This window comes from Microcoleus harperi Pol14_C6 (genome assembly GCF_036701295.1).
In the GTDB taxonomy this organism is placed as follows: domain Bacteria; phylum Cyanobacteriota; class Cyanobacteriia; order Cyanobacteriales; family Microcoleaceae; genus Microcoleus.
Genome location: NZ_JAUBQN010000004.1, coordinates 115,344 through 173,014, shown reverse-complemented (window position 1 = coordinate 173,014; position 57,671 = coordinate 115,344). Strand labels below are relative to the sequence as shown.

Genomic DNA, 57,671 nt, shown 5'->3' with positions numbered 1-57,671 from the left:
TCTTCGTAATATGAGTATTCGCGGTATAGATGTTTCCGACTACCAGCCCAATGTCAATTGGCAAGCAGTTGCCCGGGACGGTATTGTCTTCAGTTTTGTCAAATCGACGGAGGGTGCAACGTTAGTTTCCCCAACTTTCGCTCGCAATTGGGCGGCGATGAAAGCGGCGGGGATTCAACGCGGTGCTTACCACTTTTTTCGACCTGCAAGCAGCGTTCAAGAACAAATCGATTTGTTCCTCAAAACAGTCAAACTCGAAGTGGGGGATTTGCCGCCAGTCTTGGATATGGAAACTACAGGCGGTTTGAGTGTGGATCAATTTTGCGATCGAGCCGCAATTTGGCTAGAAGCCGTCGAAACAGCCACCTTGATGCGGCCGATTATCTACACCTACCCCGGTTTCTGGGACAACCTGGGGACAAAACGGTTTGCCGATTACCCACTGTGGATTGCTCACTATACCACTGCTGAGGAACCTTGGGTTCCCGGCGGCTGGAAAACTTGGACTTTTTGGCAGTACAGCGACACAGGCACCGTGTCCGGCGTTTCGGGCAATGTAGACACCAATATTTATGAAAGTGTCCGAGAAGGCGCCGTAAGTTATAAAGTGGCAGACATCCAGAGGGAATTAAGAATTAAAGGTTTTTATCCAGGTGCGATGGATGGTAAATTTGGAGCCACTACCACAGCGGCGCTCATCTCGTTTCAGAAATCTCAAGGTCTCAATCCAGACGGCATTGCAAGTCTCCAAACCTGGGCCGCTTTGATGCGAAAATCTCCCAAAGTAGTTGTCCCCCCTCCAGCGCCGACTCCCGCTCCAACTCCCCCTCCCATATCAGCCGTGCGGCTGACTCAGGTATTTTCGTCTTATAAAGCTAGCGCTAGCCAAGATACTGCCTTAATTTGGCTGCAAAGTCAAGTTTCTACCTCTATTTTAGGGGAATTTGCTCAAAAATGGCGGGCAACTACCTTACCTCAAGACAGTAATTTGCGATTGATAGATGTGGGCAAATTTTATCGCGGTTTAGCACAACAAGACCAAGCTTTAGATTGGCTGCAAAAACAAATTTCTCCGGCTATTATTGCCGAGTTTGCCCAAAAGTGGCGCTCTCAATCTACTGTCACTAATTCTCCGATTCGGCTAATAGATGCGTGCAAATTTTATCGGGCCGCACCCCAGCAAAACCAGGCTTTAGATTGGCTGGAAGGGCGAATTTCGCCGACCATTCTATCGGAGTTTTTTCGCAGGTGGCAGAATGCCAATCGATTATAGATTATAGATTTTATATTTTAGATTGACTCTACAGATGAATCTTGCGGTTTGACATTTTTGAGGGAAAATCTACTCTAAAGATGAGTCTGGGGGTGCTCGATTTGAGATGTGAGCTTTGTGATTGGAGATTGACTCCACAGATGAATCTGCGGGTTGAAGCCCTCTATAATGGAAAAGCCGGGAAATCTTGGTATCTGAGATGTAAGATTGACTCCCCATCAAAATTCGTCAAATCCTCTCCCTCTGTGCCCGCATCCCCATCGGACTCTCTAACATAACAGACAATCTCTCGCTTAGCTACAGCTTACTGCCATCTTTGACGCCAAGAGAATTATCTGATAAAGTTATAGCCAATATCAAGATTTTTTAATCTTATTCGCAAAAATCCAGTGCCGTGCCGAGTTGGTAAGCTGCGCCGAAAATAGCGCCTGCACTCTAATTACCCGCGATCGAACATTTAAAACTAAGCGGGCAGCCTGTAACAATTATATCTATGGAAATCCCCTTTAACATCACCATGTTGATGGTCATGACCGTCATCTGTGGCATTAGCGCTCAAGTTCTCGCCGCCTATCTGAAAGTTCCGGCGATCGTCTTTTTGCTGCTGTTTGGAATTTTAGCTGGCCCAGACTGCTTGGGAGTGCTGCACCCCAATCTGCTGGGCAGCGGTTTGGAAGTTATGGTATCGCTTTGCGTAGCGTTAATTCTGTTTGAAGGCGGCTTGAATTTGGAATTGCGAGATTTAGGAAAACTTTCGGGCAGCATCCGCAATTTAGTTACGGTAGGCACTTTAATTACGCTAATAGGCGGCGGAATGGCCGCACACTGGTTGGGGGAATTTCCCTGGCCGATCGCATTTTTGTATGCTTCTCTAGTAGTCGTCACCGGCCCGACGGTAATCGGCCCTTTGCTCAAACAAGTATCTGTTGACAAACAAGTTGCCGCTTTGCTAGAAGCTGAAGGCGTTTTAATCGATCCTGTCGGAGCAATTCTGGCGGTATTGGTGCTGAATATTATTTTAAACGGCAATGCTGATTTGGTGGTTTTGTTCCGAGATTTAATCGTACGGCTTTTCGTTGGCGCAGTCGTCGGAGTTGCGGGCGGTTGGTTGCTGGGATTCATTCTCAAGCGATCGCAATTTCTCTCAGAAGACCTCAAAAACTTAGTAGTTTTAGCCGGTTTGTGGGGATTTTTCGGCTTAGCAGAAGAAATCCGCAGCGAATCGGGACTGATGGCAACTGTCGTATCGGGCATCGTCCTCAGAGCCGCTGCTGTCCCCGAAGAAAGGCTGCTGAGGAGGTTTAAAGGTCAACTGACAGTCCTGGCTATTTCCATGCTGTTCGTGCTGCTGGCGGCCGATTTATCGCTCGCTAGTGTGGTTGCCCTCGGTTGGGGAAGTTTGTTTACAGTTTTAGCTTTAATGTGGGTAGTGCGGCCGATCAACGTTTGGCTGTGTACTTGGAACAGCGGACTGAATTGGCGGCAGAAATTATTTGTTTGTTGGGTAGCGCCGAGGGGAATTGTCTCAGCGTCGATCGCATCTTTATTTGCAATTTTGCTCACCCAGCGGGGAATCAACGGCGGCGACTCGATTAAAGCCTTAGTTTTCCTAACAATTATTATGACAGTTTTCGTCCAAGGACTAACAGCCGGGCGGATCGCTCAACTTTTGGGCATAACCTCAAAATCGGCAACCGGTGCTGCAATTGTGGGGTCAAATCCTTTAAGCAGATTAATTGCTCGCTTGTTTCAAGAACGCGGAGAATCTGTGGCAATTATCGACACCGACCCGGAAGCTTGCGCACAAGCAGAACGAGAAGGTTTGCGGGTGTTTTTGAGCAGTGCTCTCGACCACAGCGTGTTAGAAGAAGCCGGACTGGAATCGATGGGAACTTTTTTAGCAATGACTAACAACGGCGAGGTAAACTTAGTGTTAGCTCAGCGAGCGGCCGAAGAGTTTGCACCCCCGAGGGTTTTGGCAATATTCCCCAAAGATCCGCAAGCAAATACGCCTGCAAATCCGACTAAAATCAATCAAGCTTTTGTCTCGGATTTGTCGCTGAAGGATTGGAACGAATATTTGAGCGATGGCGAAGTAAAATTGGGGGAAACTGAGTTAAAAAGTGAGGGATTGCAGTTTCAGATTGCTCACTTGCAAGCTTTGGTTAAAGCCGGGGAGTTAGCGCCGCTGCTGCTGGAAAGGCAAGGATACTTGCAAGTAGTGTCGGCGACCCAGATTTGGCAAGCAGGCGATCGAATTATTTATTTGTTGTACGATCCGACACCGAAATTGTTGAAAAGATTGTCGGGTTCGTCTCAGTCTCGTTTGACTTTGGAAAAGCATCAGGTAGTTGAAGAAGTGCCGATTCCTTCTCCGGTTTTAGAGCCGATTTTGGAGGAAGCTAAAATCGAGAAGGAAGCAGAAGTTTTGCTACCGCCAGTTTCGCGATAGGGGCAGTAAGCTGGCGTGCATATAGATTTTTTATGGTATTAGAGGGGGAGAGGGAGAGAGGGGGAGAATGGGAGAGGGGGAGAGGATTTGACAATTTTTGATATGGGATTGAAATATACAATTTCAATGCACAACATATATCAGATCGATCGCGACAAGCAGATTAAAGCGATCGTCCTTACTCTGCCTCCCCAATTAAAGTAAATGCCGCCCAATTTCGCGGCTGGGGATGAGTTTTCATCGTGGTTAACATTGCTTGGCGAAGTGCCTGTGCTTTGTCGGGATTATTTTGCAAGTTTTGGTAAAATGCCTGCATCAATTCCGATGTCGGCGCATCGGGAACCGCCCATAAAGAAACAATCACACTCGGCACTCCTGCCGAAATCAAAGCGCGCGACAAACCAATCACCCCATCCCCGGTAATTCTGCCTTCTCCAGTGTTGCAAGCACTCAAAACAACTAAATTTGCTTGCAGTTTCATATCGAAAATCTCTTCTGCGGTCAATAAGCCGTCATCGCTACCAGAAGGAGCAAGGGCGATCGCACTTCCCAATCCGCGCACATCATCCAGCAATCCGTGGGTTGCCAGGTGAATAATCGATGCTTGGGGCATTTTTTGAACGATCTGGGCTTTTGTCCCTTGCGCGCCTGTAATCGCTTGGGTTTTGAGCAGAGGGGCGATCGCTCTAGCTTCCGCTTCAGCCCCAGGTAGAGGAGACAATTGCCGTTTGGGTTCTCCTAGAGAGAGAGACACGCTTGGCATGGTGGGATTGCCCAAGACTAGAGCCCTGCTGCTGTTGGCTGGCTTCTGTGCTAGCTTCTGTCGTTGTTGTCGGGTTAAATCCAATACTTGAATCGAAGGGGCGGTAAGAATGGTGTGTTTTTCGATTAAGTAAGTGCCGCCAGAGTCTTGCAGGGCCCCAAAGGGCACCTGGAACAGGGAACCTTGGGGAATGAAAATGACGCGGGCATTAGGATCTTTGGGTAGGAGGCTGGCAATGGGATCGATGAGCAGTTGATGCAGTGTCGGTAAGTCGGCTTGGGGTTGGGTGGAGCCAAGACTGCTGCGACTGCGGACGGCGAGAAATTCTTGATTGCCCACGATTAAGCTGGCTAGGGAGGCGTTGTGCTGCTGCCAGAGGGGTTTGAGGTCTACCTCGCGGAATGTGATTTCGCCTGTCGGTTGAATCACCCAGATGTAGAGCGCGGATTCACGCCCTACTTGTTTTCCCTGAATCTGGAAGTTTTCGTAGATGATGGAATACTGAACCAAAGTGGCATTCTGTGCTTTGGCGATTTGGCGGATTTGCTCCTGGTTGGGAGCTTCGGTAATGACCGGATTGGTAGAACCTGACGATAAGCGTTCTGTCAGGAGATCGACAAAGGCACGAGCGCGTCCCCGTTCGGCAATTTCTAAAGCGGCGATCGGGTTATTCTGAGCCACTCGAACTTGTTGTAGAAGGCGATAAGTCATAGCTTGTCCTTCAAAGATGGAGACTTTATTCGCATCGTTGGAGCCGAGCATTTGACGCATCGATTCCCAAACTTGAATCGCATTCACGAGCATTTTCTCAGCTTCTGTGGGGTTGCCAGCCTTAAAGAACGCCGCTCCCAGGTTGTTGAGCGCCACACCTTCATCGTTGCGGTTTTTAATGGAGCGGGCGATGGCTAACAGTTGTTGTATATACTCAATGGCTTTGGCATAGTTGCCCAGAGAGAGGTAAGCAACTCCCAAATTGCCCAGTGCCGCACCCTCCCCAAGGTGGTCTTGAATTTCGCGGGCGATGGCTAACTCTTGTTGTATATACTCAATGGCTTTGGCATAATTGCCCAGAGAGCGGTAAACGATTCCCAAATTGCTAAGTGCCGCACCCTCGCTCTGCCGATCTTTAATGGAGCGGGCGATGGCTAACAGTTGTTGTGAATACTCAATGGCTTTGGCATAGTTGCCCACAGAGCGGTAAACGATTCCCAAATTACCCAGTGCAGCACCCTCGCCGTGGCGGTTTTTCATGGAGCGGGCGATGGCTAAACTCTGCTGTGAATACTCAATGGCTTTGGCCGAGTTGCCCAAATAGAAGTAAGTGGCTCCCAAACTGCCCAGTGCATTACCCTCCACCTCGCGATCCTTAATTTCACGGGCGATTGCTAAACTCTGCTGTGAATACTCAATGGCTTGGGCATAGTTGCCCAGAGAGCGGTAAGCCATTCCCAAATTGTCCAGTGCCAGACCCTCCCCCTGGTAGTTCTTAATTTCACGGGCGATCGCTAAACTCTGCTGTGAATACTCAATGGCTTGGGCATAGTTGCCCAGAGAGCGGTAAGCCATTCCCAAATTGCCCAGTGCATTACCCTCCGCCTCGCGGCCCTTAATTTCACGCGAGATCGCTAAATATTGCTGTGAATACTCAATGGCTTGGGCATAGTTGCCCAGATTGTAGTAAGCCATTCCCAAAGTGCCCAGTGCCAGACCCTCCGTGTGGCGGTCTTTAATGGAGCGGGCGATCGCTAAACTCTGCTGTGAATACTCAATGGCTTGGGCATGGTTTCTCAGATTGTAGTAAGCGAGTCCCACAATGCCCAGTGCTACACCCTCCCTTTGGCGGTCCTTAATTTCACGGACGATCGCTAAACTCTGCTGTAAATACTCAATCGCTTGGGCATAGTTGCCCAGAGAGCGGTAAGCCATTCCCACAATGCCCAGTGCTACACCCTCCCCTTGGCGGTTTTTGATGGTGCGATAAATTGCCAGTGCCTGTTGCCAGGAATTCAGCGCTGCTCTTAATTGCCCAGTCTGATATTGTTGCCTGCCCTGCTGCAAGAGCCGATCGCCCTGTGCTTGACGAGCATCGGTAGTTTGAGCGATCGCTGGGAAGAGAGAGTTAGGAGTAGTTAATAGGGGGATAGTGGCAAGCACGAACAGGGAAATGGAAGCTAGGAAAACATTAGTGACCCTAGAGTGGGTTGATTTGACTCGCTTAAATGGGAAATACAGCATAGGATTCTAGAGTTGGAATTTAGAGAATTAGCCCGATCGCTCTTTCTGCCGTCGTGCGATCGCCTCAATCTGCCACAGGCGATCGACCTTCATAGAAGCTTGCTCTGCCTCCCCGATCTCGCCACAGGGATGGGGACTCTAATCTGAATTAGACGACTATTTTAGCGATCGCCCGATCGGTTTGAATCAAACCATTACCCACTGGCATAGTCAAGTCCAAAATCAAAACCTGGCGTGTTTAGATCGTCCATATCCAGAGCCGTCTGCTCTAATGCTCGATTAATGTCCGCAGGACTTAAGTCGGGATTTGCAATGCTATCCTATCAACCCATTCCGATTAGCTGTTGTCGTCAAAATTTGCTCCACTTGAGCTGGAGTTAAAGTCGGATTGGCATTCAAAACTAAAGCCGCTACACCCGCTACTTGTGGCGTTGCCATAGATGTGCCAGTTAGGGTGTCATAGGAGCTATAGGGAGTGGTAGAATAGATGTCTACTCCCGGAGCAACTAGGTAATCCAAAGGTGTGGAACCCGCACGGTTCGAGGTGTCAGCCATCCTGCCGTTTACATCAATGCTGCCCACTGCAATTCCCAAGCGATCGGCATTACGAGCTGGGTAATCTGGTTGGCTAAAACCCGAATTTCCCGCTGCTATCACCACAATAGAGCCTTTGTTATTTGCATACTCAATTGCGTCATTCACCAGGTTGGAAGGGTAAAACTCATTTCCCAAACTGAGGTTAATTACATTAGCTCCATTATCAGCAGCATACCGGATTCCAGCAGCAACATTATTCAACTCGCCGTAACCAAAGGCGTCTAACACTCTCACAGGCATAATCTTAGCGTTGGGGGCAACTCCTGTGATGCCAAAATCATTTTGTTCCGCCGCGATCGCACCTGCTATGTGAGTCCCGTGACCGTCGAAATCCAGATCCATTGGGTTGTTGTCGCTAGCCACAAAATCCCAACCCCGAATATCATCAATATATCCGTTGCGATCGTCATCAATGCTGTTTCCAGCAATTTCACCAGCGTTCCGCCAAATATTGTCATCCAAGTCAGGATGGGTGTAGTCAACACCACTATCCACGACAGCTACAACAATCCCATTTCCTGTAATGTTTTGATTCCAAACTTCCGGTGTATTTATGGCATCTAGCGCCCAATTATTCCCGCCAATATCGGGAATATCTGGAAAAGGATTTGAGCGGTTTAAGGTGCTGGAAACTGCTGCATTTGCATCCACAAAACCGTAGCCGTAATTACTATTAAAAGTGCCGCTCGGTGTGGGAATATTTAGTTCAGGAATAGAGGTGGCAGAAAGATTCAGGTTGTAATTAGTAGAGTTGCCTAAGAAGCTAGAGACTTGGACATAGTATGTTCCTGGAGCCAGATTGGGTACATTAATGACATCGGGGACGATGCCACTCTCAAGAGAATAGTCAATAGTTTCCCCAAAATCAACTACACCGTTGCCGTTTCTATCTTGAATTAGCTTTACGTCAGCATCCGCTCTCAAACCGTCTAGACGCAGGTTAAAATTGCTCTTAGTGTTGATATCGAATCGATAGAAATTGTTGGAATCTCCAACTCCGACAAAATCAGTTAAGTTGATGCTACCATTTTCAACACCAACAATATTACGAGCTATCGAAAGAGAGTTACCTGGATCGGCGAAATTCAACTGGGAAGCAGATATAGTTCCTGTTAGCGGATCTGCGTTTATATTCGCCGATTGTGACTGCGGTTTGAGTTGAGAATCGGCAACAGCGCCACTAACTCGATCGCTCGCAGAGTAAGTGAAGCCAGCGCCTGCATTAGCTACAATAAAATCTGCTATATGTATCTGTGGGTCGAAGCTAGATGCAGCAGGATTAGTCAAGCTAGATTCAGCACTATAACCAGGAATATTCAATGGCTCGATCGCTCCGTTGAGCAAGTCGCTGTTAGCCGGAAATGTTGATTGGGCGAGATTGTTTGGCTGTTGATTGAAATAAAGGCGAGCGTTAGGATTAGTGGTGATATCTAACATAATTTAAAACCTCAGATATTTAGATTCATTCTTGATTTAAATCTTACGCAGCACAGATCTAAAAATCATCTGTTCTACCCACAGACTTGATCCAGTACGGGGTGCAAAAGAGATTGCGGGAAAGTGCAATGTAGGTGAATATGTAGAGTAGATGGTTCACTTCCATCAGTGTTAAGATTATTGAGACGCGATCGCGAACCAAGATTCATTCCACAGTCCGCCAGGGAATTAATTCCCTGTCTCATAGCGCAATTCCTCTAAAAGAGGACTGAAGAATATAACTCATTGGTCCTCTTTTAGATATAAATGTCGCTTTTAGGCACTGAAGTTTTCAAGAGCCATTGATGAGGAATTTATTCCTCGCTACGAAGCTGTAAAAAGCGATCAAAATCCCGGAGCAGAGATAATACTACCTTGAAGATCGGTCACTCTTACATTTGACACAAAGCCTACTATGTCGCCGGAATTCCTAACTTTAATTAGAGTGCCTTGACTCTGTATCGGTTGAGTATCGAATGAACCTGGCGGGGTAAATAGTTTGGCACTTTCTGGTGCATCATACCCAAATAAAACTGTGACGTTTGTCACGTATTGCAAGTCTACATCGGTAGCATTCAAACCGCCTGCCAATCCAATTCGATCGAAAGCGGGTCTGAAACCTACAATAAAATCGGCATTATTGACATCTGTAACTCCGGGTTCTGCTTGGACGACGTACAAATTGCTGCCCCCGATTTTGATTGAACTATTATTATCATCCAAAGCTCCTAAAATGTCGCGACCCAAACCTCCCACCAGAGTGTCATTTCCGTTACCGCTGACTAAAAAATCATTGCCTCTACCGCCCAAGAGAATATCATTTCCCGCACCACCTATCAGAAAATCTGCATCTTGACCGCCGCTGATAGAGTCATTTCCCTCATCTCCAATCAGGAAGTCTTTACCTTTTCCTCCGAATAAAGAATCGTTGCCCAAATCCCCGCTGATAATATCTTCTCCTTCATTGCCATAAACCAAATCATTAGCTGTTGAGCCAGTGACGAAATCGTCACCTGCAAGCATCCAAGCTCCCAAAGGAAAATTAGTTGCATCTGCGCTCAACAAAGTAACAAATTCGGATGTATTGTCGCCAAGTAATTGTCTAGATTCTGACATATCTGGTTGTAAAACCATAAAAAAAATCCTCTTAACAGTTGACTTAAATCTTAAGCAACCCAAATGGGAAAATCATTCGTTCTACCCACAGAGTGGATGAAGTAGGAGGTGCAAAATAGATTGCGGAAAAGTGCAATGTATGTGAATATGTAGAGTAGATGGTTCACTTCCATCAGTTTTGAGATTGAGATAACTCGGCGGTTGAAACCCCGTCTACACAAACAAAGTCGGCCTGCGCCGACTAAAGAATAAAGAGCGTTTCCAATTGCATCGGAATTATTAGTATCGGGAAAGGAGACGGCAGTGGCGTTTTCCTACAATGTTATTTTGGGTAGGGAAACCGCACTGCCGTCTGGTCTATAATTCCGGTACAACCGGAATTGATATAATTTAGGATAAAATTTAGGAGAAAAACATGGATCCAATTCGCTATTAATAAAAACTTACTCGGCCTCCCCAATTAACGTGAACGCCGCCCAATTTCGCGGCTGGGGATGAGATTTCATCGTGGTTAACATTGCCTGCCGAAGTGCCTGTGCTTTGTCGGGATTATTTTGCAAGTTTTGATAAAACGACTGCATCAATTCGGCTGTCGGCGCATCGGGAACCGCCCATAAAGAAACAATCACACTCGGCACTCCGGCCGAAATCAAAGCGCGCGACAAACCAATTACTCCATCCCCGGTAATTCTGCCTTCTCCAGTGTTGCAAGCACTCAAAACAACTAAGTTTGCTTGCAGTTTCATGTCGAAAATCTCTTCTGCGGTCAATAAGCCGTCATCGCTACCAGAAGGAGCAAGGGCGATCGCACTTGCCAATCCGCGCACATTATCCAGCAATCCATGCGTTGCCAAGTGAATAATTGATGCTTGGGGCATTTTTTGAACGATCGCAGCTTTTGTCCCTTGTGCGCCTGTGATGGCTTGAGTGTTGAGCAGAGGGGCGATCGCTCTAGCTTCGGCTTCGGCCCCAGGTAGAGGAGACAATTGCTGTTTGGGAGCTCCCAGATAGGCAGACACGATCGGCATCGTAGGATTGCCCAATACTAGAGCGTTACCGCGATCGTTGGCTGGCCGATTAGCTAACTTCTGCCGTTGCTGTCGAGTCAAATCCAAAACTTGAATCGAAGGGGCGGTGAGAATGGTGTGTTTTTCGATTAAGTAAGTGCCGCCAGAGTCTTGCAGGGCGGGAAAAGGCACCTGGAAAAGCGATTTTTGGGGAATGAATATGACGTGGGCATTAGGGTCTTTGGGTAGGAGGCTGGCAATGGGATCGATCAGCAGTTGATGCAGGGTCGGTAAGTCGGGTTGGGGTTGGGCAAAAGCAGTGCTGCTGCGACTGCGGACTGCGAGAAATTCTTGATTTGCAACAATTAAGCTGGTTAGGGAAGCGTTGTGTTGCTGCCAGAGGGGTTTGAGGTCTACATCGCGGAACGCGATTTCGCCCGTGGGTTGAATCACCCAGATGTAGAGCGCCAATTCTCGCGTTTCTTCTTTGCCCTGAATCTGGAAGTTGTTATAGACGATCGAATACTGCACCAAAGTGGCGTTCTGTGCTTTGGCGATTTGGCGGATTTGCTCCTGGTTGGGAGAAGTGTTAATGACCGGATTGGTAGAACCTGAAGATAAGCGTTCACTCAGGAGATCGACAAAGCCACGTGCTCGTCCCCGCTCGGCAATTTCTAACGCCGCGATCGGATTATTCTGAGCCACCCGGACTTGTTGTAAAGTCCCATAGGTGCGAGCTTGTCCTTCAAAGATAGAGACTTTATTCGCGTCGTTGGAGCCGAGCAGTTGACGCATCGATTCCCAAACTTGAATCGCATTCACAAGCATTTTTTCAGCTTCTGTTGGGTTGCCAGCTTTCAAGAACCCCGCTCCCAGGTTGTTGAGCGCCGTACCTTCCCCGTCGCGGTCTTTAAGTTCGCGGGCGATGGCTAAACTGAGCTGTGAATACTCAATGGCTTTGGTATAGTTGCCCTGATTGAGGTAAGCGCCTCCCAAAATGCCCAGTGCCGCACCCTCATTTCGGCGGTCTTTAAGTTCGCGGGCGATGGCTAAACTGAGCTGTGAATACTCAATGGCTTTGGTATAGTTGCCCTGATAGATGTAAGCGGCTCCCAAATTGCCCAGTGCTGCACCCTCACCGTGGCCGTCTTTAATTTCACGGGCGATGGCTAAACTCTGCTGCCCATACTCAATGGCTTTGGCCAAGTTGCCCAGAAAGAGGTAAGCATTTCCCAAATTACCCAGTGCTGCACCCTCACCGTGGCCGTCTTTAATTTCGCGTGCGATGGCTAAATATTGCTGTGAATACTCAATAGCTTTGGCCAAGTTGCCCAGATCGATGTAAACGTTTCCCAAATTGTTCAGTGCTGTCCCTTCCTCTTCGCGGTTTTTAATTTCGCGGGCGATGGCTAAATGTTGCTGTGAATACTCAATGGCTTTGGCATAGTTGCCCAAAAAGTTGTAGGCGAGTCCCAAATCGCCCAGCGCCGCACCTTCGTCTCGGCGGTTTTTAATTTCGCGGGCGATGGCTAAAGTTTGCTGTGTATACTCAATGGCTTGAGCATAGTTGCCCAGAGATCTGTAAGAAATTCCCAGATTGCCCAGTGCATTCCCTTCCTCTTCGCGGTCTTTAATCTCGCGGGCGATGGCTAAACTCTGCTGCCCATACTCAATGGCTTTGGCATAGTTGCCCAGAGAGCTGTAGGCGAGTCCCAAAATGCCCAGTGCATTCCCTTCATCTTTACGGTCTTTAATTTCACGGGCGATGGCTAAACTCTGCTGTTTATACTCAATGGCTTTGGCATAGTTGCCCAGAGAGTAGTAAGCGGATCCCAAAATGCTCAGTGCCTTACCTTCCCCGTCGCGGTCTTTAAGTTGGCGGGCGATGGCTAAACTCTGCTGTGCATACTCAATGGCTTTGGCATAGTTGCCCAAATTGATGTAAGCAATTTCCAAATTTCCCAATGCCAGACCCTCCCACTGGCGGTCTTTAAGTTCGCGGGCGATCGCTAAACTCTGCTGTGAATACTCAATAACTTTTGCATAGTCGCCTAAAGAGCGGTAGGCGAGTCCCAACTTACCCAGTGCCGTACCTTCCCCTTGGCGGTCTTTAAGTTCGCGGGCGATGACTAAATATTGCTGTGTATACTCAATGCCTTTGGTATAGTTGCCCAGAGAGTAGTAAGCGGCTCCCAAATTGCTCAGTGCAACACCTTCGTCTCGGCGGTTTTTAATATCGCGGGCGATGGCTAAACTCTGCTGCCCATACTCAATGACTTTCGCATAGTTGCCCAGCTTGAAATAAGCTATTTCCAAATTGCCTAGTGCAGCACCCTCCCCAGAGCGGTTTTTAGTTTCGCGGGTGATAGCTAACAGTTGCTCTGTATACTCAATGGCTTTGGCATAGTTCCCCAGAGAGTAGTAAGCGACTCCCAAATTGCCCAGTGCACCACCCTCCCCTCGGCGGTTTTTGATAGTGCGATAAATTTGCAGTGCCTGTTGCCAGGAATTCAGCGCTGCTTGGAATTGGCTAGTCCGATGCTGTTGAAGCCCCTGCTGCAATAGCCGATCGGCCTCGATTTTACGAGCATCGATCGCCTGAGCACTAACCGGAAGTGGCGAGTGCACCGGAATACAAAAAGCAACAGATAAAAGGCAAAAAGCGAGGGGAAAAAGGAAGCCCGATCGCACTTTACAATTACTGGATTTAAGTAGTTTTAGCGAGTCAGGCTTCATGGGATTTTACGGTTTGGGTTGCGGGGGTTGTCGCTGTTGTTCGATCGCCCTAATTTGTCGCAATCGATCGCTCCAGTCTTTCAAAGGTTCGGCTTCCGAACTAGCGAGAGAATCTAGAAGTTCCAGCACCGCCGCTTGGCTTTGAGAAGTCTCAGAGGCTTTGCGCGCTTCGGCGATCGCGTCATACCACAGCCCAGCCTCCGCATACAGGTCGATCCGCTGCTGGGGAGTTTGGGCGGCTGCAAGTTGAGTCTGCAACGACGCAGCAGGCTGGACTACTTGGATTTCAGCAGCCACCACCACATTCCTCGAAGGAACATTCGGATCGCACACCAACACCACTTGCCACTGATAGGATTGCCCGATCGACAGTTGGGGCAGATTTGAAGGCAAAGCAACCGACATAATCCCTTGCTGACTCTGCATCTCGGTTCTGTAGAGCAGTTGTCCCGTGCGAGTAAACAGCCTCAATTGCAGCGGACGGGGAGTGCGATCGGGTACAAACCAGGTAAAGGTCGGATGCCCAGAAATCGTCTCTCCCACATGGCTAAACGGCACCAAGGCAGTCAATCTCGCCGATGAATTAGCTTCGCAACTGCCGCCGCGAGTGGTATTCGTCCCCGTATCTTTCGGTTTAGAAGGGTTTTCAGGAGGAGTGTATTTTGCCAGCGCTACAGGGGCGATCCAGAACGAAACACTCAGCATTAAACTCGCAAGGCCGGCAGAGTAAACGGTTCGACGCTTCAACTCGTGAGTCATCATCTGAATCCTCATCTGTAACTATCTTCTAGAGTAATCAGGAATACAAAAACACAATAGAGGACTGTCCGCAAGCTTCGTTTGCGGGAAGGTGCAAAGTTAAACAGTTGACAGTTGACAGTTGACAGTTGACAGTTATGGTTCGATCAGAATGATTTAACCGCAGAGAACGCAGAGAACACAGAGGAAGAGAAGAGAGAGATCAATAATTCCGATGCTAACTCTGAGGAAGCAATCACCAGAACCACCGCCGTTTTGCTGGCCAGGTTAACTCGCACACTGTCCCCTTTGGTTCATTCGGGTAGCGCCGAAATGCTCCGCCTAACTGTTTGGCTAAGTTCTTTGCAAGCTGGGTTCCTAATCCTGAAGGTTGAAGTTTAGGGTTTGGATCTTCGGTTATTTCCCTCTCTCGATCCATTGCAGCCAAGCTAAGCGTTTCTGACTGAGACTGTTTCTCCCTACCATTATCCGCCACCCGAATCACCTGCAGATCGCCTTCTTGAGTGCAAATTACAGTCAAGCGAGTGGCTTCGATCGCGTGTTTCCCGACATTGCAGAGCGCTTCTTCTAGAAAGCGGCAGAGTGCTCGCTTGTGTTCCAACCGCAGATGCGAGGTGTTCAAGGGATCGAACTGCACAATTTTGAATTTGATCGTTTTGAGGTAGGGCAATTCTTGTTCGAGCGTGTTGGAATAGACCTTGTAGAGCAATTCATGCAATGGAGCCTGCAGGGCCAATTCGATCGCACTCCCCATGCGGAGATGCGGTTCATCTGCGATCGCGTCTCGTTGTACAGAGCCGTAAACTGCCCGCAATTCTTGATTCAAGCGTTGCAACTCCGGTAGAAATGGCGACGGTGTGGCTTCTCCTTGAGCAGTTCTCAAAATCCCAACCAATGTTTGTAACGGGCCGCTATGAATTGCATTAAAGGTCTGCTCGATCGCAAATTGACGTTCTTCCAACCGCAGTCGGAGTTCCTGTTCGTGGCGATAAAATAACGCTGCCGTCAAGCCAGCCCCATTCAACACGAGTACGAGCAACACAGGCACGATCGGCACCCACCATCCCAAAAGAATCAGCCAGTAACAGAGCGCGATCGGGCTAATGCTGGCGACTAAGAGCCCGATCAAAATTTTCCAGGGCGATCGCAGAAATTGTCCCAAACTCATCCCCAAGAGTCCCCAGACCCCAATCCAGAGCGTTTCCCAGCCCTCCCCCCAAACCTGAAGCAACGGCCGCCGATCGAGCACCGCGCTAATCATCTGGCTGGTTTCGTGGGCTTGCATTTCGACTCCGTAAATCCGTCCGGGATTGATACCTGCGATCGCGCCCGAACTTGCCAGATCCTTCGCGCTAAAAGACATCATCCCAATCAGCACAATTTTGCCTCGAATCCAGTTCGGATCTACTTGTTCCGCCTTGATTTGCTGCTGGGAAAGCACGCGAAATGGCATTGTCCCGCTGCGAACATTCAGTAAAATTTGGTTGCCGCCTGCATCCGCCCCCACATATCCGCCAGAGTTTGACTGCACTCTGGTAAATTCAATGCTGCCAAAGCGCATCGCCTCCCGATCGCGAATTCCATTACCTAGCTTAATTCCTCGGGTTGCTAAATAGCGCTCTGCCAGCCGGATTGCGAAGGAAAAACGGTATTCCTGTCGATCGTTGTTAGTGCCCAATAAACTGCGGCGCTGGTAGCCATCCGCATCGAGTACGAAATCTGCAAAGCCAACCTGTTCGGGTGGTAGCGCGGGCGGAGGTTTGACGATAAAGCCACTGCGATCGGGCAAAGCAATCTCCACTCCGATCGCATTCTTGCTGCTGCGAAACACCGATGTTAGTTCAGCATGACCTGGTTCCACCGGAATATCGCGGACAATATCCAGCCCGATCGCGATCGGTCGATACGTTTGCAACCGTTTGAGTAAATCGGCTATATCGCGATCGGGAATCGGATAAGTTCTAGCACGTTGAATATCCTCCTCAGTGATGCCGACAATTACAATCCGTTCATCCATTGGCTCAGGAGGACGCAAACGCAGAAATTGATCGAACGCAACCAACTCCCAAAACTGAAGCGCACCGCTCAATCTAGCCATCATCACAGCGACAATCACCATCACCCCTGGAAGCGCTCCTCGTCCCCAAGTCGTGACGCCCGCTTTCACTGCTTGCCATCGATCGCGCTTCATAACAATGTCGGGTTGAATAGTTATCATACTTTTGTCCGATGCCCGATGCCCGATCCCCGATGCCCGATCCCCGATGCCCGATCCCCGATCCCCGTACAGGATTTATAATTAATTAACCAGACTTGATATCACTAATCAATCAACCCTTGTTCCCTAGCTCGCACTTCCGTTTGAATCCGCAGATTCTTATCATCATCAGGATACACCTCTAGCACATCTCGAATCTGACGCCAGTAACACTGCACAGTGCGTTCAGAAACATTCATCCGTTTGGCGATCGCAATATCCTGCAAGCTCTCTTGAAAACCAAATTGCAACACCTGCATCCAGGCTGGTTTGAGTTGCAGCCCATTGCGGATCTCTCTGGGTGTATAAATCCGCTCGTGCAGCGCCCAATCAACCATTGTTAGCAAGTCTTTCATGGGCTGGCTCTTATCGACAACTGTGAAGCCGCCCATGTGATTGTCGATCGACGGTTTCAGCCAAACTAAAGTCCGAACATGGGCACTCTGCACCACAATATTCAGACTCGGATACTGCTCCATCAACGTTTTGAGGAGTTTAAGCCCTGAATTCGCTTGAGCTGTTTCGCCGATCGTCTCTGGCATTACCAGATCCACAATCACCAAATCCGGGGTCGTCTGCGCTATTTGCTGAAGGGCTGCCTGAGCCGTCGGAGCCGTCAGAATGTCTGCCTCTGGATATTCTTGCTTCAGAATGTTAAGCGTGCCACCTAACACCATCGCATGGTCATCCACAACTAAAAATGTTCGTTTCTCTGGTTGAGGTAAAGTCTGGGGCATAATTGATTCGTTACCACACAACATCGTCAGTTTAGGTAATCCGTCCACCCATTTTAGATTTAAAATTTACGGTTTTCTATTTGTGACCTAGTTGAAACTAGGGGTTTTAAACCGCTGAAATTCTCATTCAAAATCCCAAATCTAAAATTGTCTCTGTCATCTTCTTACTATAGAGGAATTACCTGGCTCCCGTCCTGCATCTGTCCGCCAACTGGGGTTGGGGATGTCCGCAACGAGAATTGCGCTAAAGCGCAGTTCTATTATAATCTAGGTGTCCAAGCCAGAAGAAGGATAATTTTATGACAGCAGAAGGTTCGTATCAAGCAAGCACGTTCAATCGAGACCTTGAGACAGAACTCCAGCGGTTAAAAGCTCAAGTTCACCTCAGTTGGGAAAAGGAAGCGCGCACTTTAAAGTGGTTCGGCTTGACCGACGGGATGAATGTTATGGAAGCGGGTAGCGGGCCGGGATTCTTCACCGAAAAACTTGTAGAATTGCTGCCCAACAGTTCGATAACAGCGGTTGAAATTGACCCCGTACTGCAGGAAAAAGCAGCAGAATATTTGCAGGACAAAGGGGGCGATCGAGTAAATCACGTGCAAGCATCGGTTGGGGATACGGGCTTACCTGCTAACAGTTTTGATTTCGCGATCGCCCGTTTGCTGTTCCTTCACCTCCCCGATCCTGTGGCAGCAGCTAGAGAAATATTCCGCATCTTGAAGCCTGGGGGAAAACTGGTAATTATCGATGCCGATGGGGATCTGTTTTGGCTGACAGATCCACCTTTGTCAGTGGAGAATCTCAGGAAGAAATTAAACCAGGTAACGGCATTGCGGGGTGGCCATCCATACTTTGGACGACATCTGTGTCGGCTTCTGAAAGAAGTTGGATTTGTTAGGGTTGATTTAGAAGTGGCTGTCAGCCACAGCGACATTATCGGAATTGAAGCATTTGAACCTTTGCTGGACTCCGGGCCCATTTTACAAATGGTCAAACAGGGGTTGATTTCACAGTCAGACATAGAAAGCTACCTAGTTTCGCGGGATGAATTTTTAGCTGCGGGCGATAGACGATTAATGATGAGTTTTTGGCTAATGGCTTGCGGGGAAAAAAATGAATAAAATTAAGACAGTTTTTTCACCAAACATTGATGTTCTGCCGCAACAATACCTCTAGCACTATCGCTAAATTTCGAGCTAACAAAGCCAACTTATCTAACAGTAAAATACGGAAAAAATTGCACTACATTATCCCCTCAAAGTTAGGTTAAAGCTGCACGTATAGCTCTAGAAGCCTATCATATCAAATCCGCTAGCATCGTCTGTCGGGCGTCAAATCTTCTAGTCAACCGTCAAAGATTACGCACGCTGCAACCGGAATTTATCTAATTCATCTGCGTTAATCTGTGTTTTTCTGTCCTCATCTGCGGTTTTAAAAATAGAAATTTTCGGATCGCAGATGACAATGAATTGACACAGGTTCACGCAGCTCAACAGAATAGGGACAGCAATAATTCCGATCCTAAAAGCTTTCATATAAAAGCTATAAAATTTCCTCTTTCTGAGCTTAGTAACTTTACATCTACAAGTCTAACAAATCGTTGGAGCCGATCGCGCAAAGGTTGTTTGTGAGAGCCAATCGTTGTCTGTCACATTTTAGCTTAACCAATCAAGCCGTTAGCGAAGCCCTCGTAGACGATCGCAATTTTTACCAACTCCTCAGCATTCAACCCACTTGCCGAATTCCATTAATAAACTCTGTCCTTGCCTCAATTATTGAAGGCATTAAAACGCAGCGTACCAACAATTCTAAATCCAAATCCGGCAAAAACTCACTTCTTGAAACTTGCTCGTAATCATCCTCGCGCAGCCGATAGACAGCAAGCCGATTATTTTCCCAAAACCAGACTTCTGGGATGCGAAGTCGCAGATATTTAGCTAGTTTATTTGTGCTACCGCTAGTAATCGTTACTTCCACGGCTAGATCGGGATGCTCTTTTCTTGAACCTATATAATAAGACTCATCTGGTTCAAATGATACATCTTTTGCCTGGTTTCTGCGAGTTGCACTCCCTACAGGAATGAAATTAATCCCTTTCTCAAAAAAGTAAAGTCCTATAAATATAGCCAAAACACTTTTAATTTGTTCGTGTTCTTCGCCCACTGTCATAAACTCGATCCACCCATCAAGATAAGTTATCCGTAAACCCGGAGAGTCTGCCATCAAAGATTCGATAGCCTCAAATTGCTCCCAACTATAATAACTGGGGAGAATCAATCGCTGTTCTGCAAGCGTACCTCTTTCTTCTAAAAGTTGTGCAGTCATAGGTATCACCATCCTATTTTAAATATTACTAGCCCCTACCCAGCACAAACCAGGCAGGGGCATTCACTCACATTCTAACTTAATGAACTAGCTCGATCGCCCTTTTAGTCAACGCCTCAGCAGTCAATCCATTAAACGCCATCAACTGACCAGCACTAGCAGTAGTTTCCCCCCGCTTCCAAGCGAAAGTATCCCGCTTGCAATTGCTGCGGAGCATCACAGGTTCCAACATCCCAGAAGCACCGCCTGTCACGCCAATCAAGGCATCTCCGCCAAACAATTCGGCAAATTTCTCATCGCTCAAAAAGCCGCCGTCAGCTTCCGAACAAGTATCCCAAGCAACATCGCTAGCACGATACAAACGCCGGGGATTCACAACAGAAACAATCCGCACTCCAACCCCTTCTGTTTCCAAAAATGCGGCTGCTTCAAACACTGGCATTAACGTCATGTCGCCGACAACTGCAAACACAACTTTCTTGCTCCCCCCTTGATTCTGGGTAGCTTGCGGGGAATCGACTTCGTGCAGCACTATTGCACCGTCTTGCAAAGCTTGGCGAGTCTGTTCAAAAGTAGTGCGAATTGGCAGCGGCGACTTGCTTGCAGTAATCACAACTCCTTTATTTTTAGCAGTCAAAGCCCACTCGTAACAAGCTTGAATGCTGTTAGCATCCGGTGGAAACAAAGGAAAAACATTCCCGTTCCGCATCATCGCCGCAAAATAAGCCTCAATTTCCGGCCGCTGGTGCGTCCAACCGTTGCGGCCTTGTTCCAATGCACCCGCTGTAAATAAGGTGACAGTTGCCGGAGTTGGACGGCGCAATTCTGCCATTGCTTGGGTTACAGTTTGCCAAATTGGTAAACCGTTGATGGCAAAAGATTCGTAGGAACACCACAAACTCCGCGCTCCGAATAGCGATAAACCTACGGCTAAACCAGCGCAAGCATCTTCGCTCAAAGGTTCGTAAACTTGACCGTTTGGCGATTGATTGTACAGGTCATCTGTCGTCGGGTGAATAATCTTGAGAGCTTGGTTGATATTGGCAATTGCCGATGCTTCGTTGCCGTCAGCATTAGTGACAATAAAAGTACGATCGCGCTCGCCAACTTTCCCTACCAAAACCCCCATTGCTGTTGTCGAAATCTTCGGTTCTCCCCCAACTGCAAATTCTTCCAAAGGCAATTCGCCTAAATCTGCCAGCGGCAATGTAAACTCAGTAACAACTGTTTTCGCCGCCGGCCCGCCGCCCGCGCGTTCGCAATTTGTCCGCACCAACTCCCAAGCAGCAGCAGTCAAAGCGCGCTCTTTTAAAGCACTGATAATGTGCGGAGCATCCAGCGTATCTTTCGGATAAAGGTTGTGAGATTTTGCTCCGCGCGCGTGGACGCCGGCACCTTTCAACTGTTTGATGATAAATACAGTTAATTTGCCGCCGAGAGCAGATTTGGCCGCTTTGTCAACTCCTTGTACAACAGCTTTGGTAAATGCCATGCGCTGTTCGAGCGAAAAAGCAGTGCTGTCAACATAATCTTCCGGTTGATTTTTATCGTCAAATTCCTTAGCATCAACTAAGATAACTTCTTCAAAACCGTTGCCTTGCCAATAAGCAATCATTTCAGCATTAGTTTTAGTCGAAACCATGCTGTGATGTTCCTGAGAATATCCGTTCCAAACCAACACAGGCAAAAAGTTAGTAACGCTGGGATAAGCAGTGTGGAAATGTGCCATGCTGCTCATCGGATAGGGTTCGCCCATGCCGCCGTCGCCTATGGTGAAAGCAAACAGTTTTTCGCGGTGTAAAAGCGCTCCAGCCATTGCGAAATGCTGCCCTTGTCCGAGGGGGCCGGCTGGTGCTAAAAGACCGGGAATGAAACCGGAAAGATGCCCTAACAAACCGTCTTTTTCTCGGAATTTATCGCGCATTTGCTGCACGTTAACAATTCCCATATCCTCCAAAGATCGATCGAGAAACATCGCACTGTAAAATCCCGGCGCGTGATGGCCGACTTCGGTGACAATGTTCTTGTGTCCGAGCATTACGAGCGCTGCGTAAGCCTCAGCTTGGCTAGCAAAACCCCCCGGATGTCCCGATGCCTTGCTGGCGGTGACTTGCAGCGTCAGGTAGCGCAGGGCGTCTGCTCCCAGCATCGTTTGAAAGACGGCGACGGGATCGGCAGGATCGGCGATCGACTTGCTCCCCTCGGCGATCGCAGGTACTTTCCCATAAGTCTCAAAACCAGGGAGTGTTTCCGAAAAATATTGAATGCCTTCGCAAAAAGCGGGCGTTGTTGACGTTGCCTGCGGGGTAGTTGCTGTCATGCTTGATACCTAAAAAATTTGAATTCGATTAATGTAAGAGTAATTTTATAGCTTCCGCGTTCCAAAAAATCATGAGTTCTATTATGTCAATGATAAATAAGTAAAATATCTCAATTTTTAAGCTAATAAGTAGTTGTTTGAGAACCCCGACTTTTTGCATAAGTCGGGGTTCTGTGTTTACCCATTACTAATCCATCTCAAATCCCAAATCTAAAATTGTTCCAGCCGTTCCCGGACATCGATATAAAGCGCAGTACCGCTTTCAGAAAGAGAAGGCACAGCCTTTTGATTCCCCAGCCAAACAAAAAAACTGCTAAGTGCAGGAGTCGGATCTTGATCGCGGCGCAGCGTGTAGATCAAACCTTCGCAAGGCCCATTAACGCGGCTTGTAGTGCAAATCGCTTTCTGGTTATTTACAATACCCACCGTGACATAATTTAGCTGTTTATTTCGGTTATAATTTTCAAGGCGCTGAGTCACTTGTTGGCAGCGAGTTAGAGGATCGTAGCCCGAACTAGAAAAGAAATTAGAATTCCAGCGAATCCAAGGCTCCCTGAACCCTTGCGGATTTTGATACACAGTCACGGGCTCGCCCGTCGAGGTATCGCACACAAATCCTCCATAACCCAGACTCGGCTGGTTTTGACCAGAGGCGGTGCTGATTGAAAGATTGCTGAGAATATCAAATCCGTTACGCTTATTTTGTGATAGCAACTCCCTAAAAGCATCGATCGGGATTGCCGCGTTCAACCCCGTTTTTATCTCCTCAATCTGGCCGTTCCACGGACTCCTAATTGTGCCAACAGTATCCCCCTGGCCGTGAATTCCTACCACCCTGCCATCAGCATCAAATACAGGCCCGCCGCTCATCCCGCGCCTGGTTACAGCTTGGTAGCGCAGACGATACCCTGATGAGGCGCTGCCCAAGCGAGAAGAGATGATACCAGCAGTAAACTCAAGTTTTCGTTCAAATCCCGAAATTGGCAGCGGATAGCCAGAAACGTAAATAGCAGAACCAACAACAGCACGTTCTGACTCGCCCATTGGTGCTACTGGATACTGTTCTCGGCTCTGAAACTGTATCAAAGCCAAGTCTATATCCCTGTCATTTTTCGGTAAGCGCTGTATTCTAATCGCAGCATAGTCCTTCTCCAAATGAGTGCGAATGCTGTATTTTTGAGCCAAGCTTGCCACCACATGATTAGCTGTCAGAACAGTGTAAATATTGCCCTGTTTGGCAATAATTACTCCCGATCCACTAGCAAAAAAACCCAGTGTGTTGTTGACTTCCACAGTTGTCAACGTCGCTAGCTGGGCAATTTCTTCGGCTGTTTTGGCACAGGCAGCATATTGTTGGCTGACAACCGCCGTCACTGTTAATGCACCTGTCAAGATGATTGTCAGCGCGTCAAACCGCAAACTCCACACATTCATCGATAACTCCCTAGATGAGACGAGGCGAACTGCAAATATATACTAATCGGAATTACCCAACTGGATTTAATTATTTTCTCCAATAATTCCGCTGTTGGTTCACTTCCATCTTCAAAAGCATAGACGCCAAAATTTGGATTTCGATACTTGCCACTACCGTTAATCCCAACCAAGAAACCTTTTGCATTAAAAATCGGGTCGCCACTCCTACCGATTTTAACCTCATTTGTATAGCCCAATATAACCTTGAGGCAAAGATTTGGGTAGCAACACCGAAACGAAGCCCGCGTCACCGCTAAAGCCCCAACCTCAGCACCCGCAGGAAAGCCGACTGCCAACACTGGGTCAGACACCGCTCCGGGTTCAATGGTGAATAGTGCTATTTTATACTCGCTCGCGCTGCGAAACTCAACGCTCGCCTGAGCGATATCGCCCAGCCACCTCGGAACTCCTAGCAGTGGGTGGAGGAGACCGTCCTCGGTGACCATTGTCCGATCGCCACAACGTGCCAGTTAGTCAGCACCGTATGAGTTTTGCCCTGCTACTGGACGGTCGTCCCAGAACCAGAAGATATTCCCGTCGGGATGCATACCGCTGTTTGACGCGCCAACTTTTCGACCTCAATCCTTGGAATTGGTGATGGGATGGAAAATTTGCCAATCTTTAAGGCTGTCCGAACGGTGAGGAAAAGGGGGCAGTTGCGCCCCATCGGCAGTGTTTTCCCCTAGCTTTTCGCTGACATCAATGTAAGGAATTTTACTGGTTTCATCAAAAGACGGCATCCCGACATATCCTTGGCGCCAAGCCAACAAATTATACAAAGAGCCGATCGGGTCTTGACCGGGTCTGAGGGTATAAATCAAATTTTGACACAGGCCATTGACTTGATTCGCCGTGCAGATGACGTTCTGGCCGTTCATTTGGCCTGCAGTAATGTACTTAAGCATTCGTCGGCGGCGATAGGTTTCGAGGCGTTGACTCACTAATTGACACCGAGTTGCCGGATCGTACCCAGAACCGGAGAAATAATCGGAAGTCCACTCAATCCAAGGCTCTACGGCACCTTGAGCGTTTTGGTACACCGTCACCGGTGCACCGGTCGAGGTACTGCACCAAAATCCACTTTCCCCCTGTGCTCGCCTACCGTAACTCGGTTGAGAAGCAACCGTCAGGCCGGTGAGGGCGATCGCTGTTGCCACCAAAACTTTTGTCAATAATTGCTGTTTCATGATTTTTTCACTGTGTTTTATGAGATTTGGCACAAAATCAGCGAACGCTGCGATAACACCCTTGACACGCCTGTTCGTTACAGATCGGCTGACTGGGGAATTATGTGATTCACGACTTGACCAGAAAGCAGTTTTTTTTACGAAAACACTTCGTTGCAGCTCTTATGCCTGGTTAAAAAACCCGGTTTCTTTGCTCTTGATTCGTAAGTTTTGATATTGTTCGCGACTTGCACATTCCCTCTAACGGCGATTTCGGCGGTGTTAAAAAAGCGCTCCGAAGGCGAGCTTAAAATGCGCCCGCCAGTCTGAATTATGTTGTCATTACTACTAATCCAACTCAGGCTGTCGCAAACCGGAAAGAGGCTCTTGGTCTCAGACATTGGGATGGCTCGAATTGCAACGGTACATCAGACCACTGACACGGTATTTGGTATCACTTACGCTCTAGGTCGCTAGCTTTACCTGCTGAGATACGGAGACGCCTGGGTTGCACATATGAGGGGTATTACCCTATGTGCCTGATCGAACACTAAATTGAACGTATTAACCAGAACTCTTAACTTGTTTTCATCTCCGGATTAGGGATACCTAGAAATACTTCTAAGTGAGTGTAATCAGGGAGTAAGTGCTTTCTACCACCAAAGTTCATCCTCGGTACACTAACGTTTAGTTGAGTATTAAAAACTATGAACCGTATCTGCAAACAGTTCGGGTATTTAGCGACTGGATTAATTCTGACTGGCGCTAGCAGTTGTTCTAGCTATGATGCAGCTAACTCGGCCGAAAACCAGAGGCAATTCTCAGCAAGCGGGCGTCAGTTCTCACACTTACAGCTAATGGGAAATCAAACTGAGGCTCGATCGAGTCAATTCACGCAGCCTTCTAACTCTGTTGCCTCTGTTTTAGGCAGTGCTACCCTCTCAGAAAATACTGCCACCGTTACGGTTTATAAGGTAGATAATTTGTGTCAAACTCTGAAGCCGGAAACAGTTACAGGCCCAGAGAACCAGCTAATGTCATCGGCGGTTAATGAAGTGTTAAAGCAGCAGATTTTCGATAGTCTTGGTTTGGCTGGTTATCGCCTTAAGATCGATCGCGACCTCGGAATAGCTACCGTGGATCTGCGAGCCTCCGGAAATTCGCGGCAGAAATTGCAAAATCTGTCCAGTTGTCAAATGTTAGGTTTGTTCGGGGGCGTGCGCCAAACTTTAACCAGTTATGCTCCTTGGCAAATCAGAACTGTTCGTTTTACAGAGCTTGGAGAGGATATTTTGAGCACCGTTCGAGAATAAGCTATTAAAATTATTGGAGATGGGACTTACGCAATTCTCCCCTTAAAAACAAGGGTTGGGAGAGATTGAACAACCTTCAAACTCTTTGAGATTTGTTGATACTGCTAAGTCCTGTGACCCAAACCCCGGTAATTCCTATGACACTACCTAACGGCCCCAAAGCTCCACCCCTTGTGCAGCTAATTCAATGGATCGGCGATCCCCTGACATTCATGGATAAATGTGCCAAGCAATACGGCGACATTTTCACAGCTCAAGTGAACAACGGGAAACCATTGGTGATGATCCACCACCCGCAAGCTGTCCAGGAGATGCTCAATAGCAGCGCGTTTCACGCTCCAGGCAGCCTGAACACTATTCTCAAACCGCTCGTGGGAGAACAATCCATGTTTCTTCTCTCAGGAGAAAGGCACAAACGCCAGCGCCAATTATTGATGCCACCGTTTCACGGGGAACGGATGCGGAATTACGGTCAACTAATTTGCGATATAGCTCAAGATGTTGCCAGCAAGTGGTCGGTCGATCGACCTTTTGTGGCTCGCAGCGCTATGCAGGAAGTCACCATGCGGGTAATCTTGCAAGCTGTCTTCGGCATGGATGACGGGCCGCGATTGGAAGAGATCAGGCCCCTACTTGCCTCAGTCCTCGATATGACCAACTCTCCCCTGCGATCGAGTATGCTGTTTTTCGGCTGGATGCAGCAAGATTGGGGCTCTTGGAGTCCTTGGGGACGCATGAAACAGCGGCAGCGGAAAGTTGACGCACTAATCTATGCTGAAATTGAAGAACGCAGACAGCAACCAGACGCCAACCGCACCGACATTCTCAGCTTAATGATGGCCGCGCGCGACGAAAACGGGCAACCGATGACGAATGAAGAATTGTGCGACGAGTTGATGACGCTGCTGGTTGCAGGCCACGAAACCACAGCAACGGCCCTAGCTTGGGCATTTTACTGGATTCACAGTTTGCCCTCGGTGCGCCAGAAGTTGCTGCAAGAATTGGACAGTTTGGGGGAAAATCCCGACCCGATGGAGATTTTCCGCTTACCTTACCTGAGTGCAGTTTGTCAGGAGACGCTGCGAATTTACCCCGTGGCAATGCTGACGTTTTCGCGAGAAGTTCTCACGCCCGTGGAACTGATGGGATATCAACTCGAACCGGGCACGGTTGTCATCGGCTCGATTTATTTGACCCACAGACGGGAGGATTTGTATCCAGAACCGCTGCAATTTAAACCGGAACGGTTTTTGGAGAGGCAATTCTCGCCTTATGAATATTTGCCCTTTGGAGGCGGCAGCCGCCGGTGTATCGGCTTGGCGCTGGCGCAGTTGGAGATGAAACTCTTGCTGGCAACTATTTTGCGGGATTTCGACCTAGTATTGGCAGAGAAAAAGCCCGTACAAGCCAAACGCCGAGGGGTGACTTTAGGGCCTGCCGGCGGCGTGCGGATGGCTCTGCAGGGGCGGCGGATGCGGCAGCAGAAGCCTGAACCTGTCGCTAGTGGGGTTTGATCTCGCAGCGGTGGCAGCGGACGATCGAACTTTCAGCTTTGAGTGCCCACCATTTAGGGAGAAGGTGCGATCGTCCGCAAATGCCACCATTTTTTGTAGCACCCGCTACAGATAAATAGCTAGAATCCTTAACCTGTAACCCTCGCCCCCTCTCACTTTTCAAATTTTCAGTCTAAAATGATATGAACCTTGCAAACACAGCCTGAAAGCAAAAGTGGGTGATTGCAATAGTCCTCTTGATATTTCAAAAGCCTGCCTGCCATACTTTAAAAACATATGCATACCCTGTTATTCAGCAAGGTCGGAAGCGTGTTGGCATTGCCAGCAATCTTCCGGCCTCTTTATTTTTTGGGCTAATTAAGGCATTGGAGACAAGATGCAGAAGGCAAGGCAAAAGTATAAATTCTCCCCCTGTCCTCGTTTCCCCCTGTCCCCAATCTAGAGATTCTGCCTCTAATTCCAATAGAATGCGACAGCAAGTTTAAGGAATCACTAAGGAGTAATTAATAACTTGTTAAATTATCTCCTTCTGCCCTTCTCTCAATCTTCTGTTTTCAGAAATTCCGATACCGAGACAGACTTCGGGAGACTCTCCAGATCTTGAATTTCGCTTTCATGGGCAAAAAACTCGACTTCTTTGTCGTCAATCTGGATCTGATAGCTAGCGGTAGCGGTCACCACCCGTCGCTTTTTTTTATCTTCTATTAAAACCCAACACACGACCGGTCTTACCCATCTCTCAACGTGCTGGCTTTGCTTCGTACTCCCAAAGGCATACCAGCCTTTAGCTTCAATAATTTGAAGCACTTTAAAATCGTTATTTGCCATATATCTCTATCGCGTTAACTTCAGTATTGTTCTTAGATAAAAAGGCTAGCTTGCTAAGCACGGCAAAGGTTTTAAAATTCCAATCCGCACTTGATAACCTGATTTTTTGTCAGGAGAAGCGGGTTGACAAGGCCTTGTCTGCGTTGTGGCCTGCTAAATGTAGTGCGAGCTTTTTGCACTCTCCCACAATTACCGTAAAGTATCTATACCGCATCCTCAAAAATTATTCTCGCATTAGCCTCAACAGCAGCTAACTAGACCTTAGATAGCTGCATCTAAGTGGATGCCAACTGCTTCTAACGCCTGATTGGTGAGAGCGATCGGCATACAGTCTTGTTAAGACTTTTTGCTGCAATCAACTATCATCTTTACCCGATGGGGTAAAACTTAACTAGAGGTTGCCGCTTTCAATTCTAAGCCTCGGCGCGCCTAATTCCTAATTAATTGTATGGTGTAGTTGATAATTGCCAAACCGTCGATCGCACTCAACAGCCGTGTCTAACTCTTCGATTACCATCACCGTTAAACTTTTCGCCGCCTTCGGTGAAGCCTACGGCGTTTCGGAACTTACATTAGAACTTCCCCCCGAAACCCCAGTGTCTCAAGTGCTCGAAAGCTCGATCGCCCAATATCCTCAATTAGAACAATGGCGCGATCGCACCCGCTTCGGCCTCAACCTGGAATTCGTCTCCCCCGACACCATCCTCCAAGACGGCGACGAAGTTGTACTCATCCCCCCCGTCAGCGGCGGGTAGGCTAAGTTGGTTAATCTCAAATGTTGCACCATTCTCAATAAGCTTTTTATGAACAGGCTTTCGGGCCTGTTCCACAAGAGATGAATTTTATTGTGGAACAGGCCCGAAAGCCTGTTAAGCGAGAATGGTGCAACATCTCAGTTAATCAAAAATTCGAGGTTTTGTAGTTGTGTTCGATCGCACGACTGCCCAATTGTGACCCAAAAAAGATTTATTAAGTTTTGTAACAATTTCGTCGGCAAATCATCCTTGAGCTCGATCGGGCTCGCGTGCGGGTCTGACAATCTGGGTTCCCCGCCCGATCCTGAAAACAAGTCAAATCCTTGTGGAGTTGGCGCTCCGCTCGCCCAAATATCAAAGTTAAATACACCACTGTTTAACTCAAAAGTAACTGAAAAATTAATCCCGACTAAAAAAATCGGGTATGGTTGACGGGCTAAATTGACCGTGCTAATCTTGCACAAGACTAAGAAAACATCGCAAAACTAGAGAGTTGAGCTATGACCCAGGCGACCAGAACCCAATCCACAGCAGCAACCTTCACAGCCCTTAAATGTAAAGAATGCGGTGAAGAGTACGAACTCCAAGCCAAGCACGTCTGCGATTGCTGTTTTGGCCCGCTTGAAGTCAAGTACGACTACGATGCCATCCGCCGCACCGTCACTCGCCAAACCATCGAAGCCGGCCCCAACTCGATCTGGCGCTACCGCGCATTTTTACCAGTCGCTACAGATAACGTCATCGATGTCGGCACCGGCATGACTCCGCTATTAAAATCCCACCGCTTGGCGCGCCGCCTCGGTCTAAAAAATCTTTATATTAAAAACGATGCCGTCAATATGCCCACTCTCAGCTTCAAAGACAGAGTGGTGTCAGTGGCCCTCAGCAGAGCCAGAGAATTGGGTTTCACAACTGTATCCTGCGCCAGCACCGGTAATTTAGCTAACTCCACCGCTGCGATCGCCGCCCACGCCGGACTCGACTGCGTAGTCTTCATTCCCTCCGACTTAGAAGCAGGCAAAGTCCTCGGCACTCTGATTTACAATCCAACTGTCATGGCAGTTCACGGCAACTACGACCAAGTTAACCGTCTCTGTTGCGAAGTCGCCAATACACATGGCTGGGGATTTGTCAATATCAACTTGCGTCCCTACTATTCCGAAGGCTCGAAAACCCTCGGCTACGAAGTTGCCGAACAACTAGGCTGGCAATTGCCCGATCACATCGTCGCCCCCCTCGCCTCCGGCTCCCTGTTCACAAAGATTTACAAAGGCTTTAATGAATTCATCGAAGTCGGTTTAGTGGACGAAAAGAAAGTCCGGTTCAGCGGCGCTCAAGCTGACGGCTGTTCCCCAATCGCCCAAGCATTCCGCGAAGACCGCGATTTCGTCAAACCGGTGAAACCGAATACAATTGCTAAGTCGATCGCGATCGGCAATCCAGCCGACGGTATGTACGCCTTGGAAATCGCCCGCAAAACAGGCGGCAACATTGAATCCGTCAGCGACACCGAAATCATCGAAGGCATGAAACTGCTAGCAGAAACCGAAGGCATCTTCACTGAAACCGCAGGCGGCACAACAATCGCAGTCTTGAAGAAACTCGTAGAAGCAGGTAAAATCAATCCCGATGAAACCACCGTCGCTTACATCACCGGCAACGGTTTGAAAACGCAAGAAGCAGTTCAAGGCTACATCGGCGAACCCATCACCCTCGAACCGAAACTAGAAGCGTTCGAGCGCGCCCTAGAACGCGCCCGCACCCTCGAACGCTTAGAATGGCAACAAGTTTCGGTTTAACAGCTATTAGCCAGTAGTCGGCAGTCATTAGTCATTGGTTGTTAAGCTGTTGACTGATGACTACTGACTGATTACTGAGGACTAATGACTGAGGACTAATAACTAATAAATGACTACTGACTAAGGACTAAAAAAATGACCGTCAAAGTTTTAATTCCCACTCCCCTGCAAAAATTTACCAACAATCAAGCCACCATCGAATGCGCCGGCGATAACATTTCCGAACTAATTGAATCCCTGGAAACCAATTGTCCCGGCATCAAAAAAAGCCTGTGCGACGAAAAGGGAGAACCCCGCAGATTTCTCAACTTCTACGTCAACAGCGAAGACATCCGCTTTTTGGATGGCTCAAAAACTGCTCTCCAAGATGGCGATGAAGTTAGCATTGTTCCAGCAGTTGCTGGTGGCTGATTTTGCAACCGCAGATGGTGGCAGATAAACGCAAATGAACGCAGATAGAATTAATTACTATCTGCGTTCATTTGCGTTTATCGGCGGTTAAAAACTATTCCCTCACTTAGTGAGGAAATCTATTGGTGAAATCAAATCTAGGCTTGTAGTTGCGCTTGGGCGTCCAAGGGCAACTACACAACCTAAAACTCCTTTCTTGGTTCGCAGTGCGTCCGAGAATTATCGCCCTAAGAAGCTGCCCTTGCAGCAGTCCGGGGACGGCGGCGGCCCGTCACCTGATTGGCAGGAGATGGCAAGGATGGGGATGATGGCGATGATTGCGAGGGCGATGATTGCGAGGATAATAGCTTAGGTGCTTCCAGGGAACCGGGAGATACTGCTGCCTTTTCCGATCGCACTGCTTCTTCAGGAATTTGCATCAGGAATACCAGCATTGGATTGCTTTGCAGTTCGCGGCGCATTACCCGCTGAATTGCTTTTTCTATTTGGGTTTGCACTCCTACCCAGTCAATGTCCACTTGCGAGTCAGCAGTGGCGGGTTTGACAAATTCTGACCAGCGATCGCTCAAAACTGTTTCAATGGTTTGAGTGATTAATTTGATCACTTCGGCGCGATCGGCTGATGTCACTACACCTTTCAAGTGAACTTCTGGTTTGGCAACTAATTTGCCTTCCCAATTCAAAGCCGCCGCTACAGTTACAACGCCATCTCCGGCCAACTGCTGACGTTCCTTGAGGACGTTCGCTTTGACAACACCCGATCGAGAAGCATCTACTAATTCAATTCCTGAAGGCACTTGACCAGCAACTCGTATCGAATTTTCAGTTAATTCTACGACATCGCCGTTGTCAATAATCACCATATTGCTAGCGGGAATGCCCATGCTTTGAGCCGTCTTGGAGTGCTGGATCAGCATCCGGTGTTCCCCGTGAACCGGCAAGAAGAACTTGGGACGAGTCATGTTAATCATTAACTTTTGGTCTTCTTGACAACCGTGGCCGGAAACGTGAATGCCTTTGTCGCGGCCGTAAACCACGTGTGCTCCCAGCATCATCAGTTTATCGATCGTGTTTACCACTGCGATCGTATTTCCCGGAATCGGATTAGCTGAGAAAATGACTGTATCGCCCTTTCTAATTTTCAGTTCGTGATGTTCGCCGTTAGCAATGCGAGTCATCGCCGCCATGGGTTCGCCTTGGGAACCTGTAGTTAAAATCAGTACCTTATCTTCAGCCAAATTGCGGATTTCTTTCAGCGGTTTGAAAATACTATCTTCGCATTTGATGTAGCCGAGATTGCGGCAGTGAGCGATAACGTTAAGCATCGACCGGCCAACCACTCCGACATAGCGATTGTTTTTCTTAGCCAAGTCCAAAACAATTTGCAATCGGTGTACCGAGGAAGCAAACGTTGTCACCATCACCCGTCCCGGTGCTTGAGCGATAATTCTGTCTAAATTCGGAGCAACAGAACGTTCCGAAGCAGTAAAACCGGGAACTTCCGAGTTAGTAGAATCACTGATCAAGCACAGCACGCCTTTCTCGCCGTACTCGGCCAGCTTTTGCAAATCAAAATGCTCGCCGTCAACAGGGGTGTGGTCAATTTTAAAGTCGCCGGTGTGGATCACAATTCCGACGGGAGTGTGAATGGCCACAGTAAAACTGTCGGCCATCGAGTGAGTGTTGCGAATGTATTCGACTAAGAAATTCTTGCCAATTCTGACAGTATCCCTGGGTCGAACCGTTCTCAATTCAGTGCGGTGAGACACTCCGGCTTCTTCTAGTTTTCCCGCTAGCAAAGCCATCGCCAAACGGGGGCCGTAAATGACCGGAATTTCAAATTGTTTGAGGTGATAAGGGATGCCACCTATGTGGTCTTCGTGACCGTGAGTCACGATCATACCTTTAATTTTGTGGCTGTTTTCCCGCAGGTAAGTCATGTCTGGGAGGACAATATTTACCCCGTGCATTCCATCTGTCGGGAACGCTAAACCGGCATCTAAAAGAATGATTTCGTCGCCGTACTCGAACACACAAGTGTTTTTACCGATTTCGTGCAGCCCGCCGAGGGGAATTACTTTTAGAGCAGATGCAGTTGTATTTTTGATCATGCGTATCCTTTGTTAGTTATTTTTGTTATTGGTCTGTGGTCTGTGGTCTTTCGTCTTTCGTCTACTGTTCGTTGGTAGGGCAATATTTTTCCAAATATTTATGGAAAAATCCCTGGCGGGTTTTACTATCCCGTACAGTCAGTTGTCTTTGGCCTTCATTCTTCTATCTTCACTCTTTAATCCTTGACGGTTAGCTACTTACTAACAGTTAATTACTAATGACTGATGACTCAGAACTAATGACTGATAACAACCAATATTCAGTTGTCTGAAAACTCGTTGTCGCTCGTCTTACTAGCTGATACTGCTGCTAGCTGACTCAGTACGTCCTTTAACTTTTGAGTTACCTCAACGGGCGGATCGCACAGGGGCGGACGGGTGGAGCCTACATCCCAGCCTTGAAGTTTGAGAGCTGTCTTGACGGGAATGGGATTTGTGGTGAGAAAAAGAGCTTTAAACAGGTCAAAAAGTTGCAAGTGAATCTGGGTAGCGACTTGAACTTGACCGGCCTCGAAAGCTTTGATCATCTGTTGCAGTTGCTCTCCTACCAGATGGCTGGCTACGCTAACTACACCAGATCCTCCTACCGCCAGCATTGGCAAAGTTAGGGAATCATCTCCAGAATAGATGGCAAATTCAGGGGATGTCAAGCACCTAATTTGACTTGCTTGATCCAAGTTGCCACTTGCTTCTTTTACGGCCACAATGTTGGGGATTTCTGCCAATCGAGCCACCGTCTCCGGCAACATATTCTGACCAGTGCGACCGGGGATGTTATATAACATTATAGGCAATTCTGGAGCAGATTGCGCGATCGCCCGAAAATGATTGTACAAACCTTCTTGCGGGGGTTTGTTGTAATAAGGAACCACCTGCAAACAGCCGTCTAACCCGAGTTTAGCTGCTTTTTGGGTAGCTGCGACTGCTTCTGAAGTAGAATTCGATCCGGCTCCTGCGATTACCAACGCCTTACCGGCTACCGCCTTTTGTACCACCTGAAATAATTCGTACTCTTCCTCCCAGGTCATAGTGGGAGACTCGCCTGTAGTCCCGCACACTACCAAGCTATCTGTACCGCGATCGGCTAAATGAACTGCCAATTGTTCTGCTACCGCATAGTTAACGCTGCCGTCTTCCTTAAACGGCGTAATCATTGCAGTCAGAACCCGTCCAAACTTTACCACACTTTCTCCGATTTTAGACTGTTGATTTTTGATTTTAAATTTTTGATTTCAGATGAACGGTTTATCTAAAATCCCCAATTTGAATTTCCAAATTGCCAGGGTTGCCCCTAATTAGAAGCCACCGCCGCTTGGGTTCGCAACAAATTTTTTTCTACCAGCAACTCAGCTATCTGCACCGCATTTAAAGCCGCCCCTTTGCGAATTTGATCGCCAGAGAGCCACATCTCCAACCCGCAGGGGTGAGAAATATCTTGGCGAATCCTGCCAACTAACACCTCATCCTTACCGCTGGCTTCTGCGGGCATCGGGAAATAATTAGCTTGCCAGTCTTCTACCAGCTTAACCCCGCTTGCCTGCTTTAAGATTTCCCTGGCCTCGATCGCGCTAAAAGGCTCTGCAAACTCTAGATTAATCGCTTCCGAATGAGCGCGCAGTACGGGAACCCGCACACAAGTTGCCGTAATTTTAATCTCGTCCGTACCAAATATCTTCCGAGTTTCGTTTACCATTTTCATCTCTTCTTCACAATACCCCAAATCGTTAATCGGGGTGTTGTGCGGAAACAAATTAAATGCTAAAGGGTAGGGAAATATATCTGTTTTGGGCGTTTCCCCCTGCAAAATTGCTCTTGCTTGAGCTTTCATTTCCTCCATTGCCCTCGCCCCTGCCCCGCTGGCAGATTGGTAAGTGGCTACAACTATGCGCTTTACCGGCATAACTTTGTGAAGTGGCCAAACCGCAACTGCCATCAAAATAGTCGTGCAATTGGGATTAGCAATTATACCTCGGTGAGCTGCTGCCGCTTGGGGATTGACTTCAGGAACCACTAGCGGTACGGTCGCATCCATGCGGAAAGCGCTAGAATTGTCAATAACCACTGCCCCGGCTGCCACCGCTTGCGGAGCCCATAACTTAGAAGTAGAGCCGCCGGCAGAAGCCAGCACCAGATCTACATTATCAAACGATCGCGCCGAAACTGCTTCGACCGGCAGCATCTCACTGCCAAAAGGCAAAGTTGTGCCTGCTGAACGTTCCGAAGCCAGCAGCTTCAAGTTAGAAATCGGAAAACTCCGGCTGTGCAATAGTTCTAGCAACTCGGCACCGACAGCGCCGGTAGCTCCTAAAATGGCAACTCGATAGGATTGAGACAAATTAGTTTCCTCCACAAATTAAAGTCTAAACGATCGAAATCAAAAATTTAAATAACTGCAATTCTCAATATCAAACTTAATTAATGTTATGCCAGATCGGGAGCATGAGAGGATAGCCACGGTGCAGTTAACGGAAACGGGCGATCGAACTTCCCGATTGATCCGTGCGATCGTACCCACTGCCAGTTTAGCATCTTTTGCCGTTAGCGAAGCCCTCGAAGAGGATCGCCCCGCGCCAATCCGCATCGTTCTGGCAGCAGGCGCATCCGTTGACTTTGACGGGCTGCCCAAGACATTGACATCTGAGGGCGATATATGCTATGGTGCATCGGCGATTAGTGGACTTAACCTCCACTTTCCTAGCAGCAAAAGCTAGTATCCTCACACTAAAACTATTTGGCAAAAGCCCAAAAAGTAGCCGATCAGGACTTACAGTCTCATCCGGTAGAGGTGTTTGTAGTTGTGCCGTTACGAATCAAAGCGTACAAAATTAAAATGCAGGCAAAGTCAGATTTGTATGTATTTTATTACACTATTGTTAAATATCAAAAAAGCCGATGAAAGTAACCCAGGAAAAACTTCCAGCTAGCCAAATTGGTCTGGAAATCGAAGTACCGTCAGAAAAGTCAAAACAAGCTTACGAGCAAGTAATTAAACAATTCGCTCGCGAGGTTAATATTCCTGGGTTCCGCAAAGGCAAAGTTCCCCGTCAAGTTTTGCTACAGCGCCTAGGCCAGACTCGTTTGAAGGCGACGGCTTTGGAAAATTTGATTAATGATTCCCTGCAAAAAGCCCTCGAACAAGAAAAAATTGCGGCAATTGGCAGTTTTGAACTTCGCACCGAGTTTGAAGAATTACTAGAGAAGTTCGATCCAGAACAGCCTCTGATTTTTTCGGCAAAGGTTGATGTACAACCCGAAGTGAAAATGGGTCAGTACACTGGTTTGCAGCTTCAAGCAGAAGAAGCTAAGTATGATGAGGCTCAGGTAGATGAAGTTCTGGCAAAATATCGATCGGACAAAGCTGCTTTAATCCCTGTAGAAGGCCGGCAGGCTCAGTTAGGAGACATGGCTTTGGTTGATTTCTCCGGTAGATTTGCCGAAGCACCAGAAGGCGAAACTCCTGCAGAAATTCCCGGCGGTCAAGCAGAAGATTTTCAAGTTGAATTGTCGGAAAATCAGTTTGTACCGGGCTTTATCCAAGGCATGATCGGGATGAATCCGGGAGAAACTAGAGAAGTTTCTGTGCAGTTCCCAGATGAGTATAGCAGTGAAGAACTAGCAGGAAAACCGGCAGTCTTTACGATTACCCTCAAAGAACTTAAGGAAAAAGAATTGCCGGAGTTGGACGATGACTTCGCCCAAGAAGTCAGCGAGTTTGAAACTTTAGCCGAACTGCGCGAATCTCTCGAAACTAGGTTTAAAGCAGACCAAGAAAACAAGACATCAGCTAATAAGGAAAAAGCTATATCAGCAGCCCTCGCGCAGCTAGTAGAAGTGGAAATTCCCGAAACAATGGTCGATCGCGAAATCGATTATTTGTTGAATCAACAAGCCGTCCAATTGAAAAATTACGGCATAGATATCAACCAACTGTTTACGGAAGAAAATATGGGCCCGATGCGGGAACGCTCGCGCCCGGAAGCAATCGAGCGGCTCAAGCAGACTCTAGCTCTGGCAGAAGTAGCTAAGCTGGAATCTTTATCTGTGGAAGACGCAGAAGTAGCAGCAGAAGTAGCAAAAATCAGAAAGCAGTTTCCCAAAGGAGATTTTGACCCCCAAAGGTTGCAGGAATTTGTAAGGGAAGACTTGCTCAAACAAAAAACCCTGAAATGGTTGGAAGAAAAAGGGACAATCGAACTCGTACCTGAAGGCTCTCTGACTCCCGCAGCAGCAGAATCAGAAGAATCAGACGCTGGAGATTCAGCAGAAGCAGCCACGAGCGTCGAAGTGGAAGTCGTAGGCGAAGAATAGAACTTAATGTGTTCAAATGTCCTAATTGGGGGCATGAAATCAACCGTGATTTTAACGGCGCACCCGCTCCTTAACTACAAGCTCCGGGTGCGCCCGATCCTTACTAAAAGCTCGGGGTGTTACTAGAAGTAGGGATGATTTACCAGTAAGTGTTTTAACTCATTCACCCCGCGAGCCTTGCAAGTCACTCCAGCGTTGCGCCCAGCGCAGAAAGCAATTTCAAAACTCAAAACTCCCCATTCCCCCGATATCCGTTCAGAAGAGGCATAATAGTTAAAAGCTGGCGGCTTAATTTAAAGCTTTCATCAGCAGCAGCAAATTGTCTAGAATCCTTGACTGGTGTCTTATGGTTGTATCTCAATCTTCCAATTACCTAATTACAAGCTATAACGATTTTGATGTCAGTTCCAGCCCCAGCAATGTAGTGCCGATGGTACTAGAACAGTCGGGGATGGGCGAGCGGGCTTTTGACATTTACTCGCGCTTGCTGCGGGAGCGAATTGTGTTTTTAGGAACTCCCGTAACCGACGAAGTTGCTGACTCGATAGTGGCTCAGCTATTGTATCTGGATGCCGAAGACCCAGAAAAAGATATCCAAATGTACATAAATTCCCCCGGCGGCTCGGTGACGGCCGGCATGGCAATTTATGACACAATGCAGCAAATCCGCCCGGATGTGGTGACGATTTGTTACGGTTTGGCAGCAAGTATGGGCGCATTTCTGCTGACAGCAGGAGCCCACGGTAAGCGGATGTCTCTTCCGAGTTCCCGGATTATGATCCACCAGCCGCTTGGAGGCGCTCAAGGTCAAGCAGTTGATATTGAGATTCAAGCCAAAGAAATCCTTTATCATAAGCGTAAGCTGAATCAACTGCTAGCGCACCACACAGGTCAACCGATCGAGAAATTAGAGGCGGATACAGAGCGCGACTTTTTTATGTCAGCCGAGGAAGCTAAAAATTACGGATTGGTCGATCGAGTTATCGCTAAAGAAAACCTTCCGGCGGCGGGAGAGAATGTCACTGCACTGAATTAAGAGGCTGTTATGTCTAAGTACGACTCCCATCTAAAATGTTCGTTTTGTGGCAAGTCTCAAGAGCAAGTACGCAAGTTGATCGCAGGCCCAGGGGTGTATATCTGCGACGAATGCGTTGACTTGTGCAATGAAATTTTAGATGAGGAGTTGTTTGATTCGAGTGCAGTACCTGCAGCGGCGGCGGCTCCGAAGCAGGAAACGACGCCAAAGCGCCGCGGTACCTCGGGCAAAAGTATGTCGCTGAGCCAAATTCCCAAGCCGAGGGAAATTAAAAATTACCTCGACGAAAATGCGATCGGGCAAAATGACGCGAAAAAAGTGCTCTCGGTGGCTGTTTACAACCACTACAAGCGTCTCAGCTTTATCCATGCCAAAAATAGCGGCAAACACCCGCCGGAAGAAGTAGAACTGCAAAAATCGAATATTTTGTTAATCGGGCCGACGGGCTGCGGAAAAACGCTGCTGGCTCAGACGTTGGCGGATATGCTAGACGTACCCTTTGCGGTGGCTGACGCGACGACGCTGACGGAAGCAGGCTATGTCGGGGAAGATGTGGAAAATATTTTGCTGCGGCTGCTGCAAGTGGCAGATATGGACGTGGAAGAGGCGCAGCGCGGAATTATTTATATTGATGAAATTGACAAAATAGCCCGCAAGAGCGAAAATCCTTCGATTACCCGTGATGTGTCTGGGGAAGGGGTGCAGCAGGCGCTGCTGAAAATGCTGGAGGGGACGATCGCCAATGTACCTCCCCAAGGCGGCCGCAAGCATCCCTACCAAGACTGCATCCAAATTGATACTAGCAATATCATGTTTATTTGCGGCGGTGCTTTTGTCGGTCTAGAGAAAGTGATAGAGCAGAGAACGGGTAAAAAGTCAATGGGTTTTATTCAGCCCGGAGAAGCTGTGCCGAAGGAAAAGCGGGCTGCTGATGTACTCAAGCAACTGGAACCGGATGATTTGGTGAAGTTTGGGATGATTCCGGAGTTTATTGGGCGGGTGCCGGTGGCGGCGGTGTTAGAGCCGCTGGATGAGGAAACGCTGATGGCGATTTTGACTGAGCCGCGCAATGCTTTGGTTAAACAGTATCAAAAGCTGCTGAAGATGGATAACGTGCAGTTGGACTTTAAGCCGGATGCGATTCGGGCGATCGCCCAGGAAGCATACCGCCGCAAAACTGGAGCGCGGGCGCTGCGGGGAATTGTCGAAGAATTGATGTTGGATGTGATGTACGAGTTGCCGTCGCGCAAGGATGTTGCCCGGTGTACGATTACTAAGGAAATGGTCGAGAAGCGATCGACCGCCGAGCTGTTGGTACTTCCGTCTTCGCTGCCCAAGCCAGAGTCAGCTTAAAAGCAAGGTTTTCAGCACAGCCACTTATGGAATCTCGCATTCAATCATACCTGCGCTTTGCCGCGAGCCAGCAGCGCGACACCGAGCAGATCGGGCCGTTCCTCGCTACCTTCAGCCGCCACAGCGCCAACCCTTATCTCAACTATGCGATTCCCGACGACGGGGCAGCACCCTCCCTCGCCGATGTCAAGGCCCTAATCGCTGCGTACTCTGTGCGCGGGCGAAAGCCGCGTTTGGAGTATGTCGCGAAACTAGCCCCTGCTGTCGAAGAAACGCTGATCTCCGCCGGCTTCACCGTTGAGGGACGCTTGCCGCTGATGACTTGCACTCCGGGTTCCGAAAAATTGCTTCCCCTCCCCCCGGACATCGAACTAATTTTGCCAGTTTCCGAGGCCGAGATCCTCGGTACAGCGACGGCGCAACACGAGGCTTTCACAGAGGCTGCACCAAGCCCTGAAGACGTTGACACTCTTCGGAAAAGTCTGGCGGCAGGTAGCATCGCGGTACTCGCTCGCGTAGCAGCAACGGGCGAACCTGCGGGGGCTGGAATGTGTACCGTGCCGGAAAATCAGACTACAGAAATTGCCGGTATCGGCGTGCGCGTCCCTTTTCGCCGGCGGGGCATCGCAGGGGCCTTGACAACGCGGTTGCTGCAAGAAGCTTTCGAGACGGGTGTTGCGGTGGCGTTTTTGATGGCGGGACACGAGGAGGAATTCCGAGTTTACACCCGCGCTGGATTTTGTGCGATCGGCGAAATTTTGCACATTTCGCTGCCGCAAGCATAGATTTACCAATCGATGAAATCATCCTCATCTGACTCAGAAGACAACTCTGGAAAATTTTCCTCAGATTCCAATCTAAAAGTTTCCGACTCCCAAATCTCCAAGTCATCCGACAAATCGACTACTTCCCCGCCAAACATATCAGCCAATTGCCTAGCCGTATTCGCGACATATTGAGCGTCATCACGCACCGCTATAGGCTGAGCGTTAAAGTCATTTTGAGAGTCTGTAGAGCCGTTTGTGGGCGCTCGCGATTCGGAAATTGCCGGCACATGAACGGCGGTATTTTCAGCCGCTGGCGTGTGTTTTTGTTCTTCTCCACCATTCTCCAAAAAATCATCTGTAATCTCAGAACCCGCCGAGTTTTGCACCTGTTGGTCCGCATCACTCACAGGATGAGAATTCCTGGGATTTTCGCTAATACGTCCGTTAGAACTTGGCAAATCCTTAGCGCGAGAACTATTAGTTTCAGCGGGATTTGTCAAGCCCACTTTTACTGTTACTCGACGGTTAAAAATTTGCAAAAAAGCTTCTTCAATATTAGCTACTTTGTCTTTAACCATATTGAGCAACGGCTGCGAACTAATCTTAACATGAGCAGTATTATTGCTAAAAATTACTAGCTGTCCATGTTGGCGAAGCAGTGATTGAGTTCCATGCGGCCGCACGCGGTCAAGTACCTGTTCCCACACTCGATTTAAGTCTATTTCCTCGCCTGAATTAGTCTGTGAATAATTTGTTTGATTAGTTTCAGCAGTTGGTACAGGTGCGGGAATTGCAGCAGGAGGTGTGGATTCTATTCGATTAGCCACAGGCTGTGAAGCCGGTTGAGGATTTTGCGAATTTGGAACTGAAGATTGTTCAATATTAGATGTCTGATTCCCCCCCTTAGCAAGGGGAGGTTGGGGGGGGTGAATTTGTGATGGAGCAATATTTTTAGCTGGTTCGGCTGCCGATTGCTGCGGAGTTCTAATTGCTGAGGGCAACAATCCCAACAGCGTTACTTCCAGCCACAAACGCGGCTGAGTAGTGTTTTTAATTTGCACTTCGTGGGTTTGCAAATGTTTCTGACCTGCTAAAATCAACTCCGCATCCCAACTGCGGGCAAAATCCCCCAGTTTTTCCCAAGTTGTAGATGTTAAAGCTACTAAATCTGACCGTTTCGGTGCAGCTTTGGCTATTAGCAAATCTCGGTAAAAGCTCGCGAGACTTTGCAGCACGATTAGCGGTTCCCGACCGCGATCCATGAGATGGCGGGTCATGTCTATTAGTGCTGTAGCGTTATCTGTATCAATAGCTTGCAGCAAATCCATTAAATCATTTTCTGGAACTGCACCGACTAAATCCCAAACTTTTTCGACTGTTACTTCACCCTGAAATAAGCTCAGTTGGTCTAGCAAACTTTCGGCATCCCGCAGACCGCCTTGGGCGATTTGAGCGACCATTTGTACTGCATCGCTGGCAATATTGATGTTTTCTAATTTGGCAATTTTGTGCAAATGAGCAATCATTGCATCGAGGGGGATGCGGCGAAAGTCGAACTTTTGGCAGCGAGAAATAATAGTTGGCAAGACTCTTTGGGGGTCTGTTGTTGCGAGTACAAATACAACGCTATCTGGCGGTTCTTCTAATGTTTTTAATAAAGCATTAAATGCCTGGGTACTGAGCATATGAACTTCGTCTATTACATATACTTTATAGCGGCACTGTACGGGGGCAAATTGAGCTCGTTCGATTAAATCCCGAATGTTATCTACTCCCGTGTTGCTGGCGGCGTCAATTTCGATGACATCTAGCGTCGAACCTCGGGCAATTTCTTGGCAAACGTTGCATTTGCCACAGGGTGTGGGGGTGGGGGCAACCGTAGAAATACAGTTGAGGGATTTGGCGAAAATTCTGGCACTAGAGGTTTTACCGGTGCCTCTGGGGCCGGTGAATAGATATGCTGGTGCTATGCGCTCTTGTAGGATGGCGCTGGTGAGGGTTTGGGCGATCGCCTCTTGACCGACTAATTCGGCAAATGTCTGAGGGCGATATTTGTGGTGCAGGGGTTCGTAGGTCACGATCGAATATTGGTGGTATTAGCTGTAATCTTAGCTAAGGAGACGTTGTTCGATCGCAAAGAGAGCTCGACTTTCACAGCACGCCACCCGGCGGGCTGGCACGGCGAGAGTGAGCCAACAGTAGGAATTATCACCCTCCCAACGTCCGCCCCTCGATCGTCCGGGCGATCGTCGGCTGTTCTCCTTGATGTTTTCCGCTGCTGGCTCCCAGAGTTACTATTAATTTATGTGTATTTCTTTTTATTTTTCTAGAAACGGAGACCGCCGAACAAACATTTTTTTTAGCTGTATTGGTATAATATATTACAGACAATTCACCATTTGTATTGGCCAGTGCCAGCGCGGGATTTTCCGATATTTCGGAAACCTGCTTGCAGTTAAAGATAAAGTATTAATTAGAGGGTGCGTGCTCCAGTTGCAGAAATCCAGTTGTACCAAGATGATGGTGGAATGATGTCAATGTTGGTTGATCCAGTTGCACTACCAGCTCTACTCTGGAGTCCTGTATAAATATAGCGTCAACTTTTACCCTTTAAAAGCCCATGTCAACCCAAATAATCCTTGTAGAACCAAGGTTGGCAGTAGCCCCTCCCAAACCTAAAAAGGCTAAACCCGGAGATCCGTCCTCAGACCAACTCTTAATGGGAGGGTCGGGATTACTGTTGTTATTGCTTATCGGTTTAGCGGTGTTTACCAAGCTAAAACTCGACGATTTGAGTAAAAAGCTCAAATTTGAGGAGTTTAGAAATCGAGAACTCCAGAAAAAATACAAAATGGCTCTGGAAACCATGTTAAAGATGGAAAAGAATCCCGACCTTATCCACTCGCGAGACTTTAATTTAGACTACCTGAGAATGCGGATGGCGGAAGAAGTCTTTCACTTTGCCATTGTGAACCAGATCAAGGTAAAAGTTAAAGAAAAAATTAGTATTGCGCTGCGTCCGACTCAGGGGGCAGTGGGAGATAAAAATGGGAATGCGGGCAGCGGCCGGCAAGTGGATTCGATGTTTGATATCGAATACGAAACTGGCGATCCGGCAATAAAAATAGAAAAACGTGTGCTGTTTCGGATTCAAATTAAGCTGATGAAACTGCCGACTCAGGCAACATCGGCGACAATTAATCAAATTATTGACTGTTTGGAAACTTATCTGAGTCCTTCAGACGACCACGACAGTTGGCAGCCGACAATTCAAGGTCGCATCGTTCATATTGAGTGGGATCAAAAAGCAAAACCGACGCCGATGTTGGTGCTGGAACAGTCGAATGAAGGCGTGAATGTTACCTTTAGGACTACGAGAACGCCTGCTGGCAGACCTACAAATGCCAATGATAGCCAATTGGTAGGAGCTAAGGGTCAAAAAAGTGGCAAAAGTAGTTCTAAAACTCCAGCCAAAGGTGCAACGAAAAGTCCTGCCAAGGTAGGAGCAAAGCGTCCTGTTTCTCGGAAATAAGTTTAGGTGGGTTAATATTATTTTCCCGAAAGAACGCCTGTGGCAGCCGCTGTTGATGTATCTTGTGCGAGGTAGCCGTCTTCCATGTGAATAATGCGATCGGCTATATCTAAAATGCGGTTGTCGTGGGTTACAAGCAAAATAGTGCTGTGCTGTTCTTTTGCCAAACCTCGCATAATTTCTACCACATCTCGACCTGATTTACTGTCTAGTGCTGCTGTGGGTTCGTCTGCTAATACTAATTTCGGCTGGCTGACTAATGCCCGGGCGATCGCAACTCTTTGTTTCTGGCCACCAGAAAGACTGTCTGGGTAATAATCTATTCTTTCTCCCAAGCCTACAGCTTGCAACATTTCATCTATTTTATCATTAGTTTCTTGGGGAGAAAGATGACTGTGCAGTTCTAAAGACATTTGCACATTTTGCCTAGCTGTCAAGCATTTGAGCAAATTGTGAGCTTGGAAAATATAGCCGATGTCGCGGCGGATTTTAACTAATTTGTTTTTCGGCGTTCCCCGCAATTCTTGGCCAAGAATTTTAAGACTACCTTCTTGGATCGATCGCAAAGCTCCAATCAAGGTTAATAATGTTGTTTTACCTGACCCTGAAGGCCCTGTCATTAGCACGATTTCGCCCGGATAAATGTCGAGGTTGATGTCAAATAATGTCTGTTTACGAAGTTGTCCTTCGCCGAAGGAATGATTGAGATTTTTAATTGAGACTACTGGTAAAGTATTCATTGGGAATTTGTAGCTGTTAATTCGTAATTGGTAATTGGTATTTCCTTCTTCCTTCCTTCTTTCTTCCTTAAAAAATATCCGCTGGGTCAGCCGCCTGCAACTTCCTAACTGCGATCGCCCCCGACACAGAACACATGACAACTGTCATAATAAAAACAGTCATAGCTTTCGCCAAAGTCATATACATCGGCAAACTCGTAGCACTTCTCCCTAAATGGTACAGCACCAAAGAAACTCCAAACCCCGGCAAATAACCAATAATTGCCAAAATCAAAGCCTCTTGAAACACCACACCCAAAAAGTAAATATCCTTATATCCCATCGCCTTGAGCGTAGCGTATTCGGGTAAATGATCGGTAACATCAGTATAAAGAATTTGATAAACAATCACAATCCCAACGATAAATCCCATTGCCGCGCCGAGAGTGAAAACAAATCCGATTGAGGTACTTTCCTGCCAATATTTTTTTTCAAAATCTACAAACTCTTCTTTAGTAGAAACTCGCACATCATTTGGCAAAGTTGCCCTCATTTTATCGACAACAGCCTTAACATCTGTTCCCGGCTGCAAGTGGACAATTCCTACATCAATTAAGCCTTTAGTTCTCCGCGTCGAAAAAATCCGCAGAAAGTTCAAATCGCTAGTAACCAGATTGCCATCAGCACCGAAAGAGGCCCCTATAGTAAATAAACCATCTACCCTAACGCGGCGATTGTCAACTTCACTTTCCACAACTTTTCCCTGATTGAAATACTCTGCTACCGGCCCAAACTCCGGCCGGGAAGCTTGGTCAAATAAAACCACATCCGAAATTTTGATTTTGTCCAAATTATTTTGGATTTCAGGCAGCTCAAAGATGGGACGAGCGGGGTCAAAACCAATTACCATCAATTGCCGAGTATTGCGCTGGTTGGGGTCGGGGTTTTTCCACAATCCAAAGCCTAAATATACGGGACTAATTCCTGTAACGCCGTCAAAACTCAAAGCTTGATACAAGCGCCGCTGGGGAAAACTTTTCATGGCTATTAAAGCCGTAGATTGAGTGCTGGTGATAAAAATATCCCCTTTTAACTTCGAGTGAAAGGTGATGGAGCTTTCAAATAGCGCGTCTCTAAACCCGAACTGCATAAACATTAGCAAGTCGGCAAAGCCAATGCCGGCTAGCGCGACGGCTAAGCGCATTTTTTCGCGGGTTAACTGTGCCCAAGCTAGCGGTATTTTTGCCATATATTTTTTATTTTAGATTGAGTATGACTATCAGTATATGTTTTGAGTGAATCTGTGATTTATAGGCAAACCGCAGATAAACGCAGATAAACGCAGATGATTTCAAGTTAGATATCTATTTTAACTTCAACCTGCAAGTTTGTTAGGGTTGCAACTTTATTGCTCGATTCTGGGTTGAGGCGAATTCTTACTTCGATAACTCTCGCATCGGTGTCGGCGGCAGGGTCTGTATTGAGGACATCTTTTTTGCCGATTTGTTTGCCGATGCGAGCGACTGTCCCTTCCAAAGTGCCTGCAAATACGGGGCTGCTGATGGTAGCGCGCTGGCCGTTTCGCACTTTGGCGATGTCGGTTTCGTAAACTTCTGCTACGGCGTACATTTGATCGGTGCGGCCTAGTTCTACGATGCCATCTTGAGTGTTAATGCGTTCTCCTTGTCGGGTGTGAACTTTGAGGATGGAGCCGGATACGGGTGCTTTTACGTAGCTTAAGTTTAAGTCTACTTGAGCTTTTTGTTTGGTGGCGATCGCACTTTCGACGGCGGCTTGGGCGGCTTGCACGTCTTCGGGACGTACTTCGGCAATTTGGTCTAGATTTGCTTTGGCTTGATTGATTTGTTCTTGCCCAGTTTCTGCTTTTTGTTTGAGTATTGCTTCGGCTTGATTGATTTGTTCTCGTCCTGTTTCTATCTTTTGATTTAAGGTGGCTCTGGCTTGGTTAATTTCCTGCCTGCCTGTTTCTAACTTGCGTCGGAGATTGGCTCGGGATTGATTGATTTCCTGCTTGCCTGTTTCTACTGTTTGTTTAATTGTTGCTTTCGTTTCGATTATTTGCTCTTGCAGTGTTTGCACTGTTTTTTCTAATACAGCTTGCGCTTCTTTGACTCTCTGGCGAGCCGTCTCTGCTGCTAAACGTTTGGTGTCGTATGCCGAAGCAGAAATGGCACCTGTTTGGGAGAGTTCTTTATTTCGTTGTTCCTCGGCTTCGGCGTTGGTTAATTCGGCTTTTAGCCGATCGACTGTAGCGTTTTGAGAGGCAATTTCGCCGCGCAATTGAGCTTCTAACCTAGCCAATTTGGACTGCTGCACCTCTGTTTCTCTTTGGAGTTGTGCCTCAAATTTGGCAAGATTAGCTTGTTCGGCTTCGGTTTCTCTTTGCAGGGCTGCCTCGAATTTGGCGACGTTAGCTTGTTCGGCTTCGGTTTCTCTTCGCAGTTGAGCTTCTAAGCGGGCGACGTTAGCTTGTTCGCCTTCGGTTTCTCTTTGCACTTGCGCTTCAAACTTGGCTACTTCGGCTTTCCCAGCGCCGATTTGGCCGGTTTTTGCGCCTGCTTGAATTTTCGCTAATTCTGCTTGTTTGACTTTGACTTCTTTGTCGGCTTGTTGGAGGATTGCTTGGAGCCGATCGCGCGTATCGAGAACTGCTATGATTTGTCCTTGACTGACTCGATCGCCCTCTTCCACCTGCAAGAGTTCGATCCTCGCTCCCTCCGACGCCGAAGGGGCCGACAATTTAATAACTTCCCCCTGCGGAGTCAACCTACCCAAAGCGGTAACGCTGCGGCGGGTGGCGACGGAAGTTGCAGCAGCCGTTGCAGCCGCCGCCTTTAACTCTTCGGCTTTTCTAAGTTGAGATACTTGCCAAAAACCGACTCCTGTGGTAATAACAGTAGCGGCGATCGCTAAACCGATGACTCCTCGCCCTGGGGGTTTTAAAAATGATTTATCCTTGACCCGTGATTCCTTTCCCATTACTGATAAAGTAGGTGATTTCCTAATTAAGTTTTGCCCACCTACTATTAAGTATTGTAAACCAATTTCAGCTATTTAGGGATATCAAAAAGCACCTCCGTCATGTAATGTTCAGCCCAATCTTGACCGAAAGCTTTTTCGAGTACGCGGCGAGTTTTGTCGTTTTGCTGCTGCTGGTTACAGTAATAAATATGAGCGTCGAGAATTTTCGATTCTTCGGCGGCAGAGACTGGTTCGGAGGCGACTGCCTGTTGGCAGTGAATTTCCACGTAGGATTCAACTATGTCCAGAAATCTGTTTTCTTCTTCCATCGACTCTGGCCGCACAAACAGACAAAATTCTGAGAAAATATCCCCCCATTCGGGAATTTGGCGGGGACAAGAAAATTGGTTGACCGGCAAAATTTCCAGTTGGGTTCGGTAGTTTTCCGACAAAGTTCGATCTCGATTGAGGGGAGAAAGATCTGCGATCGCGGCGCTAACTTGGCCTTTGCCTGCTACTATATCCGTACCGAACATCGGCAAAGCATAATTCGGTCTGGGAAACATCACGCAGTGCAGTATGTCAAGTACCGGCCCGACTTTAGCGAGTTCGAGGTGTATTTTGCGGAACTGGGGCGTTTGATAGCAGCGGTTTTCAATGATCAGTTTTTCTCCTTCCAAGCGCCCTTCTACGTATCCCAACTCAGCGGGCAGGTGGTAGGGTTCGAGGTCGAGATAGCGGTGCCATACTGCTTCCATCCGGTCTGCTAAATGGCGGATGAGGTAGTGCTGTTGTTCGCGGAGGGAAGGCTGGGATATTTCTAACATTCCTAATTTATCGGGGGATAGCTTAATAAAACTTGATTCTACTGTTGCAAGATGCAGGAAAAAAGGTAGATACTTTAACAATATCAGTAGATTGACTTACGATCGAGCCAGTTTTACAGGAGATTTTGTATGTTTGGTCTGGGATTGCCTGAAATGGGCATTATTGCGGTGGTGGCTATACTAATTTTCGGGCCCAAGAAGATTCCTGAGTTAGGAAATGCTTTGGGCAAAACGCTGCGGAGTTTTAAGGAAGGGGTTGGTCAATCTGAGGATGAACCTGTTGAGAAGGATAAAGAGGAAGAGGGCCAGCCGAAAGTGTAAATTAGGTTTGTAGTGAGGATTTTAGTCCTCCTTTTTAAGGGTTCAAGCCCTCACTAACAACCTATTCGGGAAATTTGCCTTCTCTAACTTCAAGGGAATAATCTTTTACAGCTTGGGTAATTGTTTCTCGCAAATTGGCGTAAGCTTTCGCAAAAGGTGGTTGTTTTTCGGAAAGTCCCAACAAATCCGAAGTAACTAAAACTTGACCGTCGCAGTGCGGCCCGGCGCCGATACCAATGGTGGGAATAGTTAATTTTTGGGTAATTTGAGCGGCTAAGTCGGCGGGAATGTGTTCTAAGACGATCGCAAAGGCACCTGCTTCTTGAAGCGCGATCGACTCTGCTATGATGCGATCGGCTGCTTCGGCTGTTTTTCCTTGTTTTTTGTAGCCGAGTTGGTGTACCGACTGCGGAGTTAAGCCGACGTGTCCCATCACCGGAATTCCGGCGGATGTTAGCTGCGAAACTGTGGCCGCCATAGCTGGATATCCACCTTCTAATTTTACAGCTTGAGCGCCGGTTTCTTTCAAAACTCTCCCGGCAGAGTGCAGGGCTTGCTGGGGACTTTCTTGGTAAGTCAAAAACGGCAAATCGACCACAATTAATGCTTGTTTAACTCCACGGTGCACTGCTTTAGCGTGGTGCAGCATTTCATTGAGGGTGAGGGGCAAGGTTGTTTCGTAGCCTAAGACTGTCATTGCGAAGGAATCGCCGACTAGGATGATATCTACGCCTGCTTGATCTACCAGTTGGGCGATCGCATAATCATAAGCTGTCAGCGCGACAATTGGTCGCCTTTGTTGTTTCCACTGAATTAATTGATGAGCCGTGACTGACATTTTAGTGCAAAAATATAATATTATCTCCCGCTATTACTTATGATATCAAATCCGGGCGATCGTAGATTATATTATTTATCATTCTGCCATTGAAATCGCTTAAGAGTCAAACTTTCGTTCCACCAGAGGGGGACGAAGAGTAAGAGGAGAAAATTAGATAAATTTTATACGCAAATATAACTTTGCATTCCCTCTGCTGGCAAAAGAATTAACTGCTGATTTTTACATTCCCCTTCTCAACCCAATTCTTCCTGGATAATGAATCCGAGTCAAGGTTCTTCTCCTGCAGGACGTTCTCCACAATCATACCTGCCTTCTCGTCCAGCTAAGGCAAGACCAACTTCTGTGAATAGAGGAAATTTTCTGGTTCCTATTGCTGTATTCCCTTGGATTTCACAAACTTAGGTTAAACTTAACTGAGCGATAATACAATTCAGGGTACATTTTTTATGTTTTAAAAATATTTGTAACAGAAATCGCTGTTATTCTTTATTGTTTAAATTGGGTAGACAAATATTAGGGCAAATTAATAGCAAAAATGCTCTCTACTTATTGAGTTACGAAGCTTGTGCCATTCTTGTTTAGAAACATCAGCACGAGTTTTGTCACCCGATGGATCGCGGATATCCCAAATTGTATCTGCAATCCGATCGAGCGATCGCCCGTGAGAACGATAATCGAAGTCCCAGAAAGCATCACCGACGCAATCTCCTTGTGTAGCAATCATTTCTCGATCAACTGTACTACGAATAGCATTCCATTCGCGGATGTAGGCAGAAGAATCGTCAGAGCGCAATTTGCGACCTCCTAATTGAGGATTCACTCTATAAAAAAACCAATCTGTAAACCTATCAACAGCTTGAGTTCGCGATTCATAATCGCGCGCTGTAGCACTGTCTAGATTGGCACCACCGAGTACAAGGGCTATAGCTAATCCACACACGCCTAAAAACTTCGATTTTGACTTAATTGAAAGTGATTTAATTAACACGATTAAACCCAATAAAAATTATAAATTTTCCCGATATAGCTGGTTATAAATCTTTTGTTGCCATCCATCTTTAGAACAAGAACTTCCTCCTGTTTTAGGTGCGATAGTAGATAAGCACCAATAAATTTTTCCATCAAAAATAACGCCTTTTTTGATATATTGTAACTCAGAGAGAGGTTGCCACGGCCGCTCGATATTAGACTCGTCATAATATCGATATTGTTTTCCCTTTACCTCTAAACCCCGATCCGTACCTCCCAACCAATAACGACCTTCTTGAATTATGTTTGATGACGATTTTGGTTGATTGCTATCTGTCTTTTTCTCAATCCACCAATTCCTAACAAAACGTTTTGTATTTTCCGAACCTCTTGTCGTAGCGACTATAACTAGCAGTTCTCCTTGTTGATTGATAAACTCAAAACGACAAGGCCCCTCTCCTGTACCAGAACAATCCTTAATCTCTTGATATCCTAAATCAAATAGCTCTTTAACCGAACGATCTCTGAGGTTGGGTTGACCCTGTAAGCTTGGCTGCCACCGTTGTTGAATCAGGATTTGACGCGCCTCTTCGTATGGCATACCTTGTTGAATAGGTATTTTTTCAGGTGCATTTACAGAATTTTCAAGGCTGACTTGAACTTTTTCACTTAAAGCCTCGATTGTTGAATTTTCTTCTGGATTATTGATGTATTTTTTTTGACTTCCTGTATCGATTTTTGCACTATTTCTGCTGGAAATTTGTTGCTGTGGCGCAGCGCCGACAAAACTTGTATATCCAATGGCCATTAGTCCAAGCCAGGCTGCAATAATTCTGGTTGTAACAAGAGTGCGATCGCATATCCAACTTTTCAGACTCATCGGTTTAAAACCTTTCTTTTTACAGAGTTGTGTAGAAATGACCTCTAGGAATTATCTTCGATCGATGCTGCGGTGTAAGGCGATCGAGTCTCAAAGTCCACAATTGGAAATATACATTTCGCGTCGAATTGCTGACCATTCACTAATGCCGATCCGATCGCTTTTGGGAATTTGCTGCCCGGTGCGTTGAGGATGGCGGCTGTAAAAAATTGTATCTGCAAGTAAATCGTAGGTTTGCTCGTATGTCTGCCCGTTAATGGTGGTGAATTCCCATCCTGTATCTCCTGGTTCTGACCCATAGCAGACTTCTTGTACCGACTTGACTCGCGGATCGATCGCTTCCCGCAATCTCCGCCATTGATTGCTATATTCGCGATCGCCAGCTTGCAGTTTGCGATTGTTTAACTGAGGATTAACCCTGTAGAATAAGAAATCGGTCAATCGATCGACGGCTTGTTCTCGCGATTCGGCTTTGGCGAGATTGGGGCTGCTGAGGACAAGGGCGATCGCCAGAGCACCAACCATTGAAAATCTTGAGACAGACTTAATTGATAACGACTCGATTAGCATAGTGATTTGGTGTTAATTCCTACCGCCAGCCCAACCACCTGAGCACGGGCACAACTAAATAATGACTAACTCCCAAACAAAGCCCGATCGCACTTCCCAACAAACCAAAAAACACAATTGAGCCCCAAACTTGCAGCCAGCCGAAGGTAACGTTAGACAGTGACAAAATCCCAAAGAAACTCCCCGGAAAAATGTTCCAAGCATTCAGCAACAGAAACATTCCCGTAGAGAAAACAGCCACAACCAAAGCGTGAACTAATTGATGGCTCCGCAAACCCATTCCCACAGTCAAAGAGGCGATCGCAAAAGCTCCCAAAATAACCCCCTGCACACCACTAGAAGCTGTTGCTTCCATCCAGCACAAACCCGCCAACAAATAACCCTGAGCTCCCATCAATCCAGACAGCCAATATTGTTTTTGCTGGCGAAAACTCCCCGCATCCGTCAAACCGATCGCAGTTCCCAATCCCGCAAACCCAAACAGCAGCACTTCCGGCCCGACAGCGAAAGTCATGTTAGGAATTAATTGCTGCAAACCTTCATTCAGAAAACGGGCAATTTCTGGGCCAATAGGCGAAGCATAACCCAAAACCAAACCGCCGATCGCCCCCGCACTTCCACCAACGGCACCGAGCACCATTTCCCAGCCGGTATCCAGAGAAGCTACCACGATTTGGGCGATCGCGCCGAACAGCAAAACCGTCAAACTTGCCGTTTTTTGCGCCCCCGCCACCACTATTTGCCGGCAGAATTCTAAAATAGCTTGACCCATTGGGGCTATGGCGATTTTGCCCTTACTCCTAGCATAAATCTCCTGCAAACGCGCCCGAACATCCTCAGCCGTCGCCGGACGCTGCTGCACATTCGATCGCACCATATCGTCCAACAAATTCGCAAAAGGCGGACTCACCGATACAATGTGACGCCACCGCAACTCCCCCGTCATCGGATCTTCAATTTCCGCCGGATACTTCCCCGTCAGCAAGTGAATGCAAGTCCGCCCCAGCGCATAAAAATCCGTCGCCGGCACGACACCGCCTCCCACAATTTGTTCCGGCGGACTGTAGCCGGGCGAAATCAACCGCGTCGAACTCCGAGAATCTTTCCCCGCGGATTCGACACCGCCCATCTGTTTAACTCCCCCAAAGTCGATCGTCACCAATTGCAGTCCGCCCAAACCCTTGCTTAGCAAAACTTGGGGCGATTCCGGGTCTCGCAGCATCAAATTTGAGGGTTTAATGTCGCGGTGAATAATCTGACACCTGTGCAACTCCTCTAAAATTTCCACAGCTTGACTCAGCCAACTAAACACCCATTCCTGCGGACATCCTTGAGGGTGCTCGTCGAGAACCTCTTCTAAAGTTTTGCCGTGAATCTTTTCCATTACCAAACAAGGCAGTCGCTTCGCCGCAGGATTTCCATCCCCGCCTGCAAAATTTTGTGTTTGGACGTGAAAATAACCGTCAGGCTCGACTCTAGGGACGCCAGGGTGCCGCAAAAGTGCCAAAACCCAAGCTTCTTGCTCGAACAGTTTCAGCGCTTTGGCGGAAGTTTCGAGCAACACTTTCAGGACCCGCTCGGTTTCAGTATCTGTGTCCCAGACTGTGAAAATTGCTGCAAAACCCCCGGAACCGAGGCTTTCTAGAGGCACATAGCGATTTTTTAGCCGCAGCGGAGCCCCGCAACTATGACAAAAATTGTTGCCCCAAGTCTGAGGGTAGGGCCTTGGGCAATCTGGATTGATGCAGTGGACGGCTTTTGAAGGGGGGTGAGGCACAACCAGAGTAAAAATGGGGCTAAATATCCATAGTAGACTTACGCGCAGCTAACACCGAAACCCGGTTTTCAGCGAGGTTAAATGGCTGTAACGACGGATTTGGTTTGAGAAACGAGCTTGCTCTTGCTGCACAAGTCCTGTCCATATTATGTGGTATGCTGTCGATTTTTGAGTTGAGGGTCTGGAAGTCACGGGATTTTAGATTTTAGATTTTGGATTTTGGATTTTAGATTGCATACTGGATTGCTGTTGAGATCGATCTCAACTACCAACCACAACTTTAGGTATTTCTAACTACTTAGCCCTGGTCCATTACCCATTACCAATTCTGATTTTTAAGTATTAAATTCTTTACATAAACCGTATTGATCCGCTGTTCGGCTCGCTGCACAATATCTTTCGCTCGCTCGAAATTCCTCCTCACTCTGCGATCCCCAGCCTTTCCTCCTGTATCCTTCGCCGCTGGCTTTTCATAAGATATGTTACAAATATTTGCCTAATGTAAAGCAAAATAAATAATACTTATGATGATTAAAAGAATATTAAAATTTGAGAGTGACACTTTGTTGATATATTTTTAACAGCCTGCGATCGGGCAAAAAAATTAAGCGAATACTAGGAAGCGAGATATGGCTTACGCGCAAACCCAAACTCAATCAAAGGCTGGGTATAAAGCCGGAGTTCAAGACTATAAACTAACGTATTACACGCCGGACTACACCCCAAAGGATACAGATGTTTTGGCGGCTTTCCGGGTAACACCGCAGCCGGGAGTTCCGCCAGAAGAAGCAGGCGCTGCTGTAGCTGCTGAATCTTCCACAGGTACATGGACAACTGTGTGGACTGACCTCCTGACCGACCTCGACCGCTACAAAGGTCGCTGCTACGACATCGAGCCAGTTCCCGGTGAAGACAACCAATACATCTGCTTCATTGCCTATCCTTTGGATTTGTTTGAAGAAGGTTCCGTCACCAACTTGCTGACCTCTTTGGTCGGTAACGTGTTCGGTTTCAAAGCTCTGCGCGCTCTGCGGTTGGAAGACTTGCGGATTCCCATTGCTTACCTGAAAACCTTCCAAGGCCCTCCTCACGGTATTACCGTTGAGCGGGACAAATTGAACAAGTACGGTCGTCCTTTGCTGGGCTGTACAATTAAACCCAAATTGGGTCTGTCTGCTAAGAACTACGGTCGTGCAGTTTACGAAGTTCTGCGCGGCGGTTTGGACTTCACCAAAGACGACGAAAACATCAACTCGCAACCGTTCATGCGCTGGCGCGATCGCTTCCTGTTCGTTCAAGAAGCTATTGAAAAAGCCCAAGCAGAAACCGGCGAAGTCAAGGGTCACTACCTCAACGTAACTGCCCCCACCTGCGAAGAAATGATGGAGCGGGCTGAGTTCGCTAAGGAAATCAAAACCCCCATCATCATGCACGACTACCTGACCGGTGGTTTCACTGCTAACACCACCTTGGCTAAATGGTGCCGCCGCAATGGTATTTTGCTGCACATCCACCGCGCCATGCACGCAGTTATCGACCGTCAGAAAAACCACGGTATCCACTTCCGCGTGCTTGCCAAGTGCTTGCGGATGTCCGGCGGCGACCACCTGCACTCCGGTACAGTTGTGGGTAAACTCGAAGGCGAAAAAGGCATCACGATGGGCTTCGTAGACTTGATGCGCGAAGACCACATCGAAGAAGACCGCAGCCGCGGTATTTACTTCACCCAAGATTGGGCCTCCATGCCCGGTGTCATGCCGGTTGCTTCTGGCGGTATCCACATCTGGCACATGCCGGCTTTGGTGGAAATCTTCGGCGACGACTCCTGCTTGCAGTTCGGCGGCGGCACCTTGGGCCACCCTTGGGGTAATGCACCTGGTGCAACTGCTAACCGCGTTGCTTTGGAAGCTTGCGTCCAAGCTCGTAACGAAGGCCGCAACTTGATGCGCGAAGGCGGCGACGTGATCCGCGAAGCTTGCAAATGGTCTCCTGAACTGGCTGTTGCTTGCGAACTCTGGAAAGAAATCAAGTTTGAGTTCGAGGCAATGGATACCCTTTAAGGATTTTTGGTTGGAGATTTTAGGTTTTAGGTCGCAAACTTGCTAGGAAGTCTTTATCTTTGAAGAAGATTTACAAGTAAGTTTGCATCCAAAATCTAAAATCCAAAATCTAAAATTTGAGGGGGCTGGGGTCAAAATGGATCTCAAACAAGTTGCGAAAGACACCGCTAAGGTGCTGGCAAGTTACCTAACCTATCAATCCGTGCGGATGGTGGTCGCTCAGTTGAGCGAAACCAATCCTCCTCTGGCAATCTGGTTGAATGATTTTTCTACTAAGGGCAAAATCCAAGATGGAGAAGCTTACATTCAAGAGTTGCTTTTGGAAAATCAAGATTTAGGATTTCGGATCATGACTGTGCGAGAGTATCTGGCTCACGATGTGACGGAATTTTTGCCAGAAATGGTTTGTACTGGCATTCAACAGGCGAATATGGAACACAGACGCCAGCATTTAGAGCGAACTACGCAACTTAATTGGTCTGTTTCTAGCAGTAATCCTGAAACATCAATAGATTCTGAACCGAATCTGGATAATTTGTCGAGTTAATCGATCGGCAAGTGCGATCGAACACACACCTTAGAGATACAAAAAATGAAGACTTTACCTAAAGAGCGTCGTTACGAAACTCTGTCCTATTTGCCCCCGCTGACAGACGCGCAAATTGCCAAGCAACTCCAGTACATCTTGGATCAAGGCTACATTCCCGGCGTAGAATTCAACGAAACCTCTGCCGCTGAAATGCGCTACTGGACTCTGTGGAAGCTGCCTTTGTTTGGTGCTCGCAGCGTCAAAGAAATCATGACAGAAGTTCAAGCTTGCCGTCAAGACAATCCTAGTTGCTACATCCGCGTCATGGGTTTTGACAACGTGAAGCAGTGCCAAGTGCTCAGCTTCATCGTCCACAAGCCGAACACCAGAGGCTACTAAAAAGTATTGGCTGGCTAATCTAATTTTTAGGTTAACAGTCATTGCAGATTTGAGGCGGGGAATTTTCTCTGCCTCTTTTTTTATGTTTGTACTAAGGACTTTAGTCCTTCTTCTTCCTTCTGCTATAGCTTACAAATAGCTTTTAAAACTTGGAGCAACAAAACTGAAGGTTCGGGTTCCATCAAAGTCAAAAATGGCATTAGCTGATAGGTTGGGGGATTTCCTCTGCGGATATTGACGAACTGATAAAACTCTCCGCTAGTCGCCAGCCCCCAAACAGACTCTTGATTTTCTAAACTTTTAGAGGCGTAAGTTAGAAGTTGGGGCAAACCAGCGCGGGGAGCAATTAGACTATTTTTAGATTCTATTACTAAA

General features: G+C 47.6%; 47 protein-coding genes (1 of these 47 only partly in view). 20 read left to right on the top strand and 27 right to left on the bottom strand.

Features of this window, described 5'->3' with window-relative positions:
- The first annotated feature begins 10 nt into the window (after positions 1-10).
- Positions 11-1,273: a GH25 family lysozyme gene (locus tag QUA27_RS05365; RefSeq protein ID WP_333066818.1), complete on the top strand. Its 1,263-nt coding sequence runs from the start codon at positions 11-13 to the stop codon at positions 1,271-1,273.
- A gap of 493 nt (positions 1,274-1,766) precedes the next feature.
- The gene (locus tag QUA27_RS05360) at positions 1,767-3,725 is read left to right on the top strand and encodes a cation:proton antiporter (protein WP_333066817.1); all 1,959 of its coding nucleotides are present in this window, start codon (positions 1,767-1,769) and stop codon (positions 3,723-3,725) included.
- A gap of 178 nt (positions 3,726-3,903) precedes the next feature.
- Here the strand turns inward: QUA27_RS05360 and QUA27_RS05355 are convergent, their stop codons facing one another.
- A complete protein-coding gene (locus tag QUA27_RS05355; protein WP_333066816.1) occupies positions 3,904-6,723 on the bottom strand; it encodes a CHAT domain-containing tetratricopeptide repeat protein in 2,820 nt (939 codons plus the stop codon).
- A gap of 12 nt (positions 6,724-6,735) precedes the next feature.
- Here QUA27_RS05355 and QUA27_RS05350 point away from each other — a divergent pair, with 12 nt between their 5' ends.
- Positions 6,736-6,870, top strand: coding sequence for a hypothetical protein (locus QUA27_RS05350; protein WP_333066814.1), 135 nt, complete (start codon positions 6,736-6,738; stop codon positions 6,868-6,870).
- A 168-nt stretch (positions 6,871-7,038) separates the two neighbouring features.
- Here the strand turns inward: QUA27_RS05350 and QUA27_RS05345 are convergent, their stop codons facing one another.
- The 6 genes from QUA27_RS05345 to QUA27_RS05320 form a co-directional block, all read right to left on the bottom strand.
- A complete protein-coding gene (locus QUA27_RS05345; RefSeq protein ID WP_333066813.1) occupies positions 7,039-8,757 on the bottom strand; it encodes a S8 family serine peptidase in 1,719 nt (572 codons plus the stop codon).
- 384 nt (positions 8,758-9,141) lie between these two features.
- Positions 9,142-9,930 carry a calcium-binding protein gene (locus QUA27_RS05340; protein ID WP_333066812.1) on the bottom strand — a complete coding sequence of 263 codons (789 nt, stop codon included), beginning with the start codon at positions 9,928-9,930 and terminating at the stop codon, positions 9,142-9,144.
- Between the two features lie 425 nt (positions 9,931-10,355).
- On the bottom strand, positions 10,356-13,655 hold the full coding sequence (locus tag QUA27_RS05335) for a CHAT domain-containing tetratricopeptide repeat protein (protein ID WP_333066811.1): 3,300 nt from the start codon (positions 13,653-13,655) through the stop codon (positions 10,356-10,358).
- A gap of 6 nt (positions 13,656-13,661) precedes the next feature.
- Positions 13,662-14,417 (bottom strand): DUF928 domain-containing protein, encoded by a 756-nt coding sequence (locus tag QUA27_RS05330; RefSeq protein ID WP_333066810.1) that lies wholly within the window; start codon positions 14,415-14,417, stop codon positions 13,662-13,664.
- 232 nt (positions 14,418-14,649) lie between these two features.
- On the bottom strand, positions 14,650-16,632 hold the full coding sequence (locus QUA27_RS05325; protein WP_333066809.1) for a sensor histidine kinase: 1,983 nt from the start codon (positions 16,630-16,632) through the stop codon (positions 14,650-14,652).
- Positions 16,633-16,736: 104 nt separating this feature from the next.
- The gene (locus tag QUA27_RS05320; RefSeq protein WP_333066808.1) at positions 16,737-17,408 is read right to left on the bottom strand and encodes a response regulator; all 672 of its coding nucleotides are present in this window, start codon (positions 17,406-17,408) and stop codon (positions 16,737-16,739) included.
- A gap of 299 nt (positions 17,409-17,707) precedes the next feature.
- Here QUA27_RS05320 and QUA27_RS05315 point away from each other — a divergent pair, with 299 nt between their 5' ends.
- Complete coding sequence (locus QUA27_RS05315) at positions 17,708-18,529, top strand: class I SAM-dependent methyltransferase (protein WP_333066807.1); 822 nt, start codon at positions 17,708-17,710, stop codon at positions 18,527-18,529.
- A 604-nt stretch (positions 18,530-19,133) separates the two neighbouring features.
- Here QUA27_RS05315 and QUA27_RS05310 read toward each other — a convergent pair.
- From QUA27_RS05310 to QUA27_RS05290, 5 genes are all read right to left on the bottom strand, one after another.
- Positions 19,134-19,733, bottom strand: coding sequence for a Uma2 family endonuclease (locus tag QUA27_RS05310; protein WP_333066805.1), 600 nt, complete (start codon positions 19,731-19,733; stop codon positions 19,134-19,136).
- Positions 19,734-19,812: 79 nt separating this feature from the next.
- Complete coding sequence (locus tag QUA27_RS05305; RefSeq protein WP_333066804.1) at positions 19,813-22,053, bottom strand: phosphoketolase family protein; 2,241 nt, start codon at positions 22,051-22,053, stop codon at positions 19,813-19,815.
- Positions 22,054-22,263: 210 nt separating this feature from the next.
- The gene (locus QUA27_RS05300; protein ID WP_333066803.1) at positions 22,264-23,487 is read right to left on the bottom strand and encodes a COP23 domain-containing protein; all 1,224 of its coding nucleotides are present in this window, start codon (positions 23,485-23,487) and stop codon (positions 22,264-22,266) included.
- The gene (locus QUA27_RS05295; RefSeq protein WP_333066802.1) at positions 23,484-23,975 is read right to left on the bottom strand and encodes a S1 family serine peptidase; all 492 of its coding nucleotides are present in this window, start codon (positions 23,973-23,975) and stop codon (positions 23,484-23,486) included. The genes QUA27_RS05300 and QUA27_RS05295 overlap by 4 nt, the downstream gene beginning before the upstream one ends.
- A gap of 132 nt (positions 23,976-24,107) precedes the next feature.
- Positions 24,108-24,716: a COP23 domain-containing protein gene (locus QUA27_RS05290; protein WP_333066801.1), complete on the bottom strand. Its 609-nt coding sequence runs from the start codon at positions 24,714-24,716 to the stop codon at positions 24,108-24,110.
- A gap of 686 nt (positions 24,717-25,402) precedes the next feature.
- Here QUA27_RS05290 and QUA27_RS05285 point away from each other — a divergent pair.
- Both QUA27_RS05285 and QUA27_RS05280 read left to right on the top strand, forming a co-directional pair.
- Positions 25,403-26,008, top strand: coding sequence for a hypothetical protein (locus tag QUA27_RS05285; RefSeq protein WP_333066800.1), 606 nt, complete (start codon positions 25,403-25,405; stop codon positions 26,006-26,008).
- A gap of 137 nt (positions 26,009-26,145) precedes the next feature.
- The gene (locus QUA27_RS05280) at positions 26,146-27,522 is read left to right on the top strand and encodes a cytochrome P450 (RefSeq protein WP_333066798.1); all 1,377 of its coding nucleotides are present in this window, start codon (positions 26,146-26,148) and stop codon (positions 27,520-27,522) included.
- Positions 27,523-28,062: 540 nt separating this feature from the next.
- Here QUA27_RS05280 and QUA27_RS05275 read toward each other — a convergent pair.
- Entirely contained in the window at positions 28,063-28,350 is a 288-nt protein-coding gene (locus tag QUA27_RS05275) for a hypothetical protein (RefSeq protein WP_006632921.1), read from the bottom strand.
- A 494-nt stretch (positions 28,351-28,844) separates the two neighbouring features.
- Between QUA27_RS05275 and QUA27_RS05270 the strand changes: the two genes are divergently transcribed.
- The 3 genes from QUA27_RS05270 (at position 28,845) to QUA27_RS05260 (ending at position 31,315) form a co-directional block, all read left to right on the top strand.
- The gene (locus QUA27_RS05270) at positions 28,845-29,105 is read left to right on the top strand and encodes a MoaD/ThiS family protein (RefSeq protein ID WP_015179186.1); all 261 of its coding nucleotides are present in this window, start codon (positions 28,845-28,847) and stop codon (positions 29,103-29,105) included.
- 500 nt (positions 29,106-29,605) lie between these two features.
- Positions 29,606-30,904: a threonine synthase gene (gene thrC / locus QUA27_RS05265; protein WP_333066797.1), complete on the top strand. Its 1,299-nt coding sequence runs from the start codon at positions 29,606-29,608 to the stop codon at positions 30,902-30,904.
- A gap of 135 nt (positions 30,905-31,039) precedes the next feature.
- A complete protein-coding gene (locus tag QUA27_RS05260) occupies positions 31,040-31,315 on the top strand; it encodes a MoaD/ThiS family protein (RefSeq protein ID WP_006632924.1) in 276 nt (91 codons plus the stop codon).
- A 227-nt stretch (positions 31,316-31,542) separates the two neighbouring features.
- Here the strand turns inward: QUA27_RS05260 and QUA27_RS05255 are convergent, their stop codons facing one another.
- From QUA27_RS05255 to QUA27_RS05245, 3 genes are all read right to left on the bottom strand, one after another.
- Complete coding sequence (locus QUA27_RS05255) at positions 31,543-33,426, bottom strand: ribonuclease J (protein ID WP_333066795.1); 1,884 nt, start codon at positions 33,424-33,426, stop codon at positions 31,543-31,545.
- 260 nt (positions 33,427-33,686) lie between these two features.
- Positions 33,687-34,610 carry a 4-hydroxy-tetrahydrodipicolinate synthase gene (gene dapA, locus QUA27_RS05250; RefSeq protein ID WP_333066794.1) on the bottom strand — a complete coding sequence of 308 codons (924 nt, stop codon included), beginning with the start codon at positions 34,608-34,610 and terminating at the stop codon, positions 33,687-33,689.
- 107 nt (positions 34,611-34,717) lie between these two features.
- The gene (locus QUA27_RS05245; protein ID WP_333066792.1) at positions 34,718-35,761 is read right to left on the bottom strand and encodes an aspartate-semialdehyde dehydrogenase; all 1,044 of its coding nucleotides are present in this window, start codon (positions 35,759-35,761) and stop codon (positions 34,718-34,720) included.
- Between the two features lie 88 nt (positions 35,762-35,849).
- Between QUA27_RS05245 and QUA27_RS05240 the strand changes: the two genes are divergently transcribed.
- The 5 genes from QUA27_RS05240 (at position 35,850) to QUA27_RS05220 (ending at position 40,908) form a co-directional block, all read left to right on the top strand.
- Positions 35,850-36,137, top strand: coding sequence for a hypothetical protein (locus QUA27_RS05240; protein ID WP_333066791.1), 288 nt, complete (start codon positions 35,850-35,852; stop codon positions 36,135-36,137).
- A 181-nt stretch (positions 36,138-36,318) separates the two neighbouring features.
- On the top strand, positions 36,319-37,734 hold the full coding sequence (gene tig, locus QUA27_RS05235; RefSeq protein ID WP_333066789.1) for a trigger factor: 1,416 nt from the start codon (positions 36,319-36,321) through the stop codon (positions 37,732-37,734).
- Positions 37,735-38,080: 346 nt separating this feature from the next.
- On the top strand, positions 38,081-38,770 hold the full coding sequence (gene clpP, locus QUA27_RS05230) for an ATP-dependent Clp endopeptidase proteolytic subunit ClpP (RefSeq protein ID WP_333066788.1): 690 nt from the start codon (positions 38,081-38,083) through the stop codon (positions 38,768-38,770).
- 9 nt (positions 38,771-38,779) lie between these two features.
- Entirely contained in the window at positions 38,780-40,123 is a 1,344-nt protein-coding gene (clpX, locus tag QUA27_RS05225; RefSeq protein ID WP_333066787.1) for an ATP-dependent protease ATP-binding subunit ClpX, read from the top strand.
- A gap of 26 nt (positions 40,124-40,149) precedes the next feature.
- Positions 40,150-40,908, top strand: coding sequence for a GNAT family N-acetyltransferase (locus QUA27_RS05220; RefSeq protein WP_333066785.1), 759 nt, complete (start codon positions 40,150-40,152; stop codon positions 40,906-40,908).
- Between the two features lie 2 nt (positions 40,909-40,910).
- Here QUA27_RS05220 and QUA27_RS05215 read toward each other — a convergent pair whose 3' ends face one another.
- A complete protein-coding gene (locus QUA27_RS05215; RefSeq protein ID WP_333066784.1) occupies positions 40,911-42,968 on the bottom strand; it encodes a DNA polymerase III subunit gamma/tau in 2,058 nt (685 codons plus the stop codon).
- On the opposite strand from QUA27_RS05215, the gene QUA27_RS05210 reads away from it, so the two are divergent.
- Positions 42,945-43,220 carry a hypothetical protein gene (locus tag QUA27_RS05210; protein WP_333066783.1) on the top strand — a complete coding sequence of 92 codons (276 nt, stop codon included), beginning with the start codon at positions 42,945-42,947 and terminating at the stop codon, positions 43,218-43,220. The genes QUA27_RS05215 and QUA27_RS05210 overlap by 24 nt on opposite strands.
- A 290-nt stretch (positions 43,221-43,510) precedes the next feature.
- Complete coding sequence (locus QUA27_RS05205; RefSeq protein WP_333066782.1) at positions 43,511-44,422, top strand: hypothetical protein; 912 nt, start codon at positions 43,511-43,513, stop codon at positions 44,420-44,422.
- Positions 44,423-44,439: 17 nt separating this feature from the next.
- Here QUA27_RS05205 and QUA27_RS05200 read toward each other — a convergent pair whose 3' ends face one another.
- The 4 genes from QUA27_RS05200 to QUA27_RS05185 form a co-directional block, all read right to left on the bottom strand.
- Positions 44,440-45,162, bottom strand: coding sequence for a DevA family ABC transporter ATP-binding protein (locus QUA27_RS05200; RefSeq protein ID WP_333066781.1), 723 nt, complete (start codon positions 45,160-45,162; stop codon positions 44,440-44,442).
- Between the two features lie 67 nt (positions 45,163-45,229).
- Positions 45,230-46,390: an ABC transporter permease DevC gene (gene devC, locus QUA27_RS05195; RefSeq protein WP_333066779.1), complete on the bottom strand. Its 1,161-nt coding sequence runs from the start codon at positions 46,388-46,390 to the stop codon at positions 45,230-45,232.
- A 107-nt stretch (positions 46,391-46,497) separates the two neighbouring features.
- Positions 46,498-48,141 (bottom strand): HlyD family efflux transporter periplasmic adaptor subunit, encoded by a 1,644-nt coding sequence (locus QUA27_RS05190; RefSeq protein ID WP_333066778.1) that lies wholly within the window; start codon positions 48,139-48,141, stop codon positions 46,498-46,500.
- Positions 48,142-48,212: 71 nt separating this feature from the next.
- On the bottom strand, positions 48,213-48,950 hold the full coding sequence (locus QUA27_RS05185) for a phycocyanobilin:ferredoxin oxidoreductase (RefSeq protein WP_333066777.1): 738 nt from the start codon (positions 48,948-48,950) through the stop codon (positions 48,213-48,215).
- A 129-nt stretch (positions 48,951-49,079) separates the two neighbouring features.
- Here QUA27_RS05185 and tatA point away from each other — a divergent pair, with 129 nt between their 5' ends.
- Entirely contained in the window at positions 49,080-49,271 is a 192-nt protein-coding gene (tatA, locus tag QUA27_RS05180) for a twin-arginine translocase TatA/TatE family subunit (RefSeq protein ID WP_333066776.1), read from the top strand.
- A gap of 61 nt (positions 49,272-49,332) precedes the next feature.
- Here the strand turns inward: tatA and panB are convergent, their stop codons facing one another.
- The 5 genes from panB to QUA27_RS05155 all read right to left on the bottom strand — a co-directional run bounded on the left by panB (position 49,333) and on the right by QUA27_RS05155 (position 54,308).
- Entirely contained in the window at positions 49,333-50,109 is a 777-nt protein-coding gene (gene panB, locus QUA27_RS05175; RefSeq protein ID WP_333066775.1) for a 3-methyl-2-oxobutanoate hydroxymethyltransferase, read from the bottom strand.
- 526 nt (positions 50,110-50,635) lie between these two features.
- Complete coding sequence (locus tag QUA27_RS05170; protein WP_333066773.1) at positions 50,636-51,100, bottom strand: hypothetical protein; 465 nt, start codon at positions 51,098-51,100, stop codon at positions 50,636-50,638.
- An 18-nt stretch (positions 51,101-51,118) separates the two neighbouring features.
- Positions 51,119-51,961 carry a hypothetical protein gene (locus QUA27_RS05165; RefSeq protein ID WP_333066771.1) on the bottom strand — a complete coding sequence of 281 codons (843 nt, stop codon included), beginning with the start codon at positions 51,959-51,961 and terminating at the stop codon, positions 51,119-51,121.
- Between the two features lie 90 nt (positions 51,962-52,051).
- Positions 52,052-52,531: a hypothetical protein gene (locus QUA27_RS05160; RefSeq protein WP_333066770.1), complete on the bottom strand. Its 480-nt coding sequence runs from the start codon at positions 52,529-52,531 to the stop codon at positions 52,052-52,054.
- A 19-nt stretch (positions 52,532-52,550) separates the two neighbouring features.
- The gene (locus QUA27_RS05155) at positions 52,551-54,308 is read right to left on the bottom strand and encodes a serine/threonine protein kinase (RefSeq protein WP_333066768.1); all 1,758 of its coding nucleotides are present in this window, start codon (positions 54,306-54,308) and stop codon (positions 52,551-52,553) included.
- 629 nt (positions 54,309-54,937) lie between these two features.
- Here QUA27_RS05155 and QUA27_RS05150 point away from each other — a divergent pair.
- The 3 genes from QUA27_RS05150 (at position 54,938) to QUA27_RS05140 (ending at position 57,296) form a co-directional block, all read left to right on the top strand.
- The gene (locus QUA27_RS05150) at positions 54,938-56,368 is read left to right on the top strand and encodes a form I ribulose bisphosphate carboxylase large subunit (RefSeq protein ID WP_190660564.1); all 1,431 of its coding nucleotides are present in this window, start codon (positions 54,938-54,940) and stop codon (positions 56,366-56,368) included.
- 136 nt (positions 56,369-56,504) lie between these two features.
- Positions 56,505-56,915 (top strand): RuBisCO chaperone RbcX, encoded by a 411-nt coding sequence (gene rcbX / locus QUA27_RS05145; RefSeq protein WP_333054738.1) that lies wholly within the window; start codon positions 56,505-56,507, stop codon positions 56,913-56,915.
- Between the two features lie 45 nt (positions 56,916-56,960).
- The gene (locus QUA27_RS05140; protein ID WP_333066767.1) at positions 56,961-57,296 is read left to right on the top strand and encodes a ribulose bisphosphate carboxylase small subunit; all 336 of its coding nucleotides are present in this window, start codon (positions 56,961-56,963) and stop codon (positions 57,294-57,296) included.
- Positions 57,297-57,418: 122 nt separating this feature from the next.
- On the opposite strand, the gene QUA27_RS05135 is transcribed toward QUA27_RS05140, so the two are convergent.
- A protein-coding gene (locus tag QUA27_RS05135) for a restriction endonuclease subunit R (protein WP_333066766.1) crosses the window boundary here: on the bottom strand, positions 57,419-57,671 show its final stretch. The gene runs 389 nt beyond the window's last position; 253 of the gene's 642 nt are visible here — the last part of the coding sequence; the start codon falls outside the window, past its right edge; it ends in the stop codon at positions 57,419-57,421.

Excerpts from the sequence above, each read along its gene's own strand:
- tatA (WP_333066776.1), top strand. The coding sequence starts at position 49,080 with ATGTTTGGTCTGGGATTGCCTGAAATGGGCATTATTGCGGTGGTGGCT.
- QUA27_RS05275 (WP_006632921.1), bottom strand. The coding sequence starts at position 28,350 with ATGGCAAATAACGATTTTAAAGTGCTTCAAATTATTGAAGCTAAAGGC.
- QUA27_RS05240 (WP_333066791.1), top strand. The coding sequence starts at position 35,850 with ATGCCAGATCGGGAGCATGAGAGGATAGCCACGGTGCAGTTAACGGAA.
- QUA27_RS05315 (WP_333066807.1), top strand. The coding sequence starts at position 17,708 with ATGACAGCAGAAGGTTCGTATCAAGCAAGCACGTTCAATCGAGACCTT.
- QUA27_RS05295 (WP_333066802.1), bottom strand. The coding sequence starts at position 23,975 with ATGGTCACCGAGGACGGTCTCCTCCACCCACTGCTAGGAGTTCCGAGG.
- rcbX (WP_333054738.1), top strand. The coding sequence starts at position 56,505 with ATGGATCTCAAACAAGTTGCGAAAGACACCGCTAAGGTGCTGGCAAGT.
- thrC (WP_333066797.1), top strand. The coding sequence starts at position 29,606 with ATGACCCAGGCGACCAGAACCCAATCCACAGCAGCAACCTTCACAGCC.
- tig (WP_333066789.1), top strand. The coding sequence starts at position 36,319 with ATGAAAGTAACCCAGGAAAAACTTCCAGCTAGCCAAATTGGTCTGGAA.
- QUA27_RS05330 (WP_333066810.1), bottom strand. The coding sequence starts at position 14,417 with ATGATGACTCACGAGTTGAAGCGTCGAACCGTTTACTCTGCCGGCCTT.
- QUA27_RS05150 (WP_190660564.1), top strand. The coding sequence starts at position 54,938 with ATGGCTTACGCGCAAACCCAAACTCAATCAAAGGCTGGGTATAAAGCC.
- QUA27_RS05205 (WP_333066782.1), top strand. The coding sequence starts at position 43,511 with ATGTCAACCCAAATAATCCTTGTAGAACCAAGGTTGGCAGTAGCCCCT.
- QUA27_RS05220 (WP_333066785.1), top strand. The coding sequence starts at position 40,150 with ATGGAATCTCGCATTCAATCATACCTGCGCTTTGCCGCGAGCCAGCAG.
- QUA27_RS05360 (WP_333066817.1), top strand. The coding sequence starts at position 1,767 with ATGGAAATCCCCTTTAACATCACCATGTTGATGGTCATGACCGTCATC.
- QUA27_RS05305 (WP_333066804.1), bottom strand. The coding sequence starts at position 22,053 with ATGACAGCAACTACCCCGCAGGCAACGTCAACAACGCCCGCTTTTTGC.
- clpX (WP_333066787.1), top strand. The coding sequence starts at position 38,780 with ATGTCTAAGTACGACTCCCATCTAAAATGTTCGTTTTGTGGCAAGTCT.
- QUA27_RS05340 (WP_333066812.1), bottom strand. The coding sequence starts at position 9,930 with ATGGTTTTACAACCAGATATGTCAGAATCTAGACAATTACTTGGCGAC.
- QUA27_RS05140 (WP_333066767.1), top strand. The coding sequence starts at position 56,961 with ATGAAGACTTTACCTAAAGAGCGTCGTTACGAAACTCTGTCCTATTTG.
- QUA27_RS05320 (WP_333066808.1), bottom strand. The coding sequence starts at position 17,408 with ATGCCCCAGACTTTACCTCAACCAGAGAAACGAACATTTTTAGTTGTG.
- QUA27_RS05310 (WP_333066805.1), bottom strand. The coding sequence starts at position 19,733 with ATGACTGCACAACTTTTAGAAGAAAGAGGTACGCTTGCAGAACAGCGA.
- panB (WP_333066775.1), bottom strand. The coding sequence starts at position 50,109 with ATGTCAGTCACGGCTCATCAATTAATTCAGTGGAAACAACAAAGGCGA.
- QUA27_RS05290 (WP_333066801.1), bottom strand. The coding sequence starts at position 24,716 with ATGAAACAGCAATTATTGACAAAAGTTTTGGTGGCAACAGCGATCGCC.
- QUA27_RS05335 (WP_333066811.1), bottom strand. The coding sequence starts at position 13,655 with ATGAAGCCTGACTCGCTAAAACTACTTAAATCCAGTAATTGTAAAGTG.
- QUA27_RS05280 (WP_333066798.1), top strand. The coding sequence starts at position 26,146 with ATGACACTACCTAACGGCCCCAAAGCTCCACCCCTTGTGCAGCTAATT.
- QUA27_RS05260 (WP_006632924.1), top strand. The coding sequence starts at position 31,040 with ATGACCGTCAAAGTTTTAATTCCCACTCCCCTGCAAAAATTTACCAAC.
- QUA27_RS05345 (WP_333066813.1), bottom strand. The coding sequence starts at position 8,757 with ATGTTAGATATCACCACTAATCCTAACGCTCGCCTTTATTTCAATCAA.
- QUA27_RS05165 (WP_333066771.1), bottom strand. The coding sequence starts at position 51,961 with ATGAGTCTGAAAAGTTGGATATGCGATCGCACTCTTGTTACAACCAGA.
- QUA27_RS05190 (WP_333066778.1), bottom strand. The coding sequence starts at position 48,141 with ATGGGAAAGGAATCACGGGTCAAGGATAAATCATTTTTAAAACCCCCA.
- QUA27_RS05355 (WP_333066816.1), bottom strand. The coding sequence starts at position 6,723 with ATGCTGTATTTCCCATTTAAGCGAGTCAAATCAACCCACTCTAGGGTC.
- QUA27_RS05185 (WP_333066777.1), bottom strand. The coding sequence starts at position 48,950 with ATGTTAGAAATATCCCAGCCTTCCCTCCGCGAACAACAGCACTACCTC.
- QUA27_RS05255 (WP_333066795.1), bottom strand. The coding sequence starts at position 33,426 with ATGATCAAAAATACAACTGCATCTGCTCTAAAAGTAATTCCCCTCGGC.
- QUA27_RS05365 (WP_333066818.1), top strand. The coding sequence starts at position 11 with ATGAGTATTCGCGGTATAGATGTTTCCGACTACCAGCCCAATGTCAAT.
- QUA27_RS05160 (WP_333066770.1), bottom strand. The coding sequence starts at position 52,531 with ATGCTAATCGAGTCGTTATCAATTAAGTCTGTCTCAAGATTTTCAATG.
- QUA27_RS05300 (WP_333066803.1), bottom strand. The coding sequence starts at position 23,487 with ATGAATGTGTGGAGTTTGCGGTTTGACGCGCTGACAATCATCTTGACA.
- clpP (WP_333066788.1), top strand. The coding sequence starts at position 38,081 with ATGGTTGTATCTCAATCTTCCAATTACCTAATTACAAGCTATAACGAT.
- QUA27_RS05200 (WP_333066781.1), bottom strand. The coding sequence starts at position 45,162 with ATGAATACTTTACCAGTAGTCTCAATTAAAAATCTCAATCATTCCTTC.
- QUA27_RS05325 (WP_333066809.1), bottom strand. The coding sequence starts at position 16,632 with ATGATAACTATTCAACCCGACATTGTTATGAAGCGCGATCGATGGCAA.
- QUA27_RS05285 (WP_333066800.1), top strand. The coding sequence starts at position 25,403 with ATGAACCGTATCTGCAAACAGTTCGGGTATTTAGCGACTGGATTAATT.
- devC (WP_333066779.1), bottom strand. The coding sequence starts at position 46,390 with ATGGCAAAAATACCGCTAGCTTGGGCACAGTTAACCCGCGAAAAAATG.